This window comes from Kocuria sabuli, from assembly GCF_040981185.1.
GTDB lineage: Bacteria > Actinomycetota > Actinomycetes > Actinomycetales > Micrococcaceae > Kocuria > Kocuria sabuli.
Map to the genome: position 1 here is coordinate 1 of NZ_JAVHZE010000020.1, position 55,844 is coordinate 55,844.

52 protein-coding genes, 1 tRNA gene, 1 other RNA gene and 2 riboswitches (1 of these 56 running past the window's edge) are annotated in these 55,844 nt (G+C 73.8%); of the genes, 30 read left to right on the forward strand and 24 right to left on the reverse strand.

Going from position 1 to position 55,844, the window contains the following annotated elements; genetic code table 11:
* The first annotated feature begins 294 nt into the window (after positions 1-294).
* Positions 295-984, forward strand: a complete 690-nt coding sequence (locus RE027_RS15295) for a hypothetical protein (protein WP_368809136.1) — start codon at positions 295-297, stop codon at positions 982-984.
* A 421-nt stretch (positions 985-1,405) separates the two neighbouring features.
* Here RE027_RS15295 and xdhC read toward each other — a convergent pair whose 3' ends face one another.
* From xdhC to RE027_RS15310, 3 genes are read right to left on the reverse strand one after another with little or no spacing between them, the layout of a single operon-like run.
* Complete coding sequence (xdhC, locus tag RE027_RS15300; RefSeq protein ID WP_368809137.1) at positions 1,406-2,215, reverse strand: xanthine dehydrogenase accessory protein XdhC; 810 nt, start codon at positions 2,213-2,215, stop codon at positions 1,406-1,408.
* A gap of 1 nt (position 2,216) precedes the next feature.
* Positions 2,217-4,601: a xanthine dehydrogenase molybdopterin binding subunit gene (gene xdhB / locus RE027_RS15305; RefSeq protein WP_368809138.1), complete on the reverse strand. Its 2,385-nt coding sequence runs from the start codon at positions 4,599-4,601 to the stop codon at positions 2,217-2,219.
* The gene (locus RE027_RS15310; RefSeq protein ID WP_368809139.1) at positions 4,598-6,103 is read right to left on the reverse strand and encodes a xanthine dehydrogenase small subunit; all 1,506 of its coding nucleotides are present in this window, start codon (positions 6,101-6,103) and stop codon (positions 4,598-4,600) included. The genes xdhB and RE027_RS15310 overlap by 4 nt, the downstream gene beginning before the upstream one ends.
* A gap of 311 nt (positions 6,104-6,414) precedes the next feature.
* Between RE027_RS15310 and RE027_RS15315 the strand changes: the two genes are divergently transcribed.
* Together RE027_RS15315 and RE027_RS15320 are read left to right on the forward strand one after the other, a co-directional pair.
* Complete coding sequence (locus RE027_RS15315; RefSeq protein ID WP_368809140.1) at positions 6,415-7,182, forward strand: hypothetical protein; 768 nt, start codon at positions 6,415-6,417, stop codon at positions 7,180-7,182.
* A gap of 14 nt (positions 7,183-7,196) precedes the next feature.
* Positions 7,197-7,991, forward strand: a complete 795-nt coding sequence (locus RE027_RS15320) for a class F sortase (RefSeq protein ID WP_368809141.1) — start codon at positions 7,197-7,199, stop codon at positions 7,989-7,991.
* Positions 7,992-8,162: 171 nt separating this feature from the next.
* Here RE027_RS15320 and RE027_RS15325 read toward each other — a convergent pair whose 3' ends face one another.
* Positions 8,163-11,669: a bifunctional proline dehydrogenase/L-glutamate gamma-semialdehyde dehydrogenase gene (locus RE027_RS15325; RefSeq protein ID WP_368809142.1), complete on the reverse strand. Its 3,507-nt coding sequence runs from the start codon at positions 11,667-11,669 to the stop codon at positions 8,163-8,165.
* Positions 11,670-11,798: 129 nt separating this feature from the next.
* Here RE027_RS15325 and RE027_RS15330 point away from each other — a divergent pair, with 129 nt between their 5' ends.
* Positions 11,799-12,731: a LysR substrate-binding domain-containing protein gene (locus tag RE027_RS15330; RefSeq protein WP_368809143.1), complete on the forward strand. Its 933-nt coding sequence runs from the start codon at positions 11,799-11,801 to the stop codon at positions 12,729-12,731.
* Positions 12,732-12,817: 86 nt separating this feature from the next.
* Here RE027_RS15330 and idi read toward each other — a convergent pair whose 3' ends face one another.
* Entirely contained in the window at positions 12,818-13,369 is a 552-nt protein-coding gene (idi, locus tag RE027_RS15335; RefSeq protein WP_368809144.1) for an isopentenyl-diphosphate Delta-isomerase, read from the reverse strand.
* A gap of 132 nt (positions 13,370-13,501) precedes the next feature.
* On the opposite strand from idi, the gene RE027_RS15340 reads away from it, so the two are divergent.
* From RE027_RS15340 to tgt, 5 genes are all read left to right on the forward strand, one after another.
* Positions 13,502-14,437, forward strand: a complete 936-nt coding sequence (locus RE027_RS15340) for a pseudouridine synthase (RefSeq protein ID WP_368809145.1) — start codon at positions 13,502-13,504, stop codon at positions 14,435-14,437.
* Positions 14,434-15,684, forward strand: a complete 1,251-nt coding sequence (locus RE027_RS15345) for a DUF418 domain-containing protein (RefSeq protein ID WP_368809146.1) — start codon at positions 14,434-14,436, stop codon at positions 15,682-15,684. Before RE027_RS15340 ends, RE027_RS15345 begins: the two co-directional genes overlap by 4 nt.
* 42 nt (positions 15,685-15,726) lie before the next feature.
* The gene (locus RE027_RS15350; protein WP_368809147.1) at positions 15,727-16,950 is read left to right on the forward strand and encodes a glycoside hydrolase family 76 protein; all 1,224 of its coding nucleotides are present in this window, start codon (positions 15,727-15,729) and stop codon (positions 16,948-16,950) included.
* A gap of 127 nt (positions 16,951-17,077) precedes the next feature.
* On the forward strand, positions 17,078-17,620 hold the full coding sequence (locus RE027_RS15355; protein WP_368809148.1) for an NUDIX hydrolase family protein: 543 nt from the start codon (positions 17,078-17,080) through the stop codon (positions 17,618-17,620).
* Positions 17,621-17,693: 73 nt separating this feature from the next.
* Positions 17,694-18,995 (forward strand): tRNA guanosine(34) transglycosylase Tgt, encoded by a 1,302-nt coding sequence (gene tgt, locus RE027_RS15360; protein WP_387921476.1) that lies wholly within the window; start codon positions 17,694-17,696, stop codon positions 18,993-18,995.
* 66 nt (positions 18,996-19,061) lie between these two features.
* Here the strand turns inward: tgt and RE027_RS15365 are convergent, their stop codons facing one another.
* Complete coding sequence (locus RE027_RS15365) at positions 19,062-19,517, reverse strand: universal stress protein (protein ID WP_368809149.1); 456 nt, start codon at positions 19,515-19,517, stop codon at positions 19,062-19,064.
* 67 nt (positions 19,518-19,584) lie between these two features.
* The gene (locus RE027_RS15370; protein ID WP_368809150.1) at positions 19,585-20,010 is read right to left on the reverse strand and encodes an Lrp/AsnC family transcriptional regulator; all 426 of its coding nucleotides are present in this window, start codon (positions 20,008-20,010) and stop codon (positions 19,585-19,587) included.
* Between the two features lie 128 nt (positions 20,011-20,138).
* On the opposite strand from RE027_RS15370, the gene RE027_RS15375 reads away from it, so the two are divergent.
* Together RE027_RS15375 and RE027_RS15380 are read left to right on the forward strand one after the other, a co-directional pair.
* Positions 20,139-20,327: a hypothetical protein gene (locus tag RE027_RS15375; protein WP_368809151.1), complete on the forward strand. Its 189-nt coding sequence runs from the start codon at positions 20,139-20,141 to the stop codon at positions 20,325-20,327.
* Between the two features lie 183 nt (positions 20,328-20,510).
* The gene (locus RE027_RS15380; protein ID WP_368809152.1) at positions 20,511-22,064 is read left to right on the forward strand and encodes an alanine/glycine:cation symporter family protein; all 1,554 of its coding nucleotides are present in this window, start codon (positions 20,511-20,513) and stop codon (positions 22,062-22,064) included.
* A 98-nt stretch (positions 22,065-22,162) separates the two neighbouring features.
* Here RE027_RS15380 and RE027_RS15385 read toward each other — a convergent pair whose 3' ends face one another.
* Entirely contained in the window at positions 22,163-22,876 is a 714-nt protein-coding gene (locus RE027_RS15385; protein WP_368809153.1) for a TVP38/TMEM64 family protein, read from the reverse strand.
* A gap of 59 nt (positions 22,877-22,935) precedes the next feature.
* Between RE027_RS15385 and RE027_RS15390 the strand changes: the two genes are divergently transcribed.
* Entirely contained in the window at positions 22,936-23,409 is a 474-nt protein-coding gene (locus tag RE027_RS15390; protein WP_368809154.1) for an SRPBCC family protein, read from the forward strand.
* 43 nt (positions 23,410-23,452) lie between these two features.
* The gene (locus RE027_RS15395; protein ID WP_368809155.1) at positions 23,453-24,259 is read left to right on the forward strand and encodes an MBL fold metallo-hydrolase; all 807 of its coding nucleotides are present in this window, start codon (positions 23,453-23,455) and stop codon (positions 24,257-24,259) included.
* A gap of 65 nt (positions 24,260-24,324) precedes the next feature.
* On the opposite strand, the gene RE027_RS15400 is transcribed toward RE027_RS15395, so the two are convergent.
* Complete coding sequence (locus RE027_RS15400; protein ID WP_368809156.1) at positions 24,325-25,038, reverse strand: queuosine precursor transporter; 714 nt, start codon at positions 25,036-25,038, stop codon at positions 24,325-24,327.
* Between the two features lie 230 nt (positions 25,039-25,268).
* On the opposite strand from RE027_RS15400, the gene RE027_RS15405 reads away from it, so the two are divergent.
* Together RE027_RS15405 and RE027_RS15410 are read left to right on the forward strand one after the other, a co-directional pair.
* Entirely contained in the window at positions 25,269-26,123 is an 855-nt protein-coding gene (locus RE027_RS15405) for a hydroxymethylpyrimidine/phosphomethylpyrimidine kinase (protein ID WP_368809157.1), read from the forward strand.
* 260 nt (positions 26,124-26,383) lie between these two features.
* Positions 26,384-27,052 carry a TetR/AcrR family transcriptional regulator gene (locus RE027_RS15410; protein WP_368809158.1) on the forward strand — a complete coding sequence of 223 codons (669 nt, stop codon included), beginning with the start codon at positions 26,384-26,386 and terminating at the stop codon, positions 27,050-27,052.
* Here RE027_RS15410 and RE027_RS15415 read toward each other — a convergent pair.
* Together RE027_RS15415 and RE027_RS15420 are read right to left on the reverse strand one after the other, a co-directional pair.
* Positions 27,036-27,386 carry a type II toxin-antitoxin system VapB family antitoxin gene (locus RE027_RS15415; RefSeq protein WP_368809159.1) on the reverse strand — a complete coding sequence of 117 codons (351 nt, stop codon included), beginning with the start codon at positions 27,384-27,386 and terminating at the stop codon, positions 27,036-27,038. The genes RE027_RS15410 and RE027_RS15415 overlap by 17 nt on opposite strands.
* An 86-nt stretch (positions 27,387-27,472) precedes the next feature.
* Positions 27,473-28,834, reverse strand: a complete 1,362-nt coding sequence (locus RE027_RS15420) for a hypothetical protein (RefSeq protein WP_368809160.1) — start codon at positions 28,832-28,834, stop codon at positions 27,473-27,475.
* Positions 28,835-29,022: 188 nt separating this feature from the next.
* Between RE027_RS15420 and RE027_RS15425 the strand changes: the two genes are divergently transcribed.
* Entirely contained in the window at positions 29,023-29,712 is a 690-nt protein-coding gene (locus RE027_RS15425) for a hypothetical protein (protein WP_368809161.1), read from the forward strand.
* 202 nt (positions 29,713-29,914) lie between these two features.
* On the opposite strand, the gene RE027_RS15430 is transcribed toward RE027_RS15425, so the two are convergent.
* Positions 29,915-29,999, reverse strand: a tRNA-Ser gene (locus RE027_RS15430).
* A 132-nt stretch (positions 30,000-30,131) separates the two neighbouring features.
* On the opposite strand from RE027_RS15430, the gene ffs reads away from it, so the two are divergent.
* The 6 genes from ffs to RE027_RS15460 all read left to right on the forward strand — a co-directional run bounded on the left by ffs (position 30,132) and on the right by RE027_RS15460 (position 36,818).
* An RNA gene (gene ffs / locus RE027_RS15435) (signal recognition particle sRNA small type) lies at positions 30,132-30,228 on the forward strand.
* Between the two features lie 75 nt (positions 30,229-30,303).
* Complete coding sequence (locus tag RE027_RS15440; RefSeq protein ID WP_368809162.1) at positions 30,304-33,366, forward strand: DNA polymerase III subunit gamma and tau; 3,063 nt, start codon at positions 30,304-30,306, stop codon at positions 33,364-33,366.
* A 124-nt stretch (positions 33,367-33,490) separates the two neighbouring features.
* A complete protein-coding gene (gene recR, locus RE027_RS15445; RefSeq protein WP_368809163.1) occupies positions 33,491-34,087 on the forward strand; it encodes a recombination mediator RecR in 597 nt (198 codons plus the stop codon).
* 103 nt (positions 34,088-34,190) lie between these two features.
* Complete coding sequence (locus RE027_RS15450; protein WP_368809164.1) at positions 34,191-35,477, forward strand: aspartate kinase; 1,287 nt, start codon at positions 34,191-34,193, stop codon at positions 35,475-35,477.
* A gap of 46 nt (positions 35,478-35,523) precedes the next feature.
* The gene (locus RE027_RS15455; RefSeq protein WP_368809165.1) at positions 35,524-36,459 is read left to right on the forward strand and encodes a 3-methyladenine DNA glycosylase; all 936 of its coding nucleotides are present in this window, start codon (positions 35,524-35,526) and stop codon (positions 36,457-36,459) included.
* Complete coding sequence (locus RE027_RS15460; protein ID WP_368809166.1) at positions 36,456-36,818, forward strand: Rieske 2Fe-2S domain-containing protein; 363 nt, start codon at positions 36,456-36,458, stop codon at positions 36,816-36,818. Before RE027_RS15455 ends, RE027_RS15460 begins: the two co-directional genes overlap by 4 nt.
* Positions 36,819-36,825: 7 nt before the next feature.
* Here the strand turns inward: RE027_RS15460 and RE027_RS18305 are convergent, their stop codons facing one another.
* On the reverse strand, positions 36,826-37,440 hold the full coding sequence (locus tag RE027_RS18305; RefSeq protein ID WP_438612444.1) for a helix-turn-helix domain-containing protein: 615 nt from the start codon (positions 37,438-37,440) through the stop codon (positions 36,826-36,828).
* A 139-nt stretch (positions 37,441-37,579) separates the two neighbouring features.
* Here RE027_RS18305 and RE027_RS15475 point away from each other — a divergent pair, with 139 nt between their 5' ends.
* Positions 37,580-38,002, forward strand: a complete 423-nt coding sequence (locus RE027_RS15475) for a CBS domain-containing protein (RefSeq protein ID WP_368809167.1) — start codon at positions 37,580-37,582, stop codon at positions 38,000-38,002.
* A gap of 97 nt (positions 38,003-38,099) precedes the next feature.
* Here RE027_RS15475 and RE027_RS15480 read toward each other — a convergent pair whose 3' ends face one another.
* The 3 genes from RE027_RS15480 to RE027_RS15490 all read right to left on the reverse strand — a co-directional run bounded on the left by RE027_RS15480 (position 38,100) and on the right by RE027_RS15490 (position 41,392).
* Positions 38,100-39,917, reverse strand: coding sequence for a glycoside hydrolase family 15 protein (locus RE027_RS15480; protein WP_368809168.1), 1,818 nt, complete (start codon positions 39,915-39,917; stop codon positions 38,100-38,102).
* The gene (locus RE027_RS15485; protein WP_368809169.1) at positions 39,914-40,753 is read right to left on the reverse strand and encodes an SDR family oxidoreductase; all 840 of its coding nucleotides are present in this window, start codon (positions 40,751-40,753) and stop codon (positions 39,914-39,916) included. The genes RE027_RS15480 and RE027_RS15485 overlap by 4 nt, the downstream gene beginning before the upstream one ends.
* 138 nt (positions 40,754-40,891) lie before the next feature.
* Positions 40,892-41,392 carry a hypothetical protein gene (locus tag RE027_RS15490; RefSeq protein WP_368809170.1) on the reverse strand — a complete coding sequence of 167 codons (501 nt, stop codon included), beginning with the start codon at positions 41,390-41,392 and terminating at the stop codon, positions 40,892-40,894.
* Positions 41,393-41,579: 187 nt separating this feature from the next.
* Between RE027_RS15490 and purS the strand changes: the two genes are divergently transcribed.
* From purS to cls, 5 genes are all read left to right on the forward strand, one after another.
* Positions 41,580-41,855, forward strand: a complete 276-nt coding sequence (purS, locus tag RE027_RS15495) for a phosphoribosylformylglycinamidine synthase subunit PurS (RefSeq protein ID WP_368809171.1) — start codon at positions 41,580-41,582, stop codon at positions 41,853-41,855.
* 2 nt (positions 41,856-41,857) lie between these two features.
* The gene (gene purQ, locus RE027_RS15500; RefSeq protein WP_368809172.1) at positions 41,858-42,652 is read left to right on the forward strand and encodes a phosphoribosylformylglycinamidine synthase subunit PurQ; all 795 of its coding nucleotides are present in this window, start codon (positions 41,858-41,860) and stop codon (positions 42,650-42,652) included.
* A gap of 17 nt (positions 42,653-42,669) precedes the next feature.
* Complete coding sequence (purL, locus tag RE027_RS15505) at positions 42,670-44,967, forward strand: phosphoribosylformylglycinamidine synthase subunit PurL (RefSeq protein ID WP_368809173.1); 2,298 nt, start codon at positions 42,670-42,672, stop codon at positions 44,965-44,967.
* Between the two features lie 90 nt (positions 44,968-45,057).
* A complete protein-coding gene (locus RE027_RS15510) occupies positions 45,058-45,576 on the forward strand; it encodes a GNAT family N-acetyltransferase (protein ID WP_368809174.1) in 519 nt (172 codons plus the stop codon).
* A 41-nt stretch (positions 45,577-45,617) separates the two neighbouring features.
* Complete coding sequence (gene cls, locus RE027_RS15515) at positions 45,618-47,111, forward strand: cardiolipin synthase (protein ID WP_368809175.1); 1,494 nt, start codon at positions 45,618-45,620, stop codon at positions 47,109-47,111.
* A gap of 10 nt (positions 47,112-47,121) precedes the next feature.
* Here the strand turns inward: cls and RE027_RS15520 are convergent, their stop codons facing one another.
* The 5 genes from RE027_RS15520 to RE027_RS15540 all read right to left on the reverse strand — a co-directional run bounded on the left by RE027_RS15520 (position 47,122) and on the right by RE027_RS15540 (position 50,656).
* The gene (locus tag RE027_RS15520; RefSeq protein WP_368809176.1) at positions 47,122-47,907 is read right to left on the reverse strand and encodes an anti-sigma factor domain-containing protein; all 786 of its coding nucleotides are present in this window, start codon (positions 47,905-47,907) and stop codon (positions 47,122-47,124) included.
* On the reverse strand, positions 47,891-48,454 hold the full coding sequence (locus tag RE027_RS15525) for an RNA polymerase sigma factor (RefSeq protein WP_368809177.1): 564 nt from the start codon (positions 48,452-48,454) through the stop codon (positions 47,891-47,893). The genes RE027_RS15520 and RE027_RS15525 overlap by 17 nt, the downstream gene beginning before the upstream one ends.
* Before the next feature lie 127 nt (positions 48,455-48,581).
* Positions 48,582-49,256: a class F sortase gene (locus tag RE027_RS15530; RefSeq protein WP_368809178.1), complete on the reverse strand. Its 675-nt coding sequence runs from the start codon at positions 49,254-49,256 to the stop codon at positions 48,582-48,584.
* A gap of 101 nt (positions 49,257-49,357) precedes the next feature.
* Positions 49,358-50,176, reverse strand: a complete 819-nt coding sequence (locus RE027_RS15535; protein ID WP_368809179.1) for a DUF4397 domain-containing protein — start codon at positions 50,174-50,176, stop codon at positions 49,358-49,360.
* Between the two features lie 249 nt (positions 50,177-50,425).
* The gene (locus RE027_RS15540; protein ID WP_368809180.1) at positions 50,426-50,656 is read right to left on the reverse strand and encodes an Rv3202a family protein; all 231 of its coding nucleotides are present in this window, start codon (positions 50,654-50,656) and stop codon (positions 50,426-50,428) included.
* A 159-nt stretch (positions 50,657-50,815) separates the two neighbouring features.
* Between RE027_RS15540 and RE027_RS15545 the strand changes: the two genes are divergently transcribed.
* A complete protein-coding gene (locus tag RE027_RS15545) occupies positions 50,816-51,946 on the forward strand; it encodes a baeRF2 domain-containing protein (RefSeq protein WP_368809181.1) in 1,131 nt (376 codons plus the stop codon).
* Between the two features lie 77 nt (positions 51,947-52,023).
* Here the strand turns inward: RE027_RS15545 and RE027_RS15550 are convergent, their stop codons facing one another.
* From RE027_RS15550 to RE027_RS15560, 3 genes are all read right to left on the reverse strand, one after another.
* A complete protein-coding gene (locus RE027_RS15550) occupies positions 52,024-52,497 on the reverse strand; it encodes a DUF4383 domain-containing protein (protein ID WP_368809182.1) in 474 nt (157 codons plus the stop codon).
* A gap of 159 nt (positions 52,498-52,656) precedes the next feature.
* Positions 52,657-54,075, reverse strand: a complete 1,419-nt coding sequence (locus tag RE027_RS15555; RefSeq protein ID WP_368809183.1) for an LLM class flavin-dependent oxidoreductase — start codon at positions 54,073-54,075, stop codon at positions 52,657-52,659.
* A gap of 77 nt (positions 54,076-54,152) precedes the next feature.
* Positions 54,153-54,267, reverse strand: a riboswitch (SAM riboswitch).
* 106 nt (positions 54,268-54,373) lie between these two features.
* The gene (locus tag RE027_RS15560) at positions 54,374-54,838 is read right to left on the reverse strand and encodes a CoA-binding protein (protein ID WP_368809184.1); all 465 of its coding nucleotides are present in this window, start codon (positions 54,836-54,838) and stop codon (positions 54,374-54,376) included.
* 140 nt (positions 54,839-54,978) lie between these two features.
* Positions 54,979-55,083, forward strand: a riboswitch (SAM riboswitch).
* Positions 55,084-55,088: 5 nt separating this feature from the next.
* Between RE027_RS15560 and RE027_RS15565 the strand changes: the two genes are divergently transcribed.
* Positions 55,089-55,844, forward strand: partial view of an ABC transporter ATP-binding protein gene (locus RE027_RS15565; RefSeq protein WP_368809185.1) — the 5' portion only. Its footprint extends 84 nt past the window's final position; 756 of the gene's 840 nt are visible here — the first part of the coding sequence; it begins with the start codon at positions 55,089-55,091; the stop codon falls past the right edge of the window.

The window sequence follows — 55,844 nt, forward strand, 5'->3', positions numbered from 1 at the left end:
GGTGCGGCGGCGCATGGCGGTCTCGGCGGTGCGGTAGGCCCGCAGGGCCTCCAGCACCTGCACCGCACCGGCACCGGTGGCGCCGTCGTCACTGGTGCCGTACCAGTAGCCGGAGGACGAGGGCGCGGGAGAACTCATGCCCCTCATCCTAGGGCACCGACATTCCCGGCGTTCGAGTAACTAGACAAACTAGGGATCATGGACTTGGATGAATGTGGCGCGCATCTCGGGGACCGGACCCCCGGGAACGGTTCGCCACCGCAGGGCCCACAGGGAACGTGAGGAAGGTCGAAGATGAGCCAGCAGGTGCAGCACGGATCCGCGCAGGACGAGATGGAGCCGGCCGCCGCCCGGCCCGCCGCCCTCGGCACGACGACCACGGACCCGGTGCACTGCGGCCGGCCCATGCCGGTGCGCCCGCTCGACCTGACCGACCCGGACGGCCGCGCCAACCACGCCGCGGCCCAGGCCGCCGTGGACGGCCGCCGGCTCCACGCCTGCGCCTGCGGCTTCCTCGTCGAGACGGAGGCCCCCTCGGGCCGGGGAGCGCCGCTCGTCGGCCGCGGGGACGAGCTGCTGTTCCACTCCTTCTTCACCCGGCGGGTGCTGGCCGCGGCCGGACGCGTCGAGACGGCCGAATGGTCCTTCGACCAGCAGGTCGCCGACGCCTCGGCACTCCTGGGGTGCGAGGACGACGCCGCCCGGCGGCTGTGGCTCTTCGAGGCGGACACCGAGTCCGCGCGGTGGGAGCTGGACCAGGCCGTCCACGCCCTGCACGCCGAGCTGCGCCTGGCGGCCTGCCACGGAGTGCCTTTCACCGCGCTGGCCGAGGCGGCGGGCCTGGACGACGAGACCGTCACGGCGGCGATCCACCACGACCCGGTGGCCACGGGTGCCGGGACGACCGGGGGCCGCGCCGCAGCTCCGGCGCACCGCGCTGCGGCGGAGGCCGAGCTCGGCACCACCCTGGCCGTCGCGGGCTGAGCACCCCGACCCCGGGGCGCACCGGACCGGCAGGAGCCGCCCGGTCGGGCATCCTCCCACGTCAGCGCACGAATGGCCCCGGAGTGTGAGCCATCTTACGAAATGATGAACTTTTGTGTACACATCAGTAATCTGACGGTGACGAGCGCGGCCGGCGCACGGGTCCGATGTGCGATGCACGTGGGGGGACACCGGAGCGCAGCCGGCCTGGAGCTCGCGGTGCCGCCCCCGATCTGATCCCTCGTGGGCGGCACCCCCCCTTTCCGGAGCTGCCGCCCGGTCGACCGCGCGGAGCGAGCCGGGCCCTACTCGTCGTCCGCGGACGAGAGCATGCCGCAGTCGGTGTGGTGGCTCAGGACGTTCCCGCGCGTGCCCCGCAGGTGCCGGCTGATCTCCGGGGGCGCCCGTCGCGCCACCGGCCCTACTCGTCGGCGGAGCGCACCGCGAGGGTCCGGAGCAGGTCCGCGGCCACGCTGACCGCGATGACCGCGGGAGCCTTCCCGGGAATGCCGGGCAGCCCCACGGGGCAGGTGATGCGGTCGAGAGCGGCCTCGTCGTGGCCCTCCTCGCGCAGCCGCACCCGGAACCGTGCCCACTTGGCCGCGGAGCCGATCAGCCCCACGGAGCCGAGGTCGCCCCGGCGCAGCGCGGTGTCGCACAGGATGAGGTCCTCCGCGTGGTCGTGGCTCATGATGAGCACGTGCGCACCGGCCGGCAGCGCGGCGAGCACCGCCTCGGGGGCGGGGACGGGGTACAGGTGGACCTGGGCGGTCCCGTCGGTGACGCCGGCGAGGCGGGCGGGCGCCAGCTGTTCCGGCCGGCTGTCCACCAGGTGCAGGTGCAGGGGCAGCCGGGAGAGCACGCGGGCGAGCTCGTACCCCACGTGGCCCACGCCGAAGACCGCCACCGCGGGCCGCGCCCGCTGGGGCTCGAGCAGGACGGTGACCACTCCCCCGCAGCACTGCCGCCCGTGCTGGACGGTCGCGTGCTCGTTGAGGGAGAAGACCATGGTCTCGGGCTCGTCGGCGCCCGCCGCGAGCAGGGCCCGGGCCCGTTCGACGACGGTGGCCTCGAGGTTGCCGCCGCCCACGCTGTCCCACGTGGCCGTCGGCGCCACGACCATCTTGGCCCCGGCCTCCCGGGGGGCGTGCCCGCGGACCTCGGTCACGGTCGCGAGGACGCCCGGCGCGCCCGCCGCCCGCAGGTGCTGCAGGGCGTCCAGCCAGTCCACGTCAGAGCGCCGCCGTCACGGTCTGCGCGGCGGCGGACGCCGGGGTCGCGGGCACCGCGCGCCGGGCGTCCTCGACCGCCCAGAACACCGCCTCCGGGGTGGCCGGACTCGCGAGCGCGATGCTGCGGCCCCCGGGGCCGAAGGCGGCGGCCGCCTCCCGCAGGGCCTCCCGGACGCTGAGGGCCAGCATGAGCGGAGGCTCCCCCACGGCCTTCGATCCGTAGACGACGCCGCTCTCGGTGGCCTGCTCGAAGAGGTGGACGGTGAACTCCTCCGGCATCTCCGAGAAGCTCGGCAGCTTGTAGGTGCTCGCCGACCGGGTGGCCAGCCGCCCCCGGTGCGGGCCGTCGGAGACGTCCCAGCGCAGCTCCTCGAGCGTGAGCCAGCCGGCCCCCTGCACGAAGCCGCCCTCGATCTGCCCGACGTCGATCAGCGGGGAGAGGCTGTCACCCACGTCGTGGACGATGTCGGTGCGGAGCAGCCGGTGGGTCCCCGTGAACCCGTCGACCTCCACCTCGGAGACCGCCGCGCCGTAGGAGAAGTACTTGAACGGCTCGCCCTGCATCCGGGAGCTGTCCCAGTGCAGCCCCTCGGTGCGGTAGTACCCGGCGGCCCACAGCGAGACCCGCTGGAAGTAGGCGTCCCGCGCCAGGTCCGCGAACGCGATGTCCCGGTCGGTGAAGCCGATGCCGGTGACCCGGCCGTCCACGAACCGCACGTCGTCGGGGTGGATGTTCAGCTGCCGGGCGGCGACCTCGGCCAGCCGGTCGCGGATCTGCTCGCAGGCGTTCTTGACGGCGCCGCCGTTGAGGTCGGACCCGGAGCTCGCGGCCGTCGCGGAGGTGTTGGGCACCTTGTCGGTGCGCGTGGGGGCCAGCCGGACGGCCGCGAGCGGGACCCCGAGGGCCGTGGCCGCGACCTGCCGCATCTTGGTGTGCAGACCCTGCCCCATCTCGGTCCCGCCGTGGTTGATGAGCACCGAGCCGTCCTTGTAGACGTGCACGAGCGCCCCGGCCTGGTTGAACGCCGTGAAGTTGAACGAGATGCCGAACTTTACGGGGGTGACCGCCAGCGCGCGCTTGGTGTCGGGGTGCTCGGCGTTGAAGGCCGCGATCCGCTCGCGCCGCCGGTCGACGTCGGCCCGGTCGATCAGCTGCGCCCAGACGGCGTGCAGCCGCTCGGCGTGCCGGACGGGCTGCCCGTAGGGGGTGGTGGACCGGCCCGGGGCGTAGAGGTTGCGCTGCCGAAGCTCGGTGGGGTCGAGGCCGAGCAGCGGGGCGCAGCGGCCCAGGACCTCCTCCACCACGAGCATGCCCTGCGGGCCGCCGAAGCCGCGGAACGCGGTCTGGGAGGTCTTGTGGGTCCGGGCGATCCGGCCGTGCACCTCCACGTGCGGGATCCAGTAGGCGTTGTCCACGTGGCACAGGGCCCGGGCCAGGACGGGTTCGGAGAGGTCCAGGCTCCAGCCGCCGTCGCTGGTCAGGGTGGCCCGCAGCGCCCGGAGGCGTCCGTCGTCGTCGAACCCGGCCTCCCAGCGCGCGTGGAAGGGGTGGCGCTTGCCGGTCATGGTGATGTCCTGGGCGCGGGTGAGGCGCACCCGCACGGGGCGTCCGGTGAGGGTGGCGCCCAGCGCGGCGACGGCGGCGAAGCCGTGGGGCTGCATCTCCTTGCCGCCGAACGCGCCGCCCATCCGCAGGCACTGGACGGTCACCTCGTGGCTGCGCAGGCCCAGGACGTGGGCGACGATCTCCTGGGTCTCCGTGGGGTGCTGGGTGCTGGACTGCACGAAAACCTGGCCGGCCTCGTCGACGTGGGCGAAGGAGGCGTGGGTCTCGAGGTAGAAGTGCTCCTGGCCGCCGATCTCGATCTCCCCCTCGAAGCGGTGGGCCGCGGTCTCCAGGGCGGCGGCGGCGTCACCGCGGCTGAGGGTGGGCCGCATCCCCTGGAAGCTCTCGGCCTCGATCGCCTCGGTGAGGGTGAGCACGGACGGCAACGGCTCGTAGTCGACCTCGACGGCCTCCGCGCCCCGGCGCGCGGCCTCCTGCGTCTCGCCCAGCACCCAGCACACGGCGTGCCCGTGGTACATCACCTCGCGGGGGAACAGCGGTTCGTCGTGCTTGGTCCCGGCGTCGTTGACCCCCGGGACGTCCTCCGCGCCCAGGACCCGCACCACCCCGGGCAGCCCGAGCGCCGGGGCGCTGCGCAGGGCGCGCACGCGGGCGTGGGCGTGGGGGGCCTGGACCGGCCAGGCGTGCAGCACGCCCCGCGTGCGCGCGACCAGGTCGTCGGTGTACAGGGCCGTGCCGGTGACGTGCGGGCCCGCGCTCTCGTGCGGGACGGGGACCCCCACCACGGGGTCGACGGGGCGGTCTGCGAGCGACTTCATCGGGACACCTCCGGAACGGGCGCGGACGGCGTCCGCGCCCAGAACTTCAGCAGGGACTGCTCGAGCATCGCCGAGCGGTAGCGGGCGCTGGCCCGCAGGTCGTCGATCGGGGTGCCCTCCCCGGCCAGCACGGCGGCCGCGGCGGTCACGGTCTCCCGGGTCCACGGGCTCCCCACGAGGGCCTGCTCCGTCCGGTGCGCCCGGACCGGGGTGGCGGCCACCCCGCCGAGGCCGATCCGCGCGGAGGCGACCGTGCCCGCCTCGAGCCGCACCGCGATGCCGACGGCCACGCTGGAGATGTCGTCGAAACGCCGTTTGGCGATCTTGGAGAACGCGGCGTCCGGGGCCAGGGGCAGCGGGATGCGCACGGCGCGGATGATCTCGCCGGGACGGCGGACGCTCCGCCGGTACCCGGTGTAGTACTCGTCCAGGGGGACCTCGCGCTCGCCCTCGCCCGAGGCCAGCACCAGGGACGCCCCGAGGGCCAGCAGTGCGGGGGCGGAGTCCCCGATCGGCGAGCCGGTGCCCAGGTTGCCCCCGAGGGTGGCGGCGTTGCGGATCAGCCGGGAGGCGAACTGCGGGAGGAGCCGGTCCAGCAGGGGCACGCGCCCCGCCAGCTCCCGCTCGATCTCCGAGAGGGTGAGCGCGGCGCCGATCTCGATCCGCTCGGCGCCGGCCTCGAGCCGGCGCAGCTCGTCGAGCCGGTCCACGGCGAGCACCAGCGGCGGACGGGCGTGCCGGAGGTTGACCTCCACGCCGGCGTCGGTGGCCCCGGCGACCAGCTGCGCGTCGGGGTGCTCCCGGAGCCGCTCGAAGAGCTCCTCCAGGGAAGCGGGGCGGAGGAACTCGGCACCGTCGGCCAGCAGCCGGGTGGGCCGGGGCCCCGGCGCGGGCTCCGCCTGGCGCCGCAGCAGGGCGTCCCCGTCCTCGGGGGCGCCCAGCGCGTAGGCGGCGTCCCGGATCGGGCGGTAGCCGGTGCAGCGGCAGAGGTTGCCGCTGAGGGCGTGCAGCTCGAAGCCGTTGGGGCCGCACTCGTGGTCGGCGGCGTGGTCCTCCCCGGCGACCTCGGTCCCGGTGCGGGGGGTTCCGACGGGGGCGCGCCGCTCGGGCCGGTAGTACTCGGCGGCCATCGAGCAGACGAAGCCGGGGGTGCAGTAGCCGCACTGGGAGCCGCCGCGCCCGGCCATCTCGCGCTGGACGGGGTGCAGGCGCTCCGTGGCACCGGGACCGCCCGCCGTGCCGAGCCCCTCGGCGGTGACGATCTCCTGGCCGTCGAAAGCGGCGGCGGGCGGCAGGCAGGCGTTGACGGAGGTCCAGCGGCTCCGGCCGGGCCCGTCCGGCCGGGCCACGAGCACGGCGCAGGCTCCGCACTCGCCCTCGGCGCAGCCCTCCTTGGCACCGGTCAGGCCCTCGCCCCGCAGCCAGTCGAGCAGCCGGGTGTGGGGGCCGGCGTCGCGCGCGGCCCGTTCCTGCCCGTTGACCGTCACGCGGATGCCGTCCATGCCTCACTCCTCGTCGTCCTGCGCCGGCACCCGCCTCGTCGACGGCTCCGGACCGGCCGGGGCGGGGGTCGGGCGGCACGGGTTCCGGCAGGTGCCCGGGGCGCGGTGACACGCGCCACAGTCGGCGCCCGGTGTGAGGAGAGACTATACCGGCCGGGTTACCCGCCCGCATACGGGCCCGGAAGAAGGTTTCCGTCATACGGATTCCCGATCGCACTTTCCGGGAAAGCCTCGACGCCGGGGAGATGATCAGTAAACTGTGCTTTGCGTCACCTTCCTGCCCCGTCGTTCCTGACCGAGAGGCCGATCCCATGAAGAAGTCCGCTCTGCTCGCCGCGCCCGCACTGGCACTCGCGGCCGTGGCCCTGCCCGCCACTTCGGCCACCGCCGCCGAGCACTGGTCCTTCCACGCCGAGCTCGCGCCGGTCAACAACAGCACCGCCGCCGGCCACGCCGCCGTGGACGTCACCGGTCAGGAGGCCACGGTGACCGTCGAGGTCGCCGGCGCCCCCGCCCTGTTCCAGGGAGCCCCCTATCCGCACGCCCAGCACATCCACATCGGGGGCCAGGGCGTGTGCGCTCCCCCCAGCGCCGACGCCGACGGGGACGGCGCGGTCAGCTCCATGGAGGGCCAGCCCTGGACCGGCGGGATCGGCACCTCGCTGACGACCTCCGGGGACACGAGCCCGGCCTCCGCCGTGGCGATCGACCGGTTCCCGGCGGGCGACGCCTACACCTACCAGCGGACCGTCACCGTGGACGCCGCGACGCTGGCCGCCCTGCAGAACGGCACCGCGGTGGTCAACGTCCACGGCGCGGACCCGGCGACCCTCTCCGCCGAGGCCCAGGCGAAGGTGAACCCCATGGCCCCGGCCCTGCCACTGGCCTCCGACATCCCGGTGGCCTGCGGGGTGCTCGCGCCGGCCCAGATGGCGGTGCCCGAGGGCCCGGCGGACACCGGCGTGGAGGCGGCCTCGAGCTCGGACGCCCGCGGCCTGGCCGGTGCGGCCGTGCTGGGGATGCTCGCGCTGGGCGCCGCCGCAGTGGGGCTGCGCCGCCGCACGGCCGGCGGCCGCTGACCCGCGACCACCGCGTGGCCCGGCACCGCGCCGAGACCCGCCACCTCCGCACGGGGGTGGCGGGTCTCGCCGTGGTCCTGGGCCTGTGGTGCACCGGGGACAGCACGGTCACCGTGAGCCCGGCGACGGCGCAGCGTCCCGTCACCGGGCAGCCCGTCCCCCTCGCAGCACCCGCCCCGCCGGAGGTGCGGACGCCCAGCACCGCGGCGCCCAGTGGCCCCACCGTCAGCACTGCGGCGCCCAGTGGCCCCACCGTCAGCACCGCGGCGCCCAGCGCTCCCGCCCCCGCCCCCGCCTCGGCGCCCCGCACCCCGGCGCCCACGGCGGGGCCGGGGACCGGTCCCGGGGTGCTCCCGGCCTCGGCGCCGGTGCAGCTGACCGTGGGGCGCATCGGCCTGGAGGACCGGCTCATGACGCTGGGCCGGCGCCCCGACCGCACCCTGGAGGTCCCGCCGGAGCGCCCCGGCTCCCCGGCCGGCTGGTACCGGGACTCGCCCACCCCGGGCGAGGCGGGACCGGCCGTGCTGCTGGGCCACGTCAACGCCACCGGCGGCGGACCGGGGGTCTTCGCGGACCTGCACCGGCTCGTCCCCGGGGACCGGGTCGCCGTCGCCCGCGCGGACGGGTCCACGGCGGTGTTCGCCGTCGACGCCGTCGAGCGCTACGCGAAGGACGCGTTCCCCACGCTGCGGGTCTACGGCAACACCGCGGGGCCGGAGCTGCGGCTGATCACCTGCGACGGCTACGACCCGGCGACCGGCTGGTTCGCCGAGAACCTGGTGGTCCACGCCTCCCTGGTCCGGAGCTGAACGACCCGCAGCCGAACGCTCCGTGACCGGACGTTCCGCCGCTGAACGCTCCGCGGCTGAACGTCCTGGCTGGGCGCCCCATCGCCGGCCGCCCCCGGACAGCACGGCGCCCCGCCCTGCGGTCCGCCCGGGAACGGGGGCCGCGGCGCGGGGCGCCGTCGCAGCAGTGCGTCAGATCAGGTCGTCCGTGAGGTGGTTCGGCGTGCCGAAGCGGTGCGCGGTGATGCTCACGGCCTGCTCGTGCAGGAACGGCAGCATCTCCACCCGGCCCGCCCCGGTGACGGGGTGGGCGTAGACGGCCACGTCCGGACGGGACCCGGTCGCGGCGATGAAGGCCGCGCGGTCCCCGCCGATGAGGCGGACCCGGCCGCCGCCGAGGGCGGCGGCACCGGCCAGCCAGGCGGCGTCGTCCTCCACCCGGACCCGCACGCCCCGGCCGGTGAGCACGGAGCGCACCGCGGCGGGCAGCTCGAGCGCCGAGGAGACGGTGAGCTCGGCACCGGCCCGCAGGCCGGCGGCGACCACGCGCAGCAGGTCGGCGAGGGGCTCGCCCTCGGACAGGCGCACCGTCACGGGCAGCGGCAGGTAGCGGAAGACGTTGCGCTCCGCGTAGAGCTGCGAGACGTCCCGGGCGACCCCGAACTCCCCGGCCCAGGCGGCCTCGTCGCTGCGCAGCGCCTGCTCGAGGACCTCGGCCTCCTGGGCCGTGACCCCGGCCCGCCCGGCGCGGGCGGCGGTGAGCAGGTCGGTGACGGCGGCGTCGGCCACCGGGCGCCCGGCCCCGCGCAGCGGCGCGGGCTCCCACTCGCCCAGGCCCATGAGGTAGCTCGGGCCACCGGCCTTGGTGCCCGGGCCGACCGCCGACTTCTTCCAGCCGCCGAAGGGCTGGCGCTGGACGATGGCACCGGTGATCCCGCGGTTGACGTAGACGTTGCCGGCCTGGACGTTCTCGAGCCAGTAGCCGATCTCCTCCGGGTCCAGGGAGTGCAGGCCGCCCGTGAGGCCGTACTCGACCTCGTTCTGGATGGCGACGGCCTCCTCCAGGGTCTCGGCGGTCATCACGCCGAGCACCGGGCCGAAGTACTCCACCATGTGGAACTCGGATCCGCGCTGCACCCCGGTGCGCACGCCCGGGGTCCACAGCTTGCCGGACTCGTCGAGCCGCTGCGGCTCGATCAGCCAGGACTGGCCCTCCTCGAGGGTGGTCAGGGCCTGGAGGAGCTTGCCCTCGGCGGGCTCGGTGAGCGGGCCCATCTGCGCGGCGGGGTTGGTCGGGTAGTCGACCGTGAGGGAGGTGACCGCGTCGACGAGCTGGTTGCGGAAGCGGCGGGACTTCGCCACGGACCCGACGAGGATCACCAGGGAGGCCGCCGAGCACTTCTGCCCGGCGTGGCCGAACGCCGAGTAGGCGACGTCCTTGGCCGCGAGGTCGAAGTCGGCGCTGGGCGTGACGATCAGGGCGTTCTTGCCCGAGGTCTCGGCCAGCAGCGGCAGGTCGGAGCGGAAGGAGCGGAACAGCTCCGCCGTCTCGTAGGCGCCGGTGAGGATGAGCCGGTCCACGGACGGGTGGGAGATCAGCTGGCGGCCGAGGGCACGCTCCTCGAGGTCCACGAGGGCGAGCACGTCGCGGGAGACGCCGGACGCGTCCAGGGCCTCCCAGACGGCCTCGGCGACCACGGCGCCGCAGCGCTTGGTGGGACCGGCCGGCTTGAACACCACCGGGGAGCCGGCGGCGAGGGCCGCCAGCACCGAACCGGCCGGGATGGCCACCGGGAAGTTCCACGGCGGGGTGACCACGGTCAGCCGGGACGGCACGAAGGACGCGCCGTCGACCTCGTCCAGCTCGCGGGCGCGCTCGGCGTAGTAGTGGGCGAAGTCGATCGCCTCGCTGATCTCCGGGTCGGACTGGTCGAGGGTCTTGCCGGCCTCGGCGGCCGAGACCTCGAGCAGCTCGACACGGCGGGCGGCGAGGGACTCGCCGGCGCGGTGGAGCACCTCGGCGCGCTGGGCGCCGGTCAGCGCGGCCCAGCCGCGGCCGGCCTCGAGGGCGGCGTCGACGACGCGGTCGAGCTGCTCCTCGGTCCGCAGCGCCGCGGCGGTGACGATCTCCACGCCGACCCGGGAGCCGGGGACCCGTTCGATGATCGCCCGGCCCCAGTCGCGGTTGGCGGCCACGGCCGGGTCGGTGTCCGGGGTGTTCGCGAAGGCGTCGGTCGGGGCGGGCAGCTCCGGCAGACGGCGGTCCTGGACCCGGTTCGGCAGCGGCACGGTGTCGTCGAGCGCGGCGAGCGAGGCGAGGAAGCGGTTCTTCTCCCGCTCGAAGAGCTCCTCGTCGGCGGAGAGCTCGAAGACCGCGGACATGAAGTTCTCCTGGCTCGCGCCCTCCTCCAGCCGGCGGATCAGGTAGGCGATGGCCACGTCGAACTCGGCGGGGTGCACCACCGGGGTGTAGAGCAGCAGGGAGCCGACGTCGCGCTTGACCGCCTCGGCCTGGCCGGTGGCCATGCCGAGCAGCATCTCGAAGTCGATCGCGTCGGCCACGCCGCGATCGGTCGCGAGCAGCCAGGCGAAGGCGATGTCGAAGAGGTTGTGCCCGGCCACGCCGATGCGGACCGCGTCGGCGTGCTCCGGCTGCAGCGCGTAGTTGAGCACGCGCTTGTAGTGGGTGTCCGAGTCCTGCTTGGTCCCCCAGGTGGCCAGCGGCCAGTCGTGCAGGGAGGCCTCGACCTGCTCCATGGGCAGGTTCGCACCCTTGACCACGCGCACCTTGACCCGTGCCCCGCCCGCCGCCCGGCGATCCCGGGCCCACTCCTGGAGGCGGATCATCGCCTGCAGGGCGTCGGGCAGGTAGGTCTGCAGCACGATGCCGGCCTCGAGGTCCTTGAACCGGGGCTGGTCGAGGATCCGGGTGAAGACCGCGAGGGTCATGTCCAGGTCCTTGTACTCCTCCATGTCCAGGTTGATGAACTTCGGGGTGGAGAACGAGGCGGCCCGCGCGTAGAGCGGGGTCAGCTTCTCGACGACCTCGGCCACGGCCTCGTCGAAGGCCCACGCGGAGTGCGGGGCGACGGTGGAGGAGACCTTGATGGAGACGTAGTCCACGTCCGGCCGGGCCAGCAGCTCGTGGGTGCCCTGCAGCCGGCGGTCGGCCTCGCGCTCGCCGAGCACGGCCTCGCCGAGCAGGTTGATGTTGAGCCGGACGTCGTCCTTGCGGATCTTGGCGATCGACTTGCCGAGCTTGGCCTCGCTGGCGTCCACGATGAGGTGCCCGACCATCTCGCGCAGCGCCTTGCGCGCCGCCGGGATCACGACCTGCGGGGCGGCCGGGGCCAGGGCCCCCCCGGTGCGCACCGCGGTGCGCAGGTGCCAGGGCAGGAAGCCGGGGACCTTCGGCGCCAGCCGCGCGAGGTTGCGGGCGGCCACCTTGATGTCCTCGGGGCGGATCACGCCGTCGACGAAGCCGACGGTGAAGTCCAGCCCACTGGGATCCTTGAGCACTCCTGCCAGCTGCTCGCCCGAGGCGTCCTTCGGGAACTGCTCCGCCTCGGTGAGCCAGCGGCGCACCGTGGCCACGGCCTGCTCGGGGAGCGACGCCGGGATGGCGGCGTGGGGAAGGGCGCGTCCGTTCGACGGTTCCGCGGGGGTGTTCGCGGTCGCGGGGACGGGGATCGTCGTCATAGGTGGTACTCCCTGATCTGCGTGGTAAGCACTGGTGCGTCACTCACTATGCGCCTCCTTTCTCTTCGAATAAAGTGATGTTTTCCGTAGATGATCCATCAATGGAAGTGACGATTAGGAGATGGGCCCGTGCTGGACGTGCGCAAGCTGCGGCTGCTGCGGGAACTCGCGCTGCGCGGCACCCTGGCGGAGGTGGCCGCGGCCCTGAACTACAGCCCCTCGGCGGTCTCCCAGCAGCTCTCGGCGCTGGAGAAGGAGGCCGGCGTGGAGCTGCTCTCCAAGGCCGGCCGGCGGGTCCAGCTCACCCCGCAGGCGGAGATCCTGGTGGCGCGCACGGCGGAGCTGCTGGACGTCCTCGAGCGCGCCGAGTCGGACCTCGCGGCGTCGCTGAGCACGGTCACCGGCACGGTGCGGGTCGCCGTGTTCCAGTCCGCCGCCCTGGCCCTGCTCCCGGTCGTGCTGGGCACGATGCGCCGCGAGCACCCGGAGGTGCGGGTGGAGATGGTGCAGGCCGAGCCGGAGCGGGCGCTCTACGAGACGTGGACGCGCGAGTTCGACGTCGTGGTGGCGGAGCAGTACCCGGACCACGCCGCCGCCCACCACCCGGACATGGACCGGCGGCGGCTCATCTCGGATCCCATCCGCCTGGCCGTTCCCCCCGGCCCGGAGCACGCGTCCATCGCGTCGCTGCAGGACGCCCGCGAGCTGCCATGGGTCATGGAGCCCCGGGGCTCGGCCTCGAGGCACTGGGGCGAGCAGCTGTGCCGGCGGGCGGGGTTCGAGCCGGACGTCCGCTTCTCGACGGCGGACCTGCAGGCCCAGACGCGCCTCGTGGAGTCCGGCAACGCCGTGGCGCTCATGCCGGACCTCATGTGGGCGGGCGGGGGATCGCCCTGCCGGCTGGTCGACCTGCCCTCCGCACCCCGGCGGACGGTGTTCACCTCGATCCGCGGCTCGAGCGTGCAGCGCCCGGCCATCCTCGCCCTCCGCGGGGCCCTCGAGACGGTGGCCGCCGAGCTGGCCGCGCGGATGGACTGGGCGCAGGAACGGCCGGCCCCGTAGCCGGACGGCGCAGTCGGAGCGCGTCGGCGGACCGGCCGTGCGGTCGCAGCCTCCGGGGTCCGCGGCCTGCGGTCGTCCGGATCCGGCTAGGGGCGGGCCGGGGCCTGCCCGCTGAGCGCGCGGCGCAGCCGGTCCTCGGCGACCTGTTCCAGCAGCCACGGGCTGAGCAGGAAGGGTGCGGTCCGCGCCGTGGCGAACAGCTCCTCCGGCGCGATCCAGGCGAACTCCGCAACCTCGGCGGGCAGCGGCCGCGGCTGCCCGGCGGCGCGCGCCACGTAGACGGGGCAGAACTCGTTCTCCACGACCCCGGAGGCGTCCACGGCCCGGTAGCGGAACTCTGGCAGCACCTCGGTCACCCCGGTCACCTCGAAGCCCAGCTCCTGACCCGCACGCCGGGCGATGGCGTCCACGAAGCCCTCGCCGGGAGCCGGGTGGCCGCAGAAGCTGTTGGTCCACACCCCGGGCCAGGTCTTCTTGGCGAGCGCCCGGCGGGTCAGCAGCAGCCGTCCGTCGTCGCCGAGGACGTAGCAGGAGACCGCCAGGTGCAAGGGGGTGTCCGCCGTGTGCACCTCCGCCTTGGGCGCGGTGCCGACGGGACGGTGCGCGTCGTCGAGGAGGACGACTTCTTCGATTGCCATGGGCCTCGTTCCGGTCGGTGGCAGCAGGTGGTCCGCTCCCATTCTCGCAGGCCCGGGCGCCGGCGGCACCCGGGTCCGCGCCCGGGCCCACCGAGTGGACAAGTGCCCGTGGGCGGAGCACGATCGGACACCATGCGACGACGTCGGCCCGCCTCCGCCCCCCTGCCCCTGCGGGACGGTGTGGACCCCGTCCGGGTCCGGCTGCCGGCGGCGCCGGAGCACGGCACCGTCCGCGACTACCTGCTCGCCCGGTTCCCGGCCTCCGCGCCGGAGCTGGAGGAGCTCTTCGTCTCCGGGGGGATCGTCGACGGCAACGGGCGGTCCCTCGCCCACGACGCCCCCTGTGAGCCCGGCGGCTCGGTCTGGTACCACCGGGCCCCGCCCGTGGAGCCGGAGCTGCCCGGGGACCTGCCGGTGCTGTTCGAGGACGAGTGGCTGCTGGCGGTCGACAAGCCGCACGGCCTGCCCACCACCCCGCGCGGCGGGTTCGTGGCCCAGAGCGCGCTCGTGAAGCTGCGCCGTTCCCGCGGTGAGGACCGCCTCTCCCCCCTGCACCGGCTGGACCGCGGCACGGCCGGGGTGCTGCTGCTGTCCCGGGACCCCGCCACGCGCGGCCGGTTCCAGACCCTGTTCCAGGAGCGGGCGGTGCGCAAGGAGTACGAGGCGGTGGCCGCGCACCGGCCGGGGCTCGGGCTGCCGCGCGTCGTCGAGTCCCGCATCGTCAAGGACCGCACCTGCCTGCAGGCCCGGGAGGTGCCGGGCCCGGTCAACGCACGCACCGTCGTGGACCGGACGGGCTCCCCGTTCACGGACGAGGAGGGCACCTGGGCGCGCTACCGGCTGCGGCCCGAGACCGGGCGCACCCACCAGATCCGGGTCCACCTGGCGGGCCTCGGCGTCCCGGTCCGGCACGATCCCCTCTATCCGCAGGTGCTGCCGGCCGGCACCGAGGACCCCGGCCGGCCGCTGCAGCTGCTGGCCCGCCGGGTCGCCCTGACCCACCCGGTGACGGGCCGCCCGCTGGCCTTCGAGAGCCGGCGCGCCCTCCGGACCGGGGGCGCCGCGTGAGCGCGCCGCGCACCGGTCCGGCGGCCGCGCGGGTCCCGGCGCCGGACGTGGTCCGCGGGCTCATGCTCTGGGTCATCGCGGTCGCCAACATCACCGCGTGGATCTGGGCGCCCGGGCCCACGGACGGTCCCCGCGACCGGCCGCTGGGGGCCGGGGCGGGCGCGGCGGGGTGGACGGCGGACGACGTGGTCAACACCGCGATGTCCATGTTCGTGGACGGCCGCGGCTTCCCCCTGTTCTCGTTCCTGGTCGGGTACGGCGTGGGCCAGATCGCGGCCCGGGAGGCCGCCCGGGGCACACCTCTTTCCCTCGCCCGGGGGCTGCTGCTGCGGCGCTACGGGTGGCTGCTGGTCGTCGGGGCCCTGCACGCGTGCCTGCTCTTCCCCGGAGACATCATCACCGCCTACGCCTTCGGCGGCCTGTTCCTGGCGCTGCTGATCGCCGAGAGCACGGCGACCCTCGTGATCCTCGCCGCCCTGGGCTCCGTGCTGATGGCCCTCTACGGCGCGGCGAGCTGGGCCGTCCGGGATCCCGGCACCGCACCCTTCCCCAGCCTCGTCACGGACTCCGTGCAGGAGCACTTCGCCCTCGTGCTGGCCGAGGGGCTCGGGGTGGTCGCCTACGCCCCGCTCCAGCTCCTGGGCCTGCTGCCCATGCTGCTGCTCGGCCTGGCCCTGAGCCGCCACCGGGTGCTCGAGGAGCCCGGGGCCCGCCGCGGCCGGCTGCTCGGGACCGCGGCGGCCTGCATCGGGGCCGGCCTGCTCACCGGCGTCGGCACGGGCCTGCTGACCACGGACATGCTCGAGCCCTCCACGGCCGCCGGGGCCCTGCTCACCGGCCTGGACTCCGTCACCGGCGCCGCGCAGGGCATCGGCTACGCGCTCGTGGTGGCCCTGGTCTGCGAGCGGGTCCAGCGGCGGACCGGGGACGGGGCCACCGCCCTCCGGGGGCGGGAGCACCCCGCGCTGTGGTCGCTGCAGGCCCTCGGGCGCCGGTCGATGAGCGGCTACCTCGCCCAGTCCGTGCTGTTCACGGTCCTGCTGCCGCCGTTCGCGCTGGGGCTCGGCCGCTCCCTGACCCCCACCGCCGCGCTGTTGCTGGGCTCCGCGGTGTGGCTGGCCACCCTGCTCGGCGCCGTCCTGCTCGAGCGGCGGGGTCTGCGCGGACCCGCCGAGACGGTGCACCGGCGGTTGTTCCTCGGCGCCGCCCGGGACCGGTCCGGCCCGCACCCTCCGACGAGCGCATAAGCTCGGGGCAGCATCCCCTCCCCCACCAGCACAGGAGCCGCCATGCCCACCACCACCGGCGCGAGCGCCACGCCCCGCACCCTCTCCTCCGGCCCGGCCGAGCGCGCCGGCGAGCGCGCCGACACGGCGGCCCGGTCGGTCCGCGAACTCTTCGGCGGGCGGGCGCTGGGCGTGCCCGGCACCCTGCTCGGCGCACCCGCGCACCCGTGGCCCCGGACCCGCACGGCACCGTGGCACTACTGGTGGCAGGCGCACCTGCTCGACGCCCTCGTGGACGCCGGCCTGCGGCACCGGGACGAGCCCGTCCGGGCGGAGCCGTTCCGCCGTGAGGCGCACCGGCTGCTGCGGGGCATCACCCTGCGCAGCGGCGGACGGGTGACCCGCAACTCCTACTACGACGACATGGCGTGGCTGCTGCTGGCCGTGGGCCGGCTCACCGCGCTGGACCACGCCCTGGCCGGCCGGGCGGACGTGGCGTGCCTGGACGCGGGCAGCGCCCTGCTGGCCCGGATCGAGCAGGGGCACACGACGGACCTGGGCGGCGGGGTCTTCTGGAACACCCGTCACGACGTCAAGAACACCGCCTCCTCGGCCCCCGCGGCCCTGGCCTTCGTGCGCACCCATCGCACCGAGCAGGCCCGGGCGGTGCTCGCGTGGCTGCAGGAGACCCTCTGGAACCCGGAGCGGAAGGTCTTCCACGACGGGCTGCTCCTGGTCGCGGCCGGCTCCGGCACCGAGGTGACGCGGCTGGACGAGCGGCTGTTCAGCTACAACTCCGGGCCCGTGCTCGGAGCGCTGCTCGAGCTCGCGGACGCCCCGGGGACGGGCGCCGACGAACGGTCCCGCCTGCTGCGCACGGCGGCCGACGTGGTCGCCGGCGCCGCGGAGACCTTCGGCCGGTCCGTGGACGGGCACCGGGTCCTGACCACGCACGGCGGCGGGGACGCCGGGCTGTTCAGCGGGATCCTGGCCCGCTACCTCGCCGAGGCGGCCCGGCGCCCGGAGCTGCCCGAGCAGGCCCGGCGCACCGCCGCCGAGCTGGTGACCGGAACCGCCGAGGTCCTGTGGGCGGGCCGGCGCGAGGCCGACCCGGCGGCGGTCCACGGCGCGCCGTCGTCCGCCGCCGGGGAGACGGTCGCGATCTTCTCCCCGGACCCGGCGCGTCCCGCCCGCGAGTCCCAGCGCCCGGGGGCGCCGGTGGAGCTGTCCACCCAGGTCCAGGCCTGGACGGTGCTGGAGGCCGCCGCCCGGCTGGACCGCGCCTGAGCGGGGCGGGGGCGGGTGGACCGCGCCTGAGCGGGGCGGGGGCCGGCGGCTCCGCTGAGCGCTGAACCGGCGGCCCGGGCCGGGGTCGATCGTGGCCGCGCCAGGAGTCATGGGATAGAACAGCAGTATGAACTTCCTCCGCACCCCCGATCCGAACCCCGGTTGGCTCAACGAGGACGATCTGCAGGAGGCCCGGCGTCGACTGCCGATGGTCTACGTGCAGGCGCTGCCGGTCCGGCTCGACCCGCTGGGCTACCTCTCCGAGATCGGGCTGCTGCTGCAGGCGACCCCCGAGGGGGAGATGATGTACACCTTCGTCTCCGGCCGGGTGCTGTACCGGGAGACCATCCGGGCCGCCCTGCTGCGCCACCTCGAGAAGGACCTGGGCGCCATGGCCTTCCCGCAGCTGCCGGTGTCCACCACCCCGTTCGCGGTGGCCGAGTTCTTTCCCTCCCCGTCCGAGACCGGGCTGACCGACGACCGCCAGCACGCCGTGGCGCTGAGCTACATCGTGCCCGTGCGCGGTGAGTGCAGCCCCCGTCAGGACGCCCTCCAGCTGTCCTGGATGAGCCCCGAGGAGGCGCTCAGCCCCGAGGTCCAGGCGGAGTTCGCCGGGGGCCGGGGAGACCTGGTCCGCCAGGCCGTCGCCCACGCCGGCTGGGGCCGCTGAGCAGCACGCCCAGCACGACGCACAGCGCCGGCAGGGCCTGCGCCCGGGGCGGGCGGTGACGCACAATGGACCGGTGCCCACACCGGTCGAGTCCTCCGCGTCCCCCACCGCCCGCGCCGCCTTCGGCTTCGAGGTGGAGCACCGGCTGGACGGGACCGCACGCATCCCCGGTGGGCGAGTGGCCGCCGACGGCGGCCCGCTCCTGGGCCGCACCGGGACGATCAGCACCCCGCACGGGATGATCCGGACCCCCGCGTTCGTCCCCGTCGGCACCGCGGCCACGGTCAAGGCCGTGCTGCCGGAGTCCATGGCCGAGCTCGGCGCGCAGGCCCTGCTCGCCAACGCCTACCACCTCTACCTCCAGCCCGGGGCGGACGTGCTCGACGCGGCGGGCGGGCTCGGGGCGTTCATGAACTGGGGCGGACCCACCTTCACGGACTCCGGCGGGTTCCAGGTCATGTCCCTGGGCTCGGGCTTCAAGAAGGTGATCGACATGTCCACCGTCGCCGCCTCCGCCGCGGGCGACGACGACGTCGCGACCGGCAAGGACCGCCTGGCCCGGGTCGACGACGACGGGGTCACGTTCGTCTCCCACATCAACGGGGACGTCCACCGATTCACCCCGGAGATCTCGATGCAGGTGCAGCACCGGCTCGGGGCGGACATCGTCTTCGCATTCGACGAGCTGACCACGCTGCACAACTCCCGGGACTACCAGGAGACGTCCCTCGAGCGGACCCGCCGGTGGGCGCAGCGCTGCGTGGCCGAGCACGCCCGGCTCACCGAGGAGCGTGCGGGCAAGCCGTACCAGGCGCTGTTCGGCGTGATCCAGGGCGCCCAGTACGAGGACCTGCGCCGGAAGGCGTGCCGCGACCTCGGGGCGATGGACTTCGACGGGTTCGGGATCGGCGGGGCGCTGGAGAAGGAGAACCTCGGCACGATCGTGCGCTGGTGCGCCGAAGAGCTGCCCGAGGACCGCCCGCGGCACCTGCTGGGGATCTCCGAGCCGGACGACATCTTCACCGCCCTGGAGAACGGCGCGGACACCTTCGACTGCGTCTCGCCCACCCGGGTGGCCCGCACGGGGTCCGTGTACGGCCCGGACGGCCGGTTCACCGTGAGCAACGCCCGCTTCCGGACGGACTTCTCGCCCGTCCAGGACGGCTGCGACTGCTACACGTGCACGCACTACACCCGGGCGTACCTGCACCATCTGTTCAAGGCCAAGGAGCGGCTCTCCGCGACGCTCGCGTCGATCCACAACGAACGGTTCGTGGTGCGCATGGTCGACGGCGCGCGGCAGGCCATGGCCGACGGCACCTACTTCGAGTACCGGGACGAGGTCCTGGGCCGGTACTACGCGCGCCGGGGCTGAGCCGTTCGTCCCCGCGGGCCTGCGCCGCCGGTCCGGGGCGTGCTGGTCCGGAGCAGGTCCGCGGACTCAGCCCGGCCGCTCGGCGTCGCCGGCCACCTCGGGCAGCACGAGGACCGGGCACGGGGCGTGGGCGACGCACGCGGAGCTGACGGAGCCCATCAGCAGGCCCCGGAAACCACCGTGCCCCCGGCGTCCCACCACCAGCATGGTGGCGCCCTCGCTGTGGTGGATGAGCACCCGGGGCGGGTGGCCGAACTCGACGACCGTGCTCAGCCCGGCCGGCAGGTCTCCCCCGAAGGCCTCCTGGAGCGCGTCGTCCACGCGCTTCCGGGCCAGCTCGTCGAAGTGGTCGTCCTTGAAGCGGGCGAAGCCCACGTACTCGGGCGGATTCTCCCAGGCCCCCACCGCCTTGATCCCGGCCCCGAGCTCGGGGGCGAGGCGCGCGGCCCAGCGCAGTGCCCGCACCGACTGCTCGGACCCGTCGACCCCGACCACGATCACTGCGTCCTGTCCGTTCTCCATGTCGCACCCTCCGCCGCCGTGCCGATGATGACGTGCGTCCAGTATCCCCGAGCCGCCGTCGTCGGGCTCACAGATGCGAGAGGATGACGGAACTGCGTGTGTGGTTGATGCCCTTCCACTCCCGGATCCGGACCATGACGTCCTCCAGGTGGGCGGTGTTCTCGGCGCGGATGAGGAAGATGCCGTCCGCCTCCCCGGTCACCGTGTAGGCGTCCGTCACCTCGGCGATCTCCGCGGCCATGGTCCGCATCATCGACGGCGACAGCCCGCCGTCGCAGTGCAGCTCCACGAAGGCCTCGATGTTCCACCCGAGCACCGACTGATCGATCTCCGCGGTGAAGCGCTTGACGGCACCCGACTGCTGCAGCGCGTCGACCCGCCGCTTCACCGCCGGGGCGGACAGCCCCACCTTCTTCCCGATGGCCGCGTAGCTGCGGCGGCTGTCCTGGATGAGTGACGCAATGATTTGCTGGTCGATATCATCTAGACGCAACGATTATCTCCTATGGTGCGTGTTATCAGACTGGATGCTTCACTATCGGGCCGTTAGACTTTAGATGTCAACTGCGCCGACCGTGTCGCAGATCTCCCCGCACCGCACACAGAAAGCTGGATGCTCCCGTGGCTCTCCTCTTCGTCTTCGGCCTCCCCGCCGTCCTCTTCACCGCGATCGGCCGCGCCGCTGCTCCGGCCCGCTCCGCCTCGTTCGGCGAGACCGTCCGCCACGCCGGCGGCGACCTCGTCCGCGGCCTCCGAGTGTGCGCCATGACCGCCCCGCAGCACCTCACGAGCACGTCCTCCAGCCGCTGAGCCACCACCCCCGGTGACGGTGCGGGCGCACCGTCACCGGGGTGCGAACCGCGCGCCCCCTCCCCCGCGGAAACCGATATCTACTGGTACGTCAAGTATTTACATTCGGGGACACGTGTTTCTGTTGCCAACGGGCCGTCCAGGGGGTGTAGTTGGTGGATGGCGATCATTCAAGCGGTACCCATGTCTCCGGTCGCGGAGGACATCGGCTGGCTGGCCGCGATCGACCGAGCGATCAACTCGGCCTTCGCACCCATCACCGAGGTCTTCAACGCCATCGTCTTCTACCCGATCACCGTTGCGGGTGTCAGCTTTCCCTTCGTGGTCGCGTGGCTGATCGCGGCCGGCGTGATCTTCACCATCTACTTCGGGTTCATCCAGTTCCGCGGCCTCAAGGTGTCCTGGGACGTGGTGCGGGGCAAGTACTCCACCAAGGACGATCCCGGTGAGGTCCCGCACTTCCAGGCCCTGACCTCCGCGCTGTCCGGGACCGTGGGCCTGGGCAACATCGCCGGTGTGGGTGCGGCCATGGCCCTCGGTGGGCCGGGTGCCACCTTCTGGATGATCTGCGCCGGACTGCTCGGCATGGCCACCAAGTTCGCCGAGTGCACCCTGGGCGTGAAGTACCGCGAGGTCCACGAGGACGGCACCGTCAGCGGCGGGCCGTTCCGGTACCTGCTCGTCGCGTACGGCAAGTTCGGCAGCGTCGTCGCCAAGATCTTCACCGGCATCTTCGCCGTGGCGATTCTCCTGTTCGGAGCGGCCGGCGGCAACATGTTCCAGGCGAACCAGACCTACGCCCAGGTGCGCAACGTCACGGGCGGCCCCGACGGCTTCCTCGGCAGCGCCGGGGCGGCGCTCATCTTCGGGCTCATCCTCGCCGGTCTCGTCGGCGCGGTGATCATCGGCGGCATCAAGTCCATCGGTGCCACCACGAGCAGGCTCGTGCCCGCCATGGCCGCTGTCTACGTCACCGCGTGCCTCATCGTGATCCTGGTCAACATCGGACAGGTCCCGGCGGCCTTCGCCTCGATCATCAACGGCGCCTTCTCGCCGGAGGGCATGGCCGGCGGCATCCTCGGTGTCATGATCGTGGGCTTCCAGCGCGCGGCGTTCTCCAACGAGGCCGGTCTGGGCTCCGCCCCGATCGCCCACTCGGCGGTCAAGACCACCCGGCCCGTGAGCGAGGGCTTCGTGGCCATGTTCGAGCCGTTCGTCGACACCGTGATCATCTGCACCATGACGGCCCTGGCGATCATCATCGCCGGTGCTCCGAGCCTGCAGGCCGGCATCGACCAGGTGCAGGCCGGTGAGGGCGCCCCCGACGGCGTCATCCTCACCTCGGACGCCTTCGCCACCGTGATCCCCTGGTTCCCGGTCGTCCTGGCCATCGCGGTGACGCTGTTCGCGTTCTCCACGCTGATCACCTGGTTCTATTACGGGCTCAAGGCCTGGGAGTTCCTCTTCGGCCGCAGCCGCACGAGCGACAACATCTTCCGTTTCATCTACCTGTTCTTCACCGTCGCCGGCTGCGTGCTGACCTTCAGCGAGGTCATCGCCTTCGCCGACGCGGCCCTGTTCGTCTGCGGTTTCGTGAACCTGCTGGGCGTCTACCTGCTCCTGCCCGTGATCAAGCGGGAGATGAAGGAGTACCTCGCCGATCGCAAGAGCGGCAAGCTCAACATCCTCGGCGCCGAGCCGACGAGCGGGTCCACCTCCGCCCGCCCCAAGGCGTAGGGCACGCCCCACGCCGTAGGTACTGCCGAACGACGCCGTCCGGCCCTCTGCACGAGGGCCGGACGGCGTCGTTCGTGGTCCCGGTGGGCCGTCGTCCGCTACGCGGCCCCGCCGGGCTCGGCCGTGCGCGCCGCCTCGTGCCGGGACCGGCGCCAGGCGAGCACCCCGACCACCACCACGACCGCCCAGGAGGCGGCCACGGCGGCCAGCGCCGGCCACGAGGGACGGGAGGTGAAGGCCCCCAGGGCGGCGAAGCTGACCTGCCCCGGCATCCCGCCGAGGAGGGTCGCGCCCAGGTACTCCCGCTGCGGGATGCGGACGAGCCCCGCCCCGTAGCTGAGGGTCCAGTTGGGCAGGACGGGGCGCAGGACGAGCACCGTCAGGAAGCCCTTGCCGTCAAGCCTGCGCTCCACCGCTCCCACGCGCTGACCCGCGAGACGGTACAGGGCGTCGCGGCCCAGGAACCGGGCGAGCCAGTACCCGAGCCAGGCGCCGGCGGTGGTGGCGACCACGCCGACCACGCTGCCCTGGGCCATGCCGAAGAGGAACCCGCCGGACACGGCCATGACCGTCACCGGCACCGGCGTGGCGGCCACGAGCACGAACGCCGCCGCGAACACGAGCGGACCCCACGCCCCGAAGTCCTCGACGAACCCGCGGATCTGCTCCACCGTGGGCACGTCGTGGCCGATGAGGTACCACACGGCCGTCGCCACCAGCAGCAGGAGCGCGACGGCCTTGAGCACGGTGACCCAGGCCGGGCGGGAACCGGCTTCCTCCGGCCCCGGGACCCGCGCAGGTTCGGTGCTCACGTGCGCCACTGTACCGACCGCCGTCCCCGGGACCGAGCTCGGCCGGGGACAATGGGGGCATGGACGTCACCGATCTGGATCCCGCGGAGGTCTTCTCCGTCTCCCACGACCTGCCCCACCCGCCGGCCGCGGTCTTCGCCGCGTTCACCGACCCGGACCGGCTCGCCGCCTGGTTCGGCCCGCAGGGCTGGAGCGTGCCCCGGGAGTCGGTGCTGCTCGAGGTCCGGCCCGGTGGCCGGCAGCGCTTCCACATGGTCAACGACGCCGACCCCGCGCAGGTCGCGCCGGTGCACGCCACCTACCTGCGGGTCGAGCAGGACGCGCTGCTCGAGGGCCGCGAGGCGCTGCCCGGCCCGGACGGGGAGCCCACGCACCAGCACGTGCTGGTGCGCACCGAGTTCCTCGCCACCGGGGACGGGGGCACCCTGCTCGTGCTCACCCAGGGGCCGCTGCCCGCGGTGGTGCACGCGGGCGCGGCGGCGGGGTGGCGCAGCTCCTTCGCGAAGCTCGAGGCGATGCTCGCCCGGGGCTGAGACGTGCTCCCGGCCCCGGGCGGGCCTCGGATAGTCTGCCCGCATGACCGAGGACACCGGCATCCGCACCACCGCCCTCGCCCGGAGGCTGACCGCCCCCAATCCGGGCCCGATGACCCTGGACGGCACCAACTCGTGGCTGCTCGGGGCCCCGGGGCAGGAGGACGTCGTCGTCGTGGACCCCGGCCCGGCCGACCGCAGGCACCTGGCCGCGCTGGCCGCGGCGGGACGCACGGTGCTCACGCTGGTCACGCACCGGCACGCCGACCACACCGGGGCCGTCGACGACTTCCACGCGCTCACGGGAGCCCCCGTGCGAGGGTTCCTGCCCGAGTTCTGCCGGGACGCGCCCCCGCTGACCGACCGCGAGACGGTCGAGGCCGCCGGGTGCCGGATCCGGGTCCTGCACACCCCCGGGCACACCTCCGACTCCGTGAGCTTCCACCTGCCCGACGACGCCCCCACCGGCGCCGACGGCCCGGGGACCGGCGGGACCCCCGGGTCGGTGCTCACCGGCGACACGATCCTGGGCCGCGGGACCACGATGCTCGACCACCCGGACGGGAGCCTGGGCGACTACCTGCGCTCGCTGCAGCGCCTGGCGGTGCTGGGCAGCGCCCTCGTGCTGCCCGCGCACGGGGACGTGCGCGATGACGTCGAGGCGGTCTGCGAGGAGCTGCTCGAGCACCGGATGGAGCGCCTGGCCGAGGTGCGGGAGGCGCTCCGGGCCCTGGGCCGCGGCGCCAGCCTCGAGGCGATCACGGCCCGGATCTACGCCGACGTCCCCGCCCGCGTCCTGCCGGCCGCCCGGAGCTCGGTGGGGGCCCAGCTCGCCTATCTCGGCTTCTGACCCGGCGGCTCCCGGGTGACCCGGCGGACGGCGCCGGGCCGCGGCGCCCGCGGGTCCTGCCCCGCTCAGCGCGCGGGCGCCGGGCTCTCCGCCGCGGCCCCGGGCGGGCCGTAGGTCGGCTCCCGCCGCTTGAGCCAGGCGATCGCGGCGTAGGTGACGGGCAGGACGACGACCTCGACCAGGACCTTGTAGACGTAGCCCACGACCACGTAGTTCAGGAAGTCGGAGGCGGTGCTGATCCCGATGATCGGCGCCGCCACCGCGCAGAAGATCACCGTGTCCACCAGCTCCCCGACGAGGGTCGATCCGATCAGCCGGGCCCACAGGTGCCGCTCCTGCGTGCGGGCCCTGATCCGGACCAGCACGAACGCGTTGAGCAGCTGCCCCGCGAGGTAGCCCAGCAGGGAGCCCGCCACGATGAGCGGGACCGGCCCCAGCACGGTCTCGAAGGCCTCCTGGCCCTGGTAGAACTCCGCCGGGGGCAGGGCGATGACGAGCCAGAACACCACCGAGGAGAACAGGCCCGCCGCGAACGACGTGACGATGGCACGCCGGGCGGCGCGGAAGCCGTAGACCTCCGTGACGACGTCGCCCAGGACGTAGGCCAGCGGGAAGAGGAAGAAGCCGCCGTCGGTGAGGACGGGGCCGAAGGCGACGCCCTTGGTCGCGGCGACGTTGGACAGGACGAGGACCACGCAGTAGGCCGCCACGATCAGGTCGAAGTACGTGCGCGGCCGGCGGGCGAACCCGACCGGAGCAGGACCTGCGGGAGTGGACACGGTGGGTCACCTATCTGTCGGAACGCGGCGCCGGCCCGGAGAGGGCGGTCGCCGTGGCGCGGGCTGCAGGACGGGCCACGGCGACCGCCTGCCGCCCGGGGCCCGTCCTCCCACCGCCGCGGAACCCCCGTGGAGGACGTCGTGGCGGCCGGAGACCGTCCGACAGTCTAGCGCCGGGCCGCGGCCGTCCGGGTGGCCGAGGACGCGGGCCGGGGCGCACAATGGCTCCCATGACCGACACCACCACCGCATCCACCCCCGCCGCCACGGGCGCCGCCCAGCCGCCCGTCGCCCTGACCATCGCCGGCTCCGAGGCCACCGGTGGCGCCGGCGCGCAGGCGGACCTCAAGACCTTCCAGGAGCTCGGGGTCTTCGGCTCGCTGGCGCTGACCTGCATCGTGTCCTTCGACCCGAACGCGGACTGGGGCCACCGCCTGTTCCCCGTCCCGCAGGACGTGCTGCGGGAGCAGCTCGAGGCGATCACGGCGGCGCACGAGCTCGACGCCGTCAAGATCGGCATGCTGGGCAGCCCGGAGACCATCGCGACCACCGCCGAGGCGCTGACGGCCCTGCGGCCGCGCCACCTCGTCCTGGACCCGGTGCTGATCTGCAAGGGCCAGGAGCCCGGGGCCGCCCTGGACACCGACGAGGCGCTCAAGGCGAAGGTCCTCCCGCTGGCCACGTTCGTGACGCCCAACCACTTCGAGGCCCTCTCCCTGTCCGGGATGGACGAGATCAGCACCGTCGAGCACCTCGAGGAGGCCGCCCGGCGGATCCACGAGACCTCGGGGGCCGTGGTGCTCGCCAAGGGCGGGGTGCGCCTGGCCGGCCCGGACGCCGTCGACGTCTTCTACGACGGGACGACCCTCGAGGTGCTCTCCGAGCCCAAGGTCGGTGAGGTGCCGGTGGCCGGGGCCGGCTGCACCCTCGCGGCCGCCGTGGCCGCCGAGCTCGCCAAGGGCGCCGAGCCGCTCGAGGCCGCCCGCACCGCCAAGGCCTTCGTCTCCGCCGGCATCCGGCAGCGCCTCAGCTCCCGGGCGCCCTTCGACTCCCTCTGGCAGGGGGGCTCGGCCGCCGAGCAGTGAGCCCGCCCGCCTGCCGGCGGGCCACCGTGCGAGGCCGCGGCCGACGACGTCCCCACGTCGCCGGCCGCGGCCTCGCTCTGTTCCCGTCCGCCTCCTGGTACCCGGCGGCAGTTTTCCCGGCCCTTTCCTGGACGTTTCCCCAGATGTTCGCGCGGAGGGAACCGAAACGACGGAAAGGGTGTTGTCATAGTCGGACATACCGTCACCAAGGATCATTGAAGTGTGCATACTTTGATGACATGCAGAGATAAGGTGTCATCATGCCTCGTATTTCAGCGGCGACCAACGCCGCGCAGCGCGAGAACACCAAGCGAGCGATCCTCGACTCCTTCGGCCAGCTGCTCTACCAGCAGGGCCTCACCGGACTCACCATGACCCATGTGGCCAAGAACGCCGAGGTGGGGCGCACCGCGGTCTACAACTACTTCGCCGACATGGGCGAGCTGCTCGTGGCCTACGCCCTGGACGAGACCGAGCGGTTCATGACGGACCTCCGTCGGGACCTGGAGGGCGTCGCCAACCCGGTCGACCGGCTCGCCGTCTACATCCGCGCCCAGATCGAGGACCTCGCCCGGCGCCACCTGCCCCCGGGCCCCACCATGCGCACCGTCCTGTCCCCGGAGGACTACCAGAAGCTCGGCGAGCACGTGGGCGAGCTGCAGGGCCTGCTGGCCGCGATCCTGCGGGACGCGATCGAGCAGTCCTACCTGCCCGAGGGCGACATCTCGGAGCTCGCCTCGCTGGTCCACGGCTCCCTGACCGCCGCCGCGGACCGGGGGCAGAACTCCGACCAGGACCGTGCGGCGCGGGAGCAGCACATCCGCTCGACGGTCCGGTTCATCCAGCAGGGACTGGGCGCGCAGTTCGACGCCGACGGCCGCCCCGTGCGGCTGCCCGCCGAGCGGACGCCGCTCAGCGCGGCGTCCTGACCTGTCGCCCGGCGTCCCCCGCCCGCGCACCGGGCGCGGGACCGAGCTCGAGCACCCGTGCGTGCAGCACGGTGCGGTGGTGCAGGGCGGTGCGCAGCGCCCTGTGCAGCCCGTCCTCCAGGTAGAGCTGGCCGTGCCAGCGCACCACGTGCGGGAAGAGGTCGCCGTAGAACGTCGAGTCCACGTCGAGCAGGGTCGCCAGGTCCAGGGCGGTCTTCGTGGTGGTCAGCTGGTCCAGGCGCACCTGGCGGGGCGCGATGCCGGACCAGTCCGAGGGCGAGACCAGGCCGTGGTCCGGGTACGGGCGCGAGTCCCCCACGGCCTTGAAGATCATGGAGCCATCCTAGGGGCCGCTCCCGGACCGGCGCGAAGGACCCGCGGGCCGGCCCGCGGGTCCTTCGCGCCGGAGCCCGTGGCGGCTCAGCTCTTGAGCACGCGCACGGCCCCGGTGGCGGCGGTCCACTCGATCCGGCCGCCGGTGAACTTCTGGGCCATCCCGCCCGGCGTGCTGTACTCGTCGGAGGTCGGGTAGCCCAGGCCCCGCTCGTGGCCGAGGGCCGCCCAGCGCTTCCCGATGGCCCCGTACTCCTTGACCGCCCACGCCCCGGTCGCGGACGACCACATGAGCTTGGTGCGCTTCCCGGCGGCGTCGAACATCTGGTACGCGCCGCCGTCGGCCGTGCGCGCCTCGTCGGAGGACGGCGGCCCGTAGCCGGTGGCGTAGCCGGCGGCCTCGAACTTGCGGCCGATGGCCCCGCCGTAGTCGACCACCCGGGTCCCGGTGGCCCGGGACCAGTAGACGGCCTTCTCCCGGCCGTCCGTGCCGACGAAGCGCTGGTAGACGGACCCGTACCCGGAGGCGTGCTCGGCGCTGACCGGGGTGGCCCAGGAGGACCCGCCCAGGGCCTTCCACCGCGACCCGATCGCGCCCTTGAGCTCGAAGCCGTTGAGCTCGCTGGCCCCCGCTGCCGGGGAGACGGTGGTGCCGGTGGTCGGGTAGAGCCGGTCGACGTCGTCGCCGACGAGTCCCGGCAGGTTGTAGTTGGTGTGGTGCAGACCGGGCAGCACCACCCGGTTGGCCTTGGCGAAGCCGGCCTTCTGATAGGCGGCCGCGCCCTTGCCGGCGGCTTCCAGGGCCGACCAGTTGGCCGGCTGGGTGGCACCGTAGCTGTCCTGGGAGCCCACGTACCACGTCGGGTCGGTCGCGCGCAGCACGGCGTCGGGAGCGGTCTCGAGGCCTCCGTAGTAGACCCCGCCGCCGCCGATGATCGTGGCGCCGCCGCCGCGGATCCAGCCGGCGCGGTCGGAGAGCACCTCGGTGGAGATGAACTCGGCGCCGCCGGAGTAGCCGGCCAGGTGGATGCGGGTCGTGTCGATGCGCTGCTCGGCGACGATCTTGGCGGCCAGCGCCCGGAACCAGTCCCCGACGACCTCGCTGTTGGCGGTCCAGGAGCGGTCGGCCGGGGCGACGGGCACGACGAGGATCATGTTCTTCGCCGCGGCCCGGGCGGCCATGGTCTTGAGCATCGACGCGGTCGGGCGCTGGGCGTAGTACTGGCCGTCGCCGTCGAAGTAGAAGACGACGCCCACGGCCTTGGAACGGTCGACACCGTCGTCGTAGAGGTGGTACTGGGAGGAGATCCCGGCGGCGGCGTAGGCGGTGTTGGTCGTCGAGGCGTGAGCCGGGACGGCGGTGGCGACCGCCGTCCCGGTCATCAGCACGCCGGCCAGGACGGCGGCGGGCAGGGCGGACGAGGGCAGACGGAACGAGGGCAGCTTCACAGGAACCTCTTGGGGGGAGAGGGATGGGGGGAAAATGCACGCAGCCGGGGGGCAGCTGCGGGTGCGACGGGACAGCCCGTCCCGTCACAGGAGCAGAGTATTGCATTAGTGAACGACATGGGGAGGAACGACGTAAAATGACGAGCGCCCCTTGTCGTACCCGCACCTCCCGAGGAAAGACCGCCTCCATGCCCGTCCGCCCCCTGGCCCTCGCCGCCCTGCTCCTCCTCGCCCCCACCCCCGCGGTCGCCCAGCCCGACGCCGCCGACACCCCCGCCCCCGCACCGGCCGTCGAGTTCCCCATCGGGGCGGCGCCCCAGGGCCCCGCCCCGGACGGACCGGCCGACGCGACCGGCCCCGCCCCGGCGGAGGCGCCCACCACCGACCCGGGGGCCGCCGTCCCGCCGGCGCCGGGCGTCGGTGGGTCATCGGACGACCGGACCGCACAGCAGCCCGCTCCGGAGCTGCCCGCCGAGCCCGACGCCGGAACGACCCCGGACACCGCCGTTCCGGGCGCCCCGGCCGGCACGGCGGCGGACGGGACCCCCGACGCCGAGGAGCATGCGGACCCGGGGCGCCCCGGGGAGGCCGCTCCCGCCCCGGCCTCCACCCGGCCTCCCGGGCCCGCCGACCTGGCGCCCCAGGGCCGGTCCGTCGAGGGCGGGTCGCCCGCGGCCCGGGCCATGCCCGGAGCGGGGGAGGTGGCCCCCGGCACGGTCACGCGGATCCCCCTGGGCAGCCTCACCCGCGTCCCCGCGCAGGACGCCGCCGCCGCACCGGGGCAGTCCGCACTCCTGGCGGCCCTGGGTGTCGTGACAGCCGGCACCGTCACCGCCGTGGTCGTCCGCCGGTCCCGGGCGCGTCGCGCCGGCTCCTGAGCAGCCGGCTCCCGAGCAGTCGACTCCTGGGGCGACGGGTCCTGGGCGACAGCCCCGGTGCCGACGGCACCGGAAGGATCCGCCGGCGCCTGGTCCTGCGGTCCCCCGGGGCCGCGGCCGCAGGGCACGACGGCCCTCCCGGGCGGAGCACGCAAAAGAGCCCCTGACCGGGTCTGCCGGTCAGGGGCTCTTTCTGCAGGTGCGGAGGATGGGGGATTTGAACCCCCGAGGGCGTGAACCCAACACGCGTTCCAGGCGTGCGCCATAGGCCGCTAGGCGAATCCTCCAGGCACGCACATCCCGGCGACCTCACGGTGCCGGAACATGCGGAGTCCAGCATAGCCCAACCCCCGGGCATTGCCGAATCCGCGATGCCGGCGCCCGGTTTCGACCTGCCCCCGGCATCGGCTAGACTCTCTGACAGCCCCTCGCGTGGCGTCATCCTGTTGAACTCCCCCAGGGCCGGAAGGCAGCAAGGGTAAACGGGCTCTGGCGGGTGCGCGAGGGGTCTTTTCGTCCCCTGGGGGCGGCCCGCTCCCCCAGCCCCGGGACTCGGCCCCGCCTGTCGGATTCCGTCGCTAAGGTGGCTCTGTGACTACCGCCCTGTACCGCCGCTACCGCCCGGAGACCTTCGAGGACGTCATCGGCCAGGAGCACGTGACCGAACCGCTGATGACGGCGCTGCGCAAGGACAGGGTCAGTCACGCCTACCTCTTCTCAGGCCCCCGCGGGTGCGGCAAGACGACATCCGCCCGCATCCTGGCCCGCTGCCTCAACTGTGCCGAGGGCCCCACGCCCACGCCCTGCGGCCGCTGCGAGAGCTGCCGGGACCTGGCCCGGGACGGGGCCGGCTCCCTCGACGTGATCGAGATGGACGCGGCCAGCCACGGTGGCGTGGACCACGCCCGTGACCTGCGCGAGCGCGCCACCTTCGCGCCCGTGCGGGACCGGTTCAAGATCTTCATCATCGACGAGGCCCACATGGTCACGCGCGAGGGCTTCAACGCCCTGCTCAAGATCGTCGAGGAGCCCCCGGAGCACATCAAGTTCATCTTTGCGACCACCGAACCGAGCAAGGTGCTCACGACCATCCGGTCCCGCACCCACCACTACCCCTTCCGCCTGGTCCCCACCGAGCCGCTGATGCACTACCTCGAGCAGCTGTGCGCCGAGGAGCGCGTCCCGGTGGCCCCGGGGGTGCTGTCCCTCGTGGTCCGGGCCGGTGGCGGGTCGGTCCGCGACACCCTCTCCGTCCTCGACCAGCTCATGGCCGGCTCCGACGAGCGGGGCATCGGCTACGACCTCGCGGTGGCCCTGCTGGGATACACCCACGGCGCCCTGCTCGACGACGTCGTCGACGCCTTCGCGTCCGGTGACGCCGCCACGGTGTTCCGCGCGGTCGACCGCGTGGTCCAGACCGGCCAGGACCCGCGCCGGTTCGTGGAGGACCTGCTCGAGCGCTTCCGGGACCTCATCATCGTCAACGCGGTCCCGGAGTCGGCGGGCAACATCCTGCACGGGATGCCCCAGGACCAGATCGCCCGACTGCGGAACCAGGCGTCCCAGCTCGGGGCCTCCGAGCTGTCCCGCGCCGCGGACATCACCAACACGGCCCTGACCGAGATGACGGGGGCCACCTCGCCCCAGCTGCACCTCGAGCTGCTGTGCGCCCGCGTCCTGCTGCCCTCCTCGGAGGACACCACCCGCGGCGTCACCGCGCGCGTGGACCGGCTGGAACGGCGCCTGAGCATCGGCCGTGGCACGGTCCCCGCCGCACCCGCGGCCGCGGAGGAGAGCCCGGCCGCGCCCGTGGCGGAGACGCCGCCGGCCGCCGTGCCGCAGCGCCCTGCCGCGGCCCCGGCGGGCACCACCGCGGAGCAGGCGGCACCCGCGGACGCCGAGCGGCCCGGCACCCCGCCCGAGCGGTCTGCCGCTCCGGACGGCGCGGCCGCCCCGGAGCGCACGCCTGCCCCGGAGCGCACGCCTGCCCCGGAGCGCACGCCCGCCCCGGAGGCCGCCGGACGGCAGCAGCCCGCCGACCGCTCGCCGCACGGTGCGGAGCCGCCCGCCCCCGCCGCCGCCGCGGAGCAGGCGCCTCGGCAGGACACACCCCGGGCGAGCGAGCCGGCCGATTCCGAGATCGACCTGCTGCGCGCCTCCTGGCCGGAGATCGTCAACGCCCTCGCCGACATCCGCCGGGTCGCGTGGTTCACCGTCCAGCGCGGCACCCCGCAGTCCTTCGACGGCAAGGTGCTGCGCATCATGTTCGACGCCGAGGGCGACCTCATGAACTTCCCGCGCTTCGAGGACGACCTGCGCCAGGCCGTGCAGCAGGTCCTGGGCATCGACTGCCGGGCCGAGGCCGTCCCCCCGGGTGGGGGGCACGGCCGCGGCGGCGGAGGAGGCGCGCCGCGCGGGCCGGAGCCGTCGCCACGCCCGTCCGGGCAGCGGGGCGAGCCCCGGTCCGAGGCCCAGCGCCCCGCCGCCCCCGCGCAGCAGTCCGGTCCCCCGGCACAACACCAGGCCCCACCGGTCCGCGGAGGCGCGGAGCGGCGCGCCGACGGGCAGGCGCCCCAGGACGGGGCCGGCGACCGACGACCGGCCGGTTCCCGGAGGCCGGAGGCCCCGCAGCACGGCGCGGGGGATCCCCGCACCACGCCCGCCACGGGATCCCCGGCGGCAGCCGCGTCCCGGGACGAGCCCCGCGGCGGACAGGACCCGTGGAACGCCCACGGCAGGCCGGCCACGGACGCACCACCCGAGTGGACGGATCCCGCGTGGGCCGAGGAACCCGTGCACAGCTGGTCCGTGGCCGCCATACCGCAGGGCGCCCCGGACGGGACCCCGGCGGAGAGCGGCGCGGAGTCCCCGGCGCAGGCCGCTCCCGGGACCCCGTCGCACCCCGCGGAGCCGGCACGGACCGATCAGCCGGACCCGGTGCAGGAGCCCGCGCGGACCCGGGAACGGGTCCAGGGGCCGGCGCACCCCGCCGAGCCCGCGGACCCCACACCCGCCCCCGCGCCGGAGGACACCTCCGCGCCGCAGCGCGCACCGGGCCCCGCCACCCGCGGCCCCGCCGGCAGCGCCGAGCGCAGGAGCCCGGGCGGCCGAGCGCCCGTGGACCGCCGGAGCGGCCCCACGGCGCCCCGGGGCCGGGACGTCCCTCCGTTCGACGACGTCCCGCCCCCGGAGGAGCCCCCGTACCCCGACGAACCCCCGTACCCGGACGAGCCCCCCTATCCGGAGGACCTCGACGAGGCACCCCCGGAGCAGTGGCGGCCCGCGCCGCAGCACCGCGCTGCGGTACCGGCACCCGCGCCGGTCCGGGAGCGCAGCGCTGCCGCCTCGGCGCCGGCCGCGATCGGGGACGCGTCCCCCGGCGCGGAGACCGCCCCGCGCGCCACGCCCTCGGAGGCGGACCGGCGCGAACGGCTCAGCTTCCGCGAGCGCCACGCGGCGGCGATCGCCGCCGGGCGCAAGGCCCCGGAACCGGGCGCCGCACAGCAGGAGGGCGGCGTAGAATGGGACGATTCGTTCGTCCCCAGTTCGGACGACGAGGCGCTCGAGGACTCCACCCTCTACGGCCGTGCCGCGATCGAGCGCCTCCTGGGGGGCATGCTGATCGAGGAACGGGACCTCCACGCCGGGGAGTGAGACCCGGCAGCACGACCGGCGGGCACAGCCCGGGAGATGCCACCGGGGCGCACGGACGCCCCGGTGACACCGTGGCCGAGAACGATCAGGAGGGCCGCGGACCGGCCCGGGAATCGAGGAGAACGTGTACGAAGGCGCTGTTCAGGATCTGATCGACGAGCTGGGCCGGCTGCCCGGGGTCGGGCCGAAGTCCGCGCAGCGGATCGCGTTCCACCTGCTCGACTCCGACAAGGACGACGTCCGCCGGCTGGCCGACGCCATGACGGCGGTCAAGGACAAGGTCAAGTTCTGCCGGATCTGCGGCAACGTGTCCGAGCTCGACGAGTGCGCCATCTGCCGCGACGCCCGCCGGGACGGCAGCGTGATCTGCGTGGTCGAGGAGTCGAAGGACGTCATGGCCATCGAGCGCACGCGCAGCTTCCGGGGCCGGTACCACGTGCTCGGCGGGGCGATCAGCCCCATCCAGGGCATCGGCCCCGACCAGCTGCGCATCCGTGAGCTCATGACGCGGCTCTCCGACGACACCGTCCAGGAGGTCGTGCTCGCGACCGACCCGAACCTGGAGGGCGAGGCCACCGCCACCTACCTCTCCAGGATGCTCAAGACCCTCGGGGTGCGCGTGACCCGCCTGGCCTCCGGGCTGCCCGTGGGCGGCGACCTCGAGTACGCCGACGAGGTGACGCTGGGCCGGGCGTTCGAGGGCCGCACGGTCGTCGTCTGACACGCTCGCGCTACGATGTCCTGGTGCCCTGCCGCGGGGAGCGGGTGCACGGACCGGGACCGACCGCAGGCTCCGGCCACCCTCGACCACAGGAGTTGAACCCATGAGCCTGATCGTGCAGAAGTTCGGTGGATCCTCCGTCGCGGACGCCGACGGCGTCCGCCGCGTTGCACGGCGGATCGTCGAGACGCGCAACCGGGGCCACGACGTCGTCGTGGTGGTCTCCGCGATGGGCGACACCACGGACGAGCTCCTGGACCTCGCCCAGGAGGTCACCCGCAAGCCCCCTGCCCGTGAGCTCGACATGCTGCTGACCGCCGGTGAGCGCATCTCCATGGCGCTGCTGGCCATGGCGGTGTCCGGGATGGGCGCGCCCGCCCAGTCCTTCACCGGGTCGCAGGCCGGCATGGTCACCGACGGCGCGCACGGCGCCGCCCTGCTCGTGGAGGTGAACCCGCTGCGCGTGCGCGAGTCCCTGGACGCGGGCAACATCGCGATCATCGCGGGGTTCCAGGGGGTGCACCGCCACACCAAGGACATCACCACGCTGGGCCGCGGCGGCTCGGACACCACCGCCGTGGCGCTGGCCGCGGCCCTGGACGCCGACGTCTGCGAGATCTACTCGGACGTCGACGGCGTGTTCACCGCCGACCCCCGCATCGCGCCCAAGGCGCGCAAGCTGGACGTGGTCAGCAGCGAGGAGATGCTCGAACTCGCGGCGAACGGCGCGAAGATCCTGCACCTGCGCTGCGTCGAGTACGCCCGCCGCTTCGGCGTGAAGCTGCACGTCCGTTCGTCCTTCAGCCACAACGAGGGCACCTGGGTCATCCCGGGCCCCGAAGACGCCGCCACCTCCCCGAAGGAGATCCCGTTGGAACAGCCGCTCATCTCCGGCATCGCCCACGACCGCACCCAGGCGAAGGTCACCGTCGTCGGCGTGCCGGACAAGCCCGGCATCGCCGCCCGGATCTTCCGCCTGCTCGCCGAGGCCAAGGTCAACGTGGACATGATCGTCCAGAACATCTCCACCGGCGACAACCCCCTCACGGACCTCTCCTTCACGGTGGACGAGTCCCAGGGCGATCTCGCCATGAGCCTGCTGCGCGCCGCCGAGGAGAAGATCGGCTACGCGGGCCTGGAGTACGACGACGAGGTCGGCAAGCTCTCGCTCGTGGGGGCGGGGATGAAGTCGAACCCCGGGGTGACCTTCACGTTCTTCGAGGCGCTGGCCTCCGCGAACATCAACATCGACATGATCTCGACCTCGGAGGTGCGGATCTCGGTCGTCACGTCCGCCGAGCGTCTCGACGAGGCCGTGCGCGTGGTGCACAGCGCCTTCGGCCTGGACTCCGACGAGGAGGCCACGGTGTACGCGGGGACGGGCCGCTGACCCCGCTCCCGCGCTCCACCGGCCCGTCGGCGACGGGCCGGGTCCGGTGACCCGCCCCGTCGCCGTGCTGTCCCGGGCGGACTGGGAACCGCGTGCGCTCGCCCACGAGCGGCGCGCGGCACGCTACGCGGACCCGTTCGTGGCCCGCCGGCACCGCGGAGCCGAGCACCCGGTCGAGGACTTCCTGTTCACCTACTACACGCTCAAGCCGGCGCAGCTCAAGCGCTGGCACCCGGGGGCGGGCGTCGTGCTGCTGGACGCGGCCGGGCGCGCCGGGGAGAGGTTCTACCGGCCGCTCACCGGCTCCGAGCTCGCGGCGCTCGGGCTCGACGCCGCCAGCGGGGCCGTGACGGTCGACGACGCCGCCTTCCGCGAGCGGCGGGCGGCGGCGGTGGACTTCGCGCGCGCGGTCCTGGGCGCGCACGCGCGCAACCCCGGCTTCTTCGGCTGCTTCGGGCTGCACGAGTGGGCGATGGCCTACCGCTCGGAGGACAACGAGATCCGGCACGAGTACCTCGAGCTGCGCCTGGGCGCGGAGGGCACCGACGCCGTCGTCGAGTCCGCCCGGATCCGCTGCACCCACTTCGACGCGTTCCGGTTCTTCCAGCCCCAGGCCGTCCCGCTCAACGAGCTGCAGCCGACCCGGCAGTCCCAGCGCCGGATGGAGCAGCCCGGGTGCCTGCACGCCACCATGGACCTCTACAAGTGGGCGTACAAGCTCGTGCCCGCGATCCCCTCCGAGCTGCTCCTGGACTGCTTCGAGCTGGCCTGGGACGTGCGGGAGACGGACATGCGGGCCGCGCCCTACGACCTGTCCGGCTGGGGCTACGAGCCCGTGCGGATCGAGACCCCGGAGGGCAAGGCCGAGTACGTGCGCCGGCAGCGGGACTTCGCCCGCCGCGCCGAACCGCTGCGCCACCGGCTGGTCGAGGCCCTCGAGCTGCTCGACCCGGAGCACGCCACCGGCGGCGCCGCCGCATGAGCTCAGCCGGGGAGTGGGAGCGGATCGTGGAGGCCTCCGCGGTCCCGGACCCGCTCGACTTCGTGACGGCCCCCTCCAGCACCGGGCAGGTGCTCGTCACCCGTGACGCCCGGGGCGTGCTGCACGTGCTGCGCAACACCTGCCCGCACCAGCAGGCCGTCGTGTGCCGGGAGGCCGCCGGGCGCGCCGGGACGTTCGAGTGCCCCAACCACTTCTGGGTCTTCGCTCCCGACGGGCGGTTCGTGGGCTCCCGGCTGGCCCTCGCCGCCGGACGGGTGGCACCGCCGGACCCGGCGAAGGACCTGCCCGCGGCCGCGGTCGACGTGGTCGACGGCTGGGTCCTGGCCCGCTTCGGCTGAGCCGGGATCAGTCCGGCGCGGACGCTCCGCCCTCGTCGCGCCGCTGCCGCCCCGCGAGCCAGGCGTCGACGTCCGAGCGCCGGATCCGGCGGTGGCTGCCCCGGTACTGCACGGGGATGACGCCCTCGGTGGTGAGGTTGCGCAGATGGGTGGCCGAGATCCCCGCGAGCGCGGCCGCCTGCGAGGTCGTCAGGAGGTCCGCCGCGGAGGGCGCTGCGTCGTCGCCGTGACGCCCCAGCCAGGCGTGGACGTCCGAGCGCCGGATCCGGCGGTGGCTGCCCCGGTACTGCACGGGGATGACCCCCTCGGCGGTGAGGTTGCGCAGATAGGTGGCCGAGATCCCCGCGAGCGCGGCCGCCTGCGAGGTCGTCAGCAGCTCCTCGGAGTCGGCCGGCTCCTCCTCGGCGTCGCCCCGGGGCGCCGCCGAGGACGTCACCGTGACGCTCTCCCCGCGCGTGAGCCGGGACAGGAGGTCGACGACGGCGTCGCGCGGCCCCTCGGGCAGGCGCAGGGACGTGCCGTCCACGAAGACCGTCACGTCCCGGGAGGCGAGGGCGTCCGCGAGGCGCTCGGCGTCCCGGCCGCTGAGTCCCGGGGTGGTCGTCGGAGGGTGCTGGGTCATGGCCCCATTGTTCCAGGCCGGCCCCACGGCGCCGGGACCGTCCTGTCCCCGGGGGCAGACAGGCCCGGTCGCGGCTCCTACCCTGGTGCCACGGACCGCCGGCCCGCCGGCGGTCGTCCACCGAGCAGGAGGAGCAGCCATGTCGAAGGCACGCGAGATCATGACCCCCGGTGCGGAGTGCATCGGTGAGCACGAGACCCTCGAGGCGGCCGCGCGGAAGATGAAGGACCTGGACGTCGGCGCCCTGCCCGTCTGCGGGGAGCACGGCCGGCTCGTCGGCATGCTGACCGACCGCGACATCGTCGTGCAGTGCATCGCGGCCGGCGGGGACGCCCGGACGGCGCGGGCCCGGGAGCTCGCGCGGGGCAAGCCCGTGACCATCGGCGCCGACGACAGCGTCGAGGAGGCCCTCCGGACCATGCAGGAGCACCAGGTGCGCCGCCTGCCGGTGATCGACGGGCACGACCTCGTCGGGATGGTCAGCCAGGCGGACGTCGCCCGCTCCCTGCCCGAGGACCGCGTCGGAGAGCTCGTGGAGTTCATCTCCGCCGACCGGCACTGAACGGCCGGTGCCGACCGAACGGTACTCATCGACCGGTGCGGTCCGGGCCGCGACCGGATCGGCGCGACCGTGGCCCGGCCGCGGGCGGCACCGCCGGTCACGGCCCGGCGGTGTCCTCCAGCGTGAGGGCGGCCGTCAGCAGCGCCAGGTGGCTCAGGGCCTGCGGGAAGTTGCCGAGGAACGAGTCGTCGGCGGGGTCGATCATCTCGGTGTAGAGCCCCAGGTCGTTGCCCAGGGCGAGCATCTCGTCCATGAGCCGACAGGCCTCGTCCCGCCGGCCCACGTGCGCGAGGGCCGCCACGGCCCAGAACGAGCAGGCGACGAAGGCGCCCTCCTCGTGCTGCATCCCGCTGTAGCGGTGCAGCAGCGGGCCGGTGCCCAGCTCCTCCCGCAGCGCGTCGACGGTGGAGCTCATCCGCGGGCCCCGGTCCAGGCCGCTGATCGCGTGCAGCAGCACGGAGGTGTCGAGTTCGTCCGTGCCGGGGTACCAGACGTAGGCCCCGCGCTCGGCGTTCCAGCAGTTCTCGTCGATCCACGTGGCGATCCGGTCCCGTTCCGCGCGCCAGCGGTCGGCGCTGCCGGGGATCTGCCCGACGTCGGCCAGGTGCACCGCGCGGTCGAGTCCGTGCCAGCAGCCCATCTTGGAGCTCGTGTAGTGGCGGTGCTCGGGCAGCTCCCACATCCCGGCGTCGGGACGGCGCCACAGGTCGCAGATCTCGTCGGCGACGTCGGCGAGCATCCGGCCGGTGGCCGCGTCGAGCACGTTGCCGCCCCCCACGTAGAGGTCGACCATGTCGAAGAGGTCCCCGAACACGCCCAGCTGGAGCTGGTCGGCGGCGGCGTTGCCCGAGACCACGGGGCCGATGCCCTGCCACCCGGGGGCCTCGTAGACGGTCATGCCGTCGCCGGGCACCTCGCCGTTGAGCCGGTTGAGCACGTGCAGCTCCGGGGACTGGGCCCGGGCCAGGCGCAGCAGCCAGGACACCGCGGCGTGCACGTCCTCCTGCTCGCCCAGGCGCAACAGGGAGTGCAGCGTGTAGGCGGCGTCGCGCACCCAGGCGAAGCGGTAGTCGTAGTTCTTGGTGCCGGCCCGGTTCTCGGGCAGCGAGGTGGTGGCCGCGGCGGCGATCGAGCCGGAGGGGTCGTGGCTGAGCAGCTTCAGCGTGAGGGCACTGCGCTCGACGTCGGCCCGGTAGGGGCCCTCGTACTCCAGCAGGTCGGTCCAGCGCCGCCACATGTCGAGGGTCAGGTCCACGTTTTTGCGGATGCTCGCCGGGGTGGGCAGCCGCAGGGGCTCGCCGTGCGTCGAGACGATCGCGAGCAGGTGCTGCGAGCCGGGGGTGGTGCCGAAGCGCCCGGAGATCTCCTGCCCGCCCACCACGCACTCCCCCAGGGCCTCGGAGCGCACGCCGAACGAGGCCGCGTCCACGCGCAGCACGGGGCCCTGCTCCGTGTCCTGAATCCACGGCGAGACGGTGTTGAACATGGTCCCGGGGGTGACGCGCCAGGTCATGGGCACCTTCCCCGAGACCCCCTCCACGGTGCGCGCCAGCTCGTTCCACGGCAGCTGCCCGGTGGAGCCGACGTTGAGGGAGTCGGTCACCCGGACCACGCCGGTGGGGGTCGTCCAGGTGGTCTGCAGGACGTTGGTGCCGGGCACGTAGTTGCGGCTGGTCTCGCAGGGGCCGGCCGGGGACAGCTCCACGCACCCGCCGTGCTCGGCGTCGAGCAGCCGCGCGAACGTGGGGGCGGAGTCGAGGTCCGGCACCGGGTACCAGTCCACGGACCCGTCGTGGGCCACCATCGCCACGGTGCGGCCGTCGCCGATGGCCGCGTAGGAGCGCAGCTCCACGTAGCCGTCCCGGCGGGGGGACAGCTCGCTCAGGGCCACGGCGGGCCGTGGGCGGGCCGTCACAGGACCGGCTTGCCGCCGGTGACCGCGACCCGGGACCCGGAGATGTAGCTGCCGTCGTCGGAGGCCAGCAGCACGTACACGGGCGCCAGTTCGGCGGGCTGCCCGGCCCGGCCCAGGGGGACGTCGTCGCCGAAGGCGCCGACCTTCTCCGGGGGCATCGTGGCCGGGATGAGCGGCGTCCAGATCGGACCGGGGGCCACGCTGTTGACGCGGATGCCCTTCTCCCCCAGCATCTGCGCGAGACCGGCGGAGAAGTTCGCGATCGCGGCCTTCGTGGCCGCGTAGGGGGCCAGCTGCGGGGACGGCTGGTCGGACTGCACCGAGGAGCTGCCGATGATGGCCGAGCCGGGGGCCATGTGCGGCACCGCGGCCTTGGCCAGGTGGAACATCGCCCCGACGTTGAGCCGGAACGTGTAGTCCCACTCCTCGTCGCTGATCTCGTCCAGGCTCTCGCGGGTCATCTGGTAGGCGGCGTTGGAGACGAGCACGTCGACCTTGCCGAACTCCTGCACGGCCCGCTCCACGACGGCCCGGCAGTGCGCGGCGTCGGAGAGGTCGCCGCGCACCAGGACGGCCCGGCGCCCGGCCTCCTCGATCCAGCGGGCGGTGTCCTGCGCGTCCTCGTCCTCCTCGAGGTAGGCCACGAGGACGTCGGCGCCCTCCCGGGCGTAGGCGATCGCGGCGGCGCGGCCGATGCCGCTGTCCCCGCCGGTGATGATCGCGGCCTTGCCCTCGAGCTTGCCGGATCCGCGGTAGCTCTGCTCGCCGCAGTCCGGGACGGGGGTCATCTCCGGCTGCACACCGGGGACGTCCTGCTGCTGTTCTGGCTGGCTCATGACGTGGTCCTTCCGAGGTCTCTGGGGTTCCGGACGGTGCACGCACCGGTCACCGGAGCACCCCGATGATCAGCACCCTGTCCACTTTATGCGGTCTTCCCCGGACGGTCGACCCCGGCGGCGCCCGGCGTTCCCACGTCAGCCGGCCCCACGCCGCCAGCGGAGGGTCGCGAGCCACAGCAGCGCCCCGGCCAGCCCGATCATCCCCGGCGCCAGCAGCGGGGACTCCCCCACGGCGCCGGTGCCCGCGGCCCACCACCGGGCCGGGGCCGACATCGAGGCCCAGACCTCGGCGTACCGGGGGTCGAGGGCCCCGTCCGCCAGGTTGCCCTTGAGGTGCTCGTACAGCCCGTAGCCGCTGCCCAGCACCGCGAGCGCCCCGGCGGCGCGCGCAGCCCGGGCGGTCCACGTGCGGCGCCGCACGAGCCAGGCCACGGCGGCGGCCAGCAGCACGGCCAGCAGCGCCCACGGCACGATCTGTCCGGGGCCCTGCCAGTGCCGCAGCATCGCGAGCTCGGCCACGGCCCCGAGCGCGGTGCCGAGCCCCAGCCACGTGAGGACGCTCCGGTAGGTGGAGACCAGCCGGGCGGGGTCGTGCCCGGCCCCCGCCGCTCCCGCGGCGCTCGTGGTACTCGTCATGGGACCAGGGTCTACCGCACACAGCTTGGAACCGCCCTGGAGCCCGGGGCCCGGGGCACCCGCGGCGTGGCCCGTACCACACCCCCGGGATCGGCCGCCGCCCAGCGGCCCCGGCGTGTGGCAAAACGATAGGATGGTCACCGTTCGCCGGATCCCGGCCCGCTGCACGACCCTCAGGAGTTCCCCGATGGCCCGCATTGTTGTCGACGTCATGCCCAAGCCCGAGATCCTCGACCCGCAGGGGAAGGCGATCGCCAACGAACTGCCCCGGATCGGGCTGGACCGGTTCGCCGGCGTGCGCCAGGGCAAGCGCTTCGAGCTGAGCGTCGACGGCGAGGCCACCGAGGACGTCCTGGCCCAGGCGCGCGAGGCCGCCGAGAAGCTGCTGTCCAACCCCGTCATCGAGGACGTCGTGCGCGTGGCCGTGCTCGACGAGACCGAGACCCGGACCGAGGAGAACTGAGCATGCCCGGCGCCGAGACCCCGCTGATCGCGGACCTCTCCAGCCCCGCACCGGACACCGCGCTCGCGGGCGCCCGGATCGGCGTGGTGACCTTCCCCGGCACCCTGGACGACCGCGACGCCGCGCGGGCCGTCACTCTCGCCGGCGGGACCCCCGTCCCCCTCTGGTACGCCGACGAGGACCTGCAGGACGTCGACGCGGTAATCCTGCCGGGCGGCTTCTCCTACGGCGACTACCTGCGGGCCGGGGCCATCGCCCGCTTCGCCCCCATCATGGACCGGGTCGTCGAGGCCGCGGACGCCGCGGGCACCTCCGGCTCCTCCCCCCTGCCGGTGCTGGGCATCTGCAACGGGTTCCAGGTGCTGACCGAGTCGCACCTGCTGCCGGGCTCCATGGTCAAGAACGACCACCTGAAGTTCCTGTGCCGGGACCAGCGCCTGCGCGTGGAGAACAACGCGACCGTGTGGACCACCGAGTTCGAGCAGGACCAGGAGATCGTGATCCCGCTGAAGAACCAGGACGGCCAGTACGTGGCGGACGAGAGGACGCTCGACGCCCTCGAGGCCGAGGGTCGCGTGGTCTTCCGGTACGTGGGCTTCAACCCCAACGGCTCCCGCCGGGACATCGCCGGCATCTCCAACGCCCGCGGCAACGTGGTGGGCCTCATGCCGCACCCCGAGCACGCCGTGGAGCCGGGCTTCGGCGCGGACTCCTCGGCCGCCGGCGAGGTCGGCATGCGCGACGGCACGGACGGGCTGGGCCTGTTCGTCTCCGCCCTCAAGGCACTGGTCAAGTAAGGGACACCGAACACTCCATGAGCGAGAAGCACTTCAACCTGGACACCGTCGAGCACGCGACGGGCACCCCCGACACCGGGCTGCCCTGGGCCGAGCTGGGCCTCAAGGACAACGAGTTCGAGGAGATCAAGAAGATCCTCGGCCGCCGCCCCACCGCCGCGGAGCTGGCGATGTACTCGGTCATGTGGTCCGAGCACTGCTCCTACAAGTCCTCCAAGGTCCACCTGCGCCAGTTCGGCGAGAAGGTCACCGAGGAGATGAAGAAGGACCTGATGGTCGGCATCGGCGAGAACGCCGGCGTCACGGACCTCGGGGACGGCTGGGCCGTGACCTTCAAGATCGAGTCCCACAACCACCCGTCCTACGTGGAGCCCTACCAGGGCGCCGCCACGGGCGTGGGCGGGATCGTGCGCGACATCATCTCGATGGGCGCCCGCCCGGTGGCCGTGATGGACCCGCTGCGCTTCGGCGCGATCGACCACCCGGACACCGCGCGCGTGGTGCACGGCGTCGTCGCGGGCGTGGGCGGCTACGGCAACTCGCTGGGCCTGCCGAACATCGGCGGCGAGGTCGTCTTCGACTCCGTCTACCAGGGCAACCCGCTGGTCAACGCGCTGGCGGTCGGTGTGATGCGCCACGAGGACATCCGCCTGGCCAACGCCTCCGGCGTGGGCAACAAGGTGGTGCTGTTCGGCGCCCGCACGGGCGGCGACGGCATCGGCGGGGCCTCGGTGCTGGCCTCGGAGTCCTTCGACGACGCCAAGCCGTCCAAGCGGCCGGCCGTGCAGGTGGGCGACCCCTTCGCGGAGAAGGTGCTCATCGAGTGCTGCCTCGAGCTGTTCAAGGGCTCCCTCGTGGAGGGCATCCAGGACCTGGGCGCCGCGGGCATCTCCTGCGCCACCTCGGAGCTGGCCTCCAACGGCGAGGGCGGCATGCACGTGGACCTCACCGCCGTGCTGCTGCGCGACCCGACGCTGACCCCGGGCGAGATCCTGATGTCCGAGTCGCAGGAGCGCATGATGGCGGTCGTGACCCCGGAGCGGGTCGCGGACTTCGAGTCGGTCATGGCCAAGTGGGACGTCGAGTACTCGTGGATCGGCGAGGTCACCGACACCGGACGGCTCGTGATCGAGTGGGACGGCGAGGTCATCGTCGACGTCGACCCGCGCACCGTCGCCCACGAGGGCCCCGTCTACGAGCGCCCCTACCACCGCCCCGCGGACCAGGACCGGATCCAGGGCGAGCACTTCAGCGGCTCCCCGGCCGACGCCTCCCGGCCCTCCGGCGCGGAGCTCAGGAACGCCGTCCTCGAGCTCATGGCCTCGCCCAACCTGTGCGCCAAGGACTGGGTCACCGACCAGTACGACCGCTACGTCCAGGGCAACACCGCCATGGCCATGCCCGACGACGCCGGCGTGGTCCGCGTGGACGAGGAGACCGGCCTCGGCGTGGCCCTGTCCACGGACTGCAACGGCCGCTACGCCTACCTCGACCCGTACGCCGGCGCGCAGCTGGCCCTGGCCGAGGCCTACCGCAACGTGGCCACCTCCGGCGCCCGCCCCGCGGCCGTCTCCGACTGCCTGAACTTCGGCTCCCCGGAGGACCCCGGGACCATGTGGCAGTTCGCGGAGGCCGTGCGCGGGCTCGCCGACGGCTGCCAGGAGCTGGGCGTGCCCGTGACCGGCGGCAACGTGTCCCTGTACAACCAGACCGGGGGCGTGGCCATCCACCCGACCCCCGTGGTGGCGATGCTGGGCGTGCTCGACGACGTCCGCCGCCGCACCCCCTCGGGCTGGCGGGAGGACGGCCAGGCGATCTACCTGCTCGGCACCACGCAGGACGAGCTCGACGGCTCCGAGTGGGCGAACCTGCGCGGGCACCTCGGCGGGCTCCCCCCGGCCGTGGACCTCGCCCGGGAGAAGCTGCTCGGCGACCTGCTGATCAACATGTCCCGCGACGGCATGATCGACGCCGCCCACGACGTCGCCGAGGGCGGCCTCGCCGCGACCCTGGCGGAGATGGCGCTGCGCTTCGGCGTCGGCGCGCGCATCGGCCTGGGCGAGGTGTGCGAGCGCGACGGCGTGGACCTGTTCACCATGCTCTTCTCCGAGACGCAGGGGCGGGCCGTGGTGGCCGTGCCGCGCAGCGAGGAGGTGCGGTTCAAGGACATGTGCACCATGCGGTCCTACCCGCACACGCGGATCGGCGTCGTGGACGCCGAGAACCACGCGCTCGACGTCCAGGGCGAGTTCGGCGTCGGCCTGGACGAGCTCCGCGAGGCCCACGAGGGCACCCTCCCGAAGTACTTCGGCTGATCCCCGGGGACGCCCCCGCCCCGGGCGCGGGCGTCCCCGGATCCTGTTCCGTACCCCGCGCGCCCCGCGCACGCAGAAAGCAGCACCAGCATGACTGAGGACCTCGAGGCCCTGCGCCCGGCACCCGTCCTGGAGACCGACCGGCTCCTGCTCCGCCCGTTCACCGCCGAGGAGCTCGACGCCGTGGCGGCGGGCGAGACCGCGCCGCACTTCTCCGCTGGGTTCCCCGGGGCGGCGGACGTGGACTTCGCCCGGGAGTCCCTGCTGGCCGGCGGCTACTTCTTCACGGAGTCCGTCTACGCCCGGATGGCCGTCGTCGAGAAGGCGACCGGCCAGGTCGTCGGCACCGCCGGTTTCGTGGGCCCCCCGATCGACGACGAGCTGGAGGTCGTGGGCTCCCTGACGCCGGAGCACCGGGACCGGGGGTACGCGCAGGAGGGGATCGCCGCGCTCCTGCGGGTGGCGTTCACGCACGCCTCCGTCACCGGCGTGCGGGCGAGCGTGCCCGGGGACAACGCCCCGGCCGCGCAGGCGCTGGTCGCGGCGGGCTTCGTCCAGCGCGAGAGCCCGGGCCTGGAGACCGACTACTTCATGCCGCGCCCCGCCTGACCCGGGCGGGCCCGGCAGCACGGCGCCGTTAGGCTGACGTGGTGGACGCCCGCTTCTTCCCCTACGACCTGCTGGCCCTCGACACGCTGCCCGAGTGGATCATCGCGTCCCTGGTCGTGGTCGACTGGACCGTGCGCCTCGTGGCGCTCGGCTGGATCCCGCACAACCGCCGCCCGTCGGTCGCGCTGGCGTGGCTGCTGGCCATCTTCCTGCTGCCCATCCTGGGGCTGCTCCTCTTCCTGGTGATCGGCTCCGCCCGGCTGCCCCGGAAGCGGATGGCGATGCAGGCGAAGATGAACGACGTCATCCGCGAGAACACCCCCGACTCCCACATCCTCGGCAACGCCCAGGAGCAGCTGCCGGACTGGATCGAGTCCACCGCGGCGCTCAACTACAAGCTCGGGGCGCTGCCCATGGTCGGCGGCAACTCCTTCGAGATCCTCACGGACAACCACGAGTGCCTCCGGATCATGGCGGAGGCGGTGGACCGGGCCGAGGACTACGTCCACTTCGAGTTCTACATCGTGGCCATCGACGACACCTCCCGGGTGCTCCTCGACGCCCTGGTGCGCGCCCACGAGCGGGGCGTGCGGGTCCGCGTGCTGATCGACCACCTCGGCTCGGTCGGCTACCCGGGCTACCGGGAGCTCGTCGAGCACTTCGACCGCTCCGGCTTCCCGTGGCAGCGCATGCTCCCCGTGCGGCCGTGGCGGGGCGAGTGGCAGCGGCCCGACCTGCGCAACCACCGCAAGATCCTGGTGGTCGACGGCGACCTCGCCTTCACCGGATCGCAGAACGTCATCCACCGCTCCTACAACAAGCGGAAGAACCTGCGGAAGGGCCTCGTGTGGAAGGACCTGATGATCCAGTGCAGCGGCCCGGTCGTGGCCGAGCTCAACGCCCTGTTCACGAGCGACTGGTACTCCGAGACCGGTGACCTCCTGCTCGACGAGGTCAACCGTGAGCTGGCCGACGTCGAAGGACCCGTCTTCGCCCAGGTGCTGCCCTCCGGGCCCGGGTTCGAGACGGAGAACAACCTGCGCCTGTTCAACCACCTCATCTACAACGCCAACGAGCGGATCGTCATCGCGAGCCCGTACTTCGTGCCCGACGAGTCGCTGATGCACGCGCTCACCACCGAGGCGCAGTCCGGGGTGGACGTGCAGCTGTTCGTGGGCGAGACCTCCGACCACTTCCTGGCCTACCACGCCCAGGCCTCCTACTACCAGGAGCTCGTGGAGGCCGGGGTGAAGATCTACCGGTACCGGGCCCCCACCGTGCTGCACGCCAAGTTCGTGCTCGTGGACGACTACGTCTCCGTGATCGGCTCCTCCAACATGGACGAGCGCTCCTTCGCCCTCGACCTCGAGGTGTCCGTGTACATCGTGGACCGCGAGTTCCGGCGGCGGATGGACGCGGTGGTCGACGAGTACCACGCCACCAGCACGCTGCTGGACTTCGACGAGTGGAAGCGGCGGCCGCTGTGGCACAAGTACGCGGACAACGTGGCCCGGCTGACCTCGGCCCTGCTCTGATCCGGCCCGCTCAGGCCTCCAGGACGCCCCGCACGATCGAGTCCCCCGAGTGCGTCGGGTCGCCGTCGACCGGCTCGTCGGAGACGTCCACGACCGGGAACTCCCCGACGTCCAGGTTCTCCGGCAGCACGAACTCCGCCTCGTCGCCGGCCATCACGCCCAGGCTCACCATCCGCTGCGCGTCGGGCGCGAGCAGCCAGACCTCCTTGAACCCGTCCACGTCGGCGGGATCGGTGCGCACCACCAGCCGGCGGGTCCCGTCCGGGCGCTCGTCCACCTCGGCCGTGCCCCGGGCGGTGTAGCCGGCCAGCGGTTCCAGCTCCGCCGTGGCCAGGACCTGCGGCTCCGGCCCCAGGCCCAGCCGCTGCGCACCCCACACCGAGGCGCCGCCCACCAGCAGCGCGGCCGCGGCCGCGGCCGCGGCGAGCGGGTAGGGCACCCCGCGCCGGCGGCGGGACGCGAGGTCCACGACGGTCGCGCCGGCGTCGTCGTGGGGACCACCGGCGGCGGGCACGGCCCGGCCGGGGGCCTCGTCCGTCCCTGTCTCCCGGGTGCCCCCGAAGGGGTCCGCCGCGACGTCGTCCGACAGGCCCAGCTCGGCGTGGATCGCGGCCCAGACCCCGGGCCCGGGCGCCGCGGGGGCGGTCGGTTCCGCGCGGCCGGCCCGCACCACGTGCTCGAGGTCGGCGAGCTCCGCGGCGCATTCCGGGCACGCCGAGAGGTGGTCATGGCTCCGGGGGTCGTCGGCCTCACCCAGAGCCAGGAGCGTCAGCGTCTCCTCACTCAGGTGCGCCATGGTCGTCCTTCAATCGTGTCCGTAGGTTGGTGAGGCCACGCCTCAGATGGCTCTTGACCGTGCCGAGCGGCAGGTCCAGGTGCTGGGCGATCTGCTGGTGGGTGAGCTCTTCGTAGAACGCCAGCGCCATGATCGTCGAGCGGGGCGGGCCGAGCCGTTCGACCTCCGCCCGCACCACGAGCCGGTCCACGAGCAGGTCCGCCTCCTCGTGCCGCGGCTCCCGGTCCGACCGGACGGCGTCCGCCTCACGGCGCTCCGCCTCGCGGCCCGCGCTGCGCGCGGCGTCGACGATGCAGTTGCGTGCGATCCCGACGAGCCAGGCGGGGGCCGAGGAGTGCTCCGGCCGGTACCCGGACCGATACTTCCATGCCCGGACGAAGACCTCCTGGACGACGTCGTCCGCCGCGGCCTCGTCGCGCAGGGACCGGACCGCGAGACCGCGGATGACGCCCGCGCAGTGCCGGTAGGCAGCGCTGAGCGCGTGCTCGTCCCCCGCGGCGAACGCGGTGTCGAGCTCGGGTCCCCACTGCGGGGGCGGCGTCGGCATCGTGCGAGGGCTCCTCGGGGGCCGGTGGTCGTCGGGGCCGGCGGCCGGGTGCTCCCCGGGCGTCGGCGTCGTGCCCAGCCTAGTGGACACGGCCCATCCGGTCATGGACACCGCATCCTCCCGCTCCTCAGGGCACCGGAACCGCTCTCAGCACCACGTTGTCCTCGTAGTCCCCGATCTCCTCGAGCCACTCCCCGCCGCACGTCACGAGGTGGAGAACGGGCTCGCCGGTGCGGCGGAACAGGTCCGCGTCCGCGAGGGACCTCTTGTGGACGTGCCGGACGGACTCGGTGCGGTAGCGCAGGACGCTGCCGTCCGCCCGTTCCACCCGGACCTCCGCCCCGACCGGCACGTCCTTCAGCCGGGCCATGGGCGTGACCTCGGTGAGGGTGTCCACGTGGCCCGCCACCACCGCGGCGCCCTCGTCCGCGCCGGGAGCCGGCCCGTACCGGTACCAGCCGAGCTCCACGTGGTTGTCCGGGATGGTCATGACGCTGTCGTCCTCGACCCCCACCGGCACCACCGGCATGTCGATCGGCGACCCGTCCACGACGACCCGCACCGGCGCGGGGACCTCCTGGGCGGGCGCCTGGGTGGCGGGGGCCACGGGCACCTGCTCGGGGATCCGTGCCGGCGGCGCGGCGACCTCCGGACGGTCCACGGCCGGGACCGGCACGGTCCCGGATCCGGCGTACGGACCGGCCGCCAGGGGCCCGGCCGGTGGGGCGCCGCCCTCCGCGGGGAGCGCGGTGACGGCCGCCGCGACGAGCAGCGACACGGAGGCGAGGGCCCCGGCGCCCACCGCCGCCAGGCGACGACGACGGGCGCCGGGAGTAGCGGGCCCGGGTGCGCGGTGGGCCGGAGCCTGCCGCGCACCCGGACCGTGGCTGCCGGGGCGGCTCACTACCGGCGGGTGCCCGCGAGCACCCGGCGGGCGCCGAAGGCCGCGCCGAGCAGCCCGAGCGCGCCGGCTGCCGCGAGGCCGGCGGTCAGCATCGTGCGCTGCTCCTGGGCCGCGAGACCGGACTGCCCGCCGGGCACCGCCCCGGGCGCCTGCTCCATGCCCTCCAGGGTCTGGACGGCGAGGGCCAGGTTACCGGCCTCGAGGGAGCCCCACGCGTACACGATGTTGTGGGTGCCCTCCGCCAGCTGGAGGTCGGTCGGGCCGATCACGGGCTCGGTGGTGCCCGCGGCCGCCACGGCCGCGGAGACCGTGCCCGCGTCGACCGGCAGCGTCTCCTCGTTCGGGTTCTCCAGCCCCGTGATGATCGGCTGGCCACCGGCGAGGACGTCCACGGCCGGGGCCGCCGCCACGTGCCGGACCGTCAGGTGGGACTTGCCCGCCTCGATCTCGGACATGTCGTTGGTGAACAGGGCGGCCGTCGGGTTGCCCTCGGTGTCCAGGTGGGCCGCGGCCGTGTAGCTCATCCCGGTCTCCAGCTGGGCCGTCACGGGGCCGATGATGGGCTCCGAGGCGTCGGCGGCGTCCGGGGCCGTGATCGCGAGGTCGTAGCTGCCGGCCGGCAGCTCGAGCGGGCCCGCCAGGGTGCCGGGCTCGAAGTTGTCCAGAGTCAGGTCGCCGTTCACGTACACGTCCACGACGGTGTCCGGGACGCCGTGGAGCACGGAGAGCTCCGCGTGCTCGGCGGCGAACGCGGGGGTCATGGTGAGGGCACCGGCACCGAGGCCGAGGACTGCTGCGGCGGAAAGGGTCTTGCGCATGATGATTGCTCCTTGAACGGGCTCCCCGGGGGAAGCGGAATCGACCTTGCACCCGTACTACCGGCGCCGATGCCCTCCTGGATGCAGCAGGTCACATTTTTTCTCGGAGAATTCTTCCGCGCCCGCTCCGCCCGAGACCGGGACGGCGCCGAGGGAGTGGTCCTGCCCTCCGGCGGCGGCCGGTCCGCGGTCCGGGAGGACGGCCGCGCGGGGCCCCGGCCCGGCCGGGTGCCCCGCGCGGCGCCGGAGTCACAGCTGCTCGAGCGTGGACCCCTCGTCGGGGTCCTCGAGGCCCACCTCCTGGTCCTGCTCCTCCATGTCGGCCGGATTCGCCTCCAGGGAGGAGGCCTCCGAGCGCTCGGGGGCCTGCACGGCCGCCTCGGAGTCCTGGTCGTCCATCTCGGGCGGCTGGGCGTCGATCGACTGCTCGAGCCGGTCGGCCTCGTTGTACTCGCCGCTCGGGCCGAGTGCGTCGCTCATGGCTACCTCCTGCGTCGTGGGACCAACGGGGCGACCGGTCGCGCGACCGGTCGCGTGAGACCGACCATACTCGCCGCGTCTTCTGTTCCCAGCCCCGGACCGTCCGATAACGTGGTCTGCACCACAGGAAGCACCGCTCAACAGCAGGAGTTGTCCATCATGACGAGCCGATTCCACCGCTACGCCGAACTGTTCAAGAGCAAGGGCCCCTGGTGCACCGTGTACGCGGACATCAGCACGGGAACGGTCGACTCGCTCCACGCGATCGACGTCCTGCCGGAGAACATCTGCCGGGAACTCGAGCGGCAGGGGGCGGCCCGGGCGGACCTCGCCGCGGTGGAGGCCGCGGTGCGACCGGCGGAGGGCCTGCCGGACCCGGTGAGCCGGTTCCTCGTGGTGCGCGACGGCACCGTGGAGATCGACGAGGTGCTGCCCGGACCGCTGGCCGGGCCCGGCGTGGTCAGGGTGGACGCGGCCCCGGACCTCACCCCCCTGTTCCGCCACCGCCCCGACGACTTCCCCTACGTCGTCGCCGAGGTCAGCCGGGACGGCGGCGAGATCCGGCTGCAGCGCGCCAGCGGGCGCAGGGCCGAGGGCGAGCAGCAGATCGAGGGCGAGACCAACCACATCAACAAGTTCCCCGGCGGCGGCTGGTCCCAGGCGCGCTGGCAGCGCCACACCGAGGTCGTGTGGCGGCGCAACACGGAGCAGGTCGCCGAGCAGATCGACAAGGCCGTCGCCGAGAGCGGCGCCCAGCTCGTCGTCCTCGCCGGGGACATGAGGGCGCGGGGCCTCGTGGAGGAGCAGCTGTCCAAGGCGGTCCAGCCCCTCGTGAGCATGGTCAACGCCAACACCCGCGCCGACGGCAGCGACTCCGCCGACCTCGCGGAGCAGATCGACCGCTCCGTGGGCGAGCTGATCGCCCGCCGGCAGCAGGCGCTGCTGGAACGGCTCGCGGAGCAGGAGAACGGTCCGGACCGCACGGCCGTGCACGGGGTCGCCCCCGTCGTCGCCGCGCTGCAGCAGGCGCAGGCGGAGACCGTGCTCATCGACGAGAACGCCCTCGACGCGGAGGCGGAGCTGGTCGTGCTGGACGCCGAGCCGTGGATCGCCGTCGACGAGGCGGACGCCCTGGGCGCCACGGCGCTCGGCCGGGTCCCGGCCGCCGAGGCCCTGGTGCGGGCCGCGCTGCTGACGGACGCCCGCCCCGTGTTCCTCGCTCCCGGGGCGCTGCCCGACGGCGTCGACATCGCCGCCCTGCTGCGCTGGAGCGCCGCCCCGGCCGGCTGACCGGTCACCGACGACGACGGCTCCCCCACCGAGGTGGGGGAGCCGTCGTCATCGTGCGGCGCGGTGGGCCGGCCGGGTCAGTAGGCGGGGCCGGTGGTGTTGCGGTCGCGGGTGTCGCGGCGCAGGAAGGACAGGGCCACCATGGTCACGCCCAGGAACAGGTGCAGCCAGTTGTCGGCGCTGTTCAGGGGGACGAAGTTCGCCTGCGACTCGTGCCCCACGAGCAGGCCGTAGATCCACAGGACGAGGTAGACCAGGCCGCCCCACAGCAGGAAGTTGCGGGCGCCGGAGCCGGAGCGGGACAGGGCGATGCCGGCGACGCCGTAGAGCAGGTGGACGATGTTGTGCAGCCAGGAGACCTGGAAGATGCCCATCAGCATCGCCTCGGACTCGTGGCCGGCGACCATGAGCTGGTCGTAGTTCGTGGTGATGCCGGGGATGAACCCGGCGAGGCCCACGAGCAGGAAGACGGCCCCGTAGAGCAGGGCTGCCGTCTGGACGGGCGAGCGGTGGTTGGTGCGGCGGTCCGGCCGTGCGGCGGGAGTCGTCATGGTCGTGCCTCGCTTCCTTCGTGTCTGCGGTGACCCGGGTCGCGGATCCCGGAATGGCGGACGGTCATGGAAAGCATGCTTTGTACTATTAGCGTACTGCTCTCCCGCGCCAGGTCCAAGACCGCCGCGCGAGAAGTCTGGCGCGGACCGGGGAACGGCTCAGGACGTGGGCACGCGGGCGGGCGTGTCCGCCGCGGAGGCCCTGCCCGCGTAGGCGCCCCGGTACCTCGCGGCCGGGTGGGTGTCCAGCACCTTGGTCCGTCCGGCGCCGTAGACGTTCTCGCGCAGCGTGGTGCCCTCGTACGCGGTGCGGTAGCGGCCGCGCTTCTGCAGCTCCGGCACGACCCACTCCACGAAGTCCTCGAACGAGCCCGGGGAGACGTGGTAGGCGAGATTGATGCCGTCCAGCCCGCCGTCGTCGATCCACCGCTCGAGCTCGTCGGCCACGGTCTGCGGGGAGCCGACGATCGGCACGCCCATGCCACCCATCGAGATGTGCTTCGCGACCTCCCTGACCGTCCACTTCTTGTGGGGATCGGCCGTGGTGAAGGGGGTCAGGAAGGACTGGATCGAGTCGGTCTTGATGTACTCCAGGACGTCGTCCTCGTCGTACCGGCCCAGGTCCACGCCGGACCAGCCGCCCACGAGGCCCAGCGCGCCGTCGGCGTCCGCGTACCGCTCGTAGTCGCGGCGCTTCTGCTCGGCCTTCGCGTCCGTCTCGTCGACGATCACGTGCAGCATGGCGAAGATCTTGAGGTCGTCCCGGTCCCGGCCCTGGGCCTGCGCCTCGTCGCGCAGCTTGTCGGTCACCACGCGGGTGAGGTCCGGGCGGATGCCGCCCACGAACACCGCCTCCGCGTGGCGGCCGGCGAACGCGCGTCCGCGGGAGGAGGCTCCGGCCTGGAAGATCAGCGGGGTGCGCTGCGGGGACGGCTCGGTCAGCCCGATGCCGGGGACGTCGAAGTACTTGCCGTGGTGCTGGATGGGGTGCACGAGGGAGGGATCGGCGAAGACCCCGTTGGCCCGGTCGCGCTTGACCGCGCCGTCCTCCCAGGAGCCCTCCCACAGCTTGTAGCAGACCTCCATGAACTCCTCGGCGATCTCGTAGCGCTCGTCGTGGGAGATCTGCTCCGTCAGCCCGTGGTTCTCGGCGGCGGACTTCAGGTAGGACGTCACCACGTTGAAGCCCATCCGGCCCTTCGTCAGGTGGTCGAGGGTCGCGAACTTCCGGGCCAGCGGGTACGGCTGCTCGTAGGTGATCGCGCTGGTCACCCCGAAGCCCAGGTGCTTCGTCACGGCCGCCATCGCGGAGATCTGCATGAAGGGGTCGTTGACCGGGATCTGGGTGGCGTCCTTGATCACCGGCGCCGCGGAGTTCTGGTACACGTCGTAGTACCCGACGACGTCCGCGAGGAACATCGCGTCGAACAGGCCCCGCTCCAGGACCTGGGCGACGTCCGTCCAGTACTCGAGGGTGTTGTACTCGTCGGCCCGCGAGCGCGGGTGCTTCCACAGGCCGGGGGCCTGGTGGCCGACGCAGCTCATGTCGAAGGCGTTGAGGGCGATGCGCTTGCTCATGGGTGGTCCTCCCGGATCGCTGACGACCCGCGCCCGTGCGTCCTGGGGACCTGCTCGCGGGTCCGACGCACTGGTGGGCGCCGTACTTGCCACGAGGCGTGTGCGCCGCGGCCCGATGTTCATCTGGGGCACCCCGCTACGGGAGAGGGTTGCCGCCCGACCAGCCAGAGCTTCGCGTCGGGTCTCGTCATCGTCGTCGCGGACCAGCTTAGCGGCTCGCACCGCGGGCGGTGCAACCTGCGTCACACCGGACCGCGCCCGGAGGATCCGGCCCGGGAGGAGCCGGGAGCGGAGCGGCTCAGGCGGGCGGAGCGAGGGGCGGGGTGCGCCGCGGGTCCAGCGTCCAGCCCCGCTGCAGCCGCGCCCGGAGCTCGATCAGCGGGCAGGTGTCCATGACCACGTCGAGTCCGGCGGCGGCGGCCCGGGCCGCGGCGTCGTGGTCCACGACGCCCAGCTGCAGCCACACGGCCTTCGCGCCGGCGGCGACGGCCTGGTCCACGACCGCGCCGACCCGGCGGGAGTTGACGAAGCAGTCCACCACGTCGACGGGCTGCGGGACCTCGGCGAGGGTGCGGAACCCGGGCTCGCCGTGGACCGCCTTGCCCTTCGGGTTGACGGGGACGATCGTCATGCCGAGGTCGTCGCGGATCCGCGCCGCCACCGGGTGCGCGGTGCGGGCGGTGTTGCCGGTCAGCCCCACGACGGCCCACCGGCCGGGCTGCGTCATCAGGCGGTCGATCACGGCGGGGTCGTTGCGGCTCATGGACCCATCCTGGCACCCGAGCCGCTCCTCCGGACAGTCTCCCGCCGGCCGGGGACGCCGGCCGAGGAGCGGCAGCAGCTCCGCGCGGGCGCCCGGCGGGATTTGCCAGGCACCCCGGGGAGCACGTTCAATGGGGCCGGTAACCATCCGGAGCGGCTGAGAGACCTGGCTCGTCGACGTCGCAGCAACCGGCACGGATCCGTCCGACTCCCCGTGCGAGGTGCTAATGCCAGGACCGATGGAGTTGATCATGGGCACGTCTCTGCTGGGCTCTGCACCGTCCACCGCCACCGCACCGGTCTCCCGCAAGCGCGCCTTCTCGGTGGCCTTCGAACACGTCGGCAAGGCGTTCCCGTCGGGCGGGCAGGCCCACCACGTCCTGCACGACGTCGACGTCACGGCCCGGCCCGGCGAGGTCGTGGCGATCCTGGGGCCCTCGGGGTGCGGCAAGTCCACGCTGCTGCGGGCCGCGGCCGGCCTGGACACCGCCTCGGCGGGCCGGGTGCTCATCGACGGCACGCCCGTCTCCGGGATCGACCCGCGCTGCGCCGTCGCCTTCCAGGAGCCCCGGCTGCTGCCGTGGCGCTCCGTGCGCGAGAACGTCCGCCTGGGTCTGCCCTCCGGGCTGAGCCGGGCCGAGGGCGACGCCGTGATCGACGACCTGCTGCGCCTGGTCGGGCTGACCGCGCACGCCGGTCACCGTCCCCGGGCGATCTCGGGCGGCATGGCCCAGCGCGCGTCGCTGGCCCGGGCGCTGGCCCGCAACCCCGGGGTGCTGCTCCTCGACGAGCCGTTCGGCGCGCTCGACGCCCTGACCCGGATGCAGATGCAGGACCTCCTGCTCACCGTCCACGCGGCCCAGCCGACCACCGTCCTGCTCGTGACCCACGACGTCGACGAGGCGCTGCAGCTCGCGGACCGGGTGGTCGTCCTGGGCCGCACCGGCCCGACCGCCCCCGCCTCGATCAGCACGGTGCTCTCCGTCCCCGGCGAGCGCCCCCGCGAC

What these genes read in the sequence shown, in the direction of transcription:
- RE027_RS15295 (WP_368809136.1), top strand. Translation starts at nt 295, where the DNA reads ATGAGCCAGCAGGTGCAGCACGGATCCGCGCAGGACGAGATGGAGCCG.
- xdhB (WP_368809138.1), bottom strand. Translation starts at nt 4,601, where the DNA reads ATGAAGTCGCTCGCAGACCGCCCCGTCGACCCCGTGGTGGGGGTCCCC.
- RE027_RS15310 (WP_368809139.1), bottom strand. Translation starts at nt 6,103, where the DNA reads ATGGACGGCATCCGCGTGACGGTCAACGGGCAGGAACGGGCCGCGCGC.
- RE027_RS15315 (WP_368809140.1), top strand. Translation starts at nt 6,415, where the DNA reads ATGAAGAAGTCCGCTCTGCTCGCCGCGCCCGCACTGGCACTCGCGGCC.
- RE027_RS15325 (WP_368809142.1), bottom strand. Translation starts at nt 11,669, where the DNA reads ATGACGACGATCCCCGTCCCCGCGACCGCGAACACCCCCGCGGAACCG.
- idi (WP_368809144.1), bottom strand. Translation starts at nt 13,369, where the DNA reads ATGGCAATCGAAGAAGTCGTCCTCCTCGACGACGCGCACCGTCCCGTC.
- RE027_RS15340 (WP_368809145.1), top strand. Translation starts at nt 13,502, where the DNA reads ATGCGACGACGTCGGCCCGCCTCCGCCCCCCTGCCCCTGCGGGACGGT.
- RE027_RS15350 (WP_368809147.1), top strand. Translation starts at nt 15,727, where the DNA reads ATGCCCACCACCACCGGCGCGAGCGCCACGCCCCGCACCCTCTCCTCC.
- RE027_RS15355 (WP_368809148.1), top strand. Translation starts at nt 17,078, where the DNA reads ATGAACTTCCTCCGCACCCCCGATCCGAACCCCGGTTGGCTCAACGAG.
- RE027_RS15365 (WP_368809149.1), bottom strand. Translation starts at nt 19,517, where the DNA reads ATGGAGAACGGACAGGACGCAGTGATCGTGGTCGGGGTCGACGGGTCC.
- RE027_RS15380 (WP_368809152.1), top strand. Translation starts at nt 20,511, where the DNA reads ATGTCTCCGGTCGCGGAGGACATCGGCTGGCTGGCCGCGATCGACCGA.
- RE027_RS15390 (WP_368809154.1), top strand. Translation starts at nt 22,936, where the DNA reads ATGGACGTCACCGATCTGGATCCCGCGGAGGTCTTCTCCGTCTCCCAC.
- RE027_RS15395 (WP_368809155.1), top strand. Translation starts at nt 23,453, where the DNA reads ATGACCGAGGACACCGGCATCCGCACCACCGCCCTCGCCCGGAGGCTG.
- RE027_RS15405 (WP_368809157.1), top strand. Translation starts at nt 25,269, where the DNA reads ATGACCGACACCACCACCGCATCCACCCCCGCCGCCACGGGCGCCGCC.
- RE027_RS15410 (WP_368809158.1), top strand. Translation starts at nt 26,384, where the DNA reads ATGCCTCGTATTTCAGCGGCGACCAACGCCGCGCAGCGCGAGAACACC.
- RE027_RS15415 (WP_368809159.1), bottom strand. Translation starts at nt 27,386, where the DNA reads ATGATCTTCAAGGCCGTGGGGGACTCGCGCCCGTACCCGGACCACGGC.
- RE027_RS15425 (WP_368809161.1), top strand. Translation starts at nt 29,023, where the DNA reads ATGCCCGTCCGCCCCCTGGCCCTCGCCGCCCTGCTCCTCCTCGCCCCC.
- RE027_RS15450 (WP_368809164.1), top strand. Translation starts at nt 34,191, where the DNA reads ATGAGCCTGATCGTGCAGAAGTTCGGTGGATCCTCCGTCGCGGACGCC.
- RE027_RS15460 (WP_368809166.1), top strand. Translation starts at nt 36,456, where the DNA reads ATGAGCTCAGCCGGGGAGTGGGAGCGGATCGTGGAGGCCTCCGCGGTC.
- RE027_RS18305 (WP_438612444.1), bottom strand. Translation starts at nt 37,440, where the DNA reads ATGACCCAGCACCCTCCGACGACCACCCCGGGACTCAGCGGCCGGGAC.
- RE027_RS15475 (WP_368809167.1), top strand. Translation starts at nt 37,580, where the DNA reads ATGTCGAAGGCACGCGAGATCATGACCCCCGGTGCGGAGTGCATCGGT.
- RE027_RS15485 (WP_368809169.1), bottom strand. Translation starts at nt 40,753, where the DNA reads ATGAGCCAGCCAGAACAGCAGCAGGACGTCCCCGGTGTGCAGCCGGAG.
- RE027_RS15490 (WP_368809170.1), bottom strand. Translation starts at nt 41,392, where the DNA reads ATGACGAGTACCACGAGCGCCGCGGGAGCGGCGGGGGCCGGGCACGAC.
- purS (WP_368809171.1), top strand. Translation starts at nt 41,580, where the DNA reads ATGGCCCGCATTGTTGTCGACGTCATGCCCAAGCCCGAGATCCTCGAC.
- purQ (WP_368809172.1), top strand. Translation starts at nt 41,858, where the DNA reads ATGCCCGGCGCCGAGACCCCGCTGATCGCGGACCTCTCCAGCCCCGCA.
- purL (WP_368809173.1), top strand. Translation starts at nt 42,670, where the DNA reads ATGAGCGAGAAGCACTTCAACCTGGACACCGTCGAGCACGCGACGGGC.
- RE027_RS15510 (WP_368809174.1), top strand. Translation starts at nt 45,058, where the DNA reads ATGACTGAGGACCTCGAGGCCCTGCGCCCGGCACCCGTCCTGGAGACC.
- RE027_RS15520 (WP_368809176.1), bottom strand. Translation starts at nt 47,907, where the DNA reads ATGGCGCACCTGAGTGAGGAGACGCTGACGCTCCTGGCTCTGGGTGAG.
- RE027_RS15525 (WP_368809177.1), bottom strand. Translation starts at nt 48,454, where the DNA reads ATGCCGACGCCGCCCCCGCAGTGGGGACCCGAGCTCGACACCGCGTTC.
- RE027_RS15535 (WP_368809179.1), bottom strand. Translation starts at nt 50,176, where the DNA reads ATGCGCAAGACCCTTTCCGCCGCAGCAGTCCTCGGCCTCGGTGCCGGT.
- RE027_RS15540 (WP_368809180.1), bottom strand. Translation starts at nt 50,656, where the DNA reads ATGAGCGACGCACTCGGCCCGAGCGGCGAGTACAACGAGGCCGACCGG.
- RE027_RS15545 (WP_368809181.1), top strand. Translation starts at nt 50,816, where the DNA reads ATGACGAGCCGATTCCACCGCTACGCCGAACTGTTCAAGAGCAAGGGC.
- RE027_RS15550 (WP_368809182.1), bottom strand. Translation starts at nt 52,497, where the DNA reads ATGACGACTCCCGCCGCACGGCCGGACCGCCGCACCAACCACCGCTCG.
- RE027_RS15555 (WP_368809183.1), bottom strand. Translation starts at nt 54,075, where the DNA reads ATGAGCAAGCGCATCGCCCTCAACGCCTTCGACATGAGCTGCGTCGGC.
- RE027_RS15560 (WP_368809184.1), bottom strand. Translation starts at nt 54,838, where the DNA reads ATGAGCCGCAACGACCCCGCCGTGATCGACCGCCTGATGACGCAGCCC.